At 41.8% G+C, this 42,904-nt stretch carries 31 protein-coding genes; 18 read left to right on the top strand and 13 right to left on the bottom strand.

Translation table 11 applies throughout. The features are described from left to right. Together AC6RV6_RS09955 and AC6RV6_RS09950 are read left to right on the top strand one after the other, a co-directional pair. Positions 1–3,050 (top strand): SNF2-related protein (locus tag AC6RV6_RS09955; protein ID WP_500240687.1); only part of this gene is annotated, 3,050 nt, incomplete at its 5' end. A gap of 685 nt (positions 3,051–3,735) precedes the next feature. Further along, positions 3,736–4,488, top strand: a complete 753-nt coding sequence (locus AC6RV6_RS09950; protein ID WP_500240686.1) for a DUF4114 domain-containing protein — start codon at positions 3,736–3,738, stop codon at positions 4,486–4,488. Between the two features lie 380 nt (positions 4,489–4,868). Here the strand turns inward: AC6RV6_RS09950 and psaK are convergent, their stop codons facing one another. Continuing rightward, complete coding sequence (gene psaK, locus AC6RV6_RS09945) at positions 4,869–5,120, bottom strand: photosystem I reaction center subunit PsaK (RefSeq protein ID WP_500240690.1); 252 nt, start codon at positions 5,118–5,120, stop codon at positions 4,869–4,871. A 182-nt stretch (positions 5,121–5,302) separates the two neighbouring features. Here psaK and AC6RV6_RS09940 point away from each other — a divergent pair, with 182 nt between their 5' ends. After that, complete coding sequence (locus AC6RV6_RS09940) at positions 5,303–6,631, top strand: NAD(P)/FAD-dependent oxidoreductase (protein ID WP_500240685.1); 1,329 nt, start codon at positions 5,303–5,305, stop codon at positions 6,629–6,631. Between the two features lie 121 nt (positions 6,632–6,752). Here the strand turns inward: AC6RV6_RS09940 and AC6RV6_RS09935 are convergent, their stop codons facing one another. After that, on the bottom strand, positions 6,753–7,187 hold the full coding sequence (locus AC6RV6_RS09935) for a peroxiredoxin (RefSeq protein ID WP_500240684.1): 435 nt from the start codon (positions 7,185–7,187) through the stop codon (positions 6,753–6,755). Between the two features lie 143 nt (positions 7,188–7,330). On the opposite strand from AC6RV6_RS09935, the gene AC6RV6_RS09930 reads away from it, so the two are divergent. The 3 genes from AC6RV6_RS09930 (at position 7,331) to cobQ (ending at position 10,071) form a co-directional block, all read left to right on the top strand. Next, entirely contained in the window at positions 7,331–7,732 is a 402-nt protein-coding gene (locus AC6RV6_RS09930; protein ID WP_500240683.1) for an Npun_F0494 family protein, read from the top strand. Between the two features lie 35 nt (positions 7,733–7,767). Beyond that, complete coding sequence (locus tag AC6RV6_RS09925) at positions 7,768–8,514, top strand: FkbM family methyltransferase (protein ID WP_500240682.1); 747 nt, start codon at positions 7,768–7,770, stop codon at positions 8,512–8,514. Positions 8,515–8,580: 66 nt separating this feature from the next. Continuing rightward, on the top strand, positions 8,581–10,071 hold the full coding sequence (cobQ, locus tag AC6RV6_RS09920) for a cobyric acid synthase CobQ (RefSeq protein WP_500240681.1): 1,491 nt from the start codon (positions 8,581–8,583) through the stop codon (positions 10,069–10,071). Here the strand turns inward: cobQ and mnmH are convergent. The 3 genes from mnmH to AC6RV6_RS09905 all read right to left on the bottom strand — a co-directional run bounded on the left by mnmH (position 10,068) and on the right by AC6RV6_RS09905 (position 14,670). After that, positions 10,068–11,117, bottom strand: coding sequence for a tRNA 2-selenouridine(34) synthase MnmH (gene mnmH / locus AC6RV6_RS09915; RefSeq protein WP_500240680.1), 1,050 nt, complete (start codon positions 11,115–11,117; stop codon positions 10,068–10,070). The genes cobQ and mnmH overlap by 4 nt on opposite strands. Before the next feature lie 46 nt (positions 11,118–11,163). Continuing rightward, positions 11,164–12,120: a DMT family transporter gene (locus tag AC6RV6_RS09910; protein ID WP_500240679.1), complete on the bottom strand. Its 957-nt coding sequence runs from the start codon at positions 12,118–12,120 to the stop codon at positions 11,164–11,166. A gap of 96 nt (positions 12,121–12,216) precedes the next feature. Then, complete coding sequence (locus AC6RV6_RS09905) at positions 12,217–14,670, bottom strand: FAD-dependent oxidoreductase (RefSeq protein WP_500240678.1); 2,454 nt, start codon at positions 14,668–14,670, stop codon at positions 12,217–12,219. A gap of 306 nt (positions 14,671–14,976) precedes the next feature. Between AC6RV6_RS09905 and AC6RV6_RS09900 the strand changes: the two genes are divergently transcribed. Beyond that, positions 14,977–16,278, top strand: coding sequence for an S-layer homology domain-containing protein (locus AC6RV6_RS09900; RefSeq protein WP_500240677.1), 1,302 nt, complete (start codon positions 14,977–14,979; stop codon positions 16,276–16,278). Positions 16,279–16,314: 36 nt separating this feature from the next. Here AC6RV6_RS09900 and AC6RV6_RS09895 read toward each other — a convergent pair whose 3' ends face one another. The 4 genes from AC6RV6_RS09895 to dnaB all read right to left on the bottom strand — a co-directional run bounded on the left by AC6RV6_RS09895 (position 16,315) and on the right by dnaB (position 23,274). Next, positions 16,315–16,497, bottom strand: coding sequence for a hypothetical protein (locus tag AC6RV6_RS09895; RefSeq protein ID WP_500240676.1), 183 nt, complete (start codon positions 16,495–16,497; stop codon positions 16,315–16,317). A 91-nt stretch (positions 16,498–16,588) separates the two neighbouring features. Next, the gene (locus AC6RV6_RS09890) at positions 16,589–18,160 is read right to left on the bottom strand and encodes a phospholipase D-like domain-containing protein (RefSeq protein WP_500240675.1); all 1,572 of its coding nucleotides are present in this window, start codon (positions 18,158–18,160) and stop codon (positions 16,589–16,591) included. Further along, a complete protein-coding gene (locus AC6RV6_RS09885; protein WP_500240674.1) occupies positions 18,160–21,639 on the bottom strand; it encodes an AAA domain-containing protein in 3,480 nt (1,159 codons plus the stop codon). Before AC6RV6_RS09885 ends, AC6RV6_RS09890 begins: the two co-directional genes overlap by 1 nt. A gap of 303 nt (positions 21,640–21,942) precedes the next feature. After that, positions 21,943–23,274, bottom strand: coding sequence for a replicative DNA helicase (dnaB, locus tag AC6RV6_RS09880; RefSeq protein WP_500240673.1), 1,332 nt, complete (start codon positions 23,272–23,274; stop codon positions 21,943–21,945). Positions 23,275–23,371: 97 nt separating this feature from the next. Between dnaB and AC6RV6_RS09875 the strand changes: the two genes are divergently transcribed. Next, on the top strand, positions 23,372–23,761 hold the full coding sequence (locus AC6RV6_RS09875; RefSeq protein WP_500240672.1) for an MAPEG family protein: 390 nt from the start codon (positions 23,372–23,374) through the stop codon (positions 23,759–23,761). On the opposite strand, the gene AC6RV6_RS09870 is transcribed toward AC6RV6_RS09875, so the two are convergent. Next, the gene (locus tag AC6RV6_RS09870) at positions 23,758–24,363 is read right to left on the bottom strand and encodes a Uma2 family endonuclease (RefSeq protein WP_500240671.1); all 606 of its coding nucleotides are present in this window, start codon (positions 24,361–24,363) and stop codon (positions 23,758–23,760) included. The genes AC6RV6_RS09875 and AC6RV6_RS09870 overlap by 4 nt on opposite strands. A 49-nt stretch (positions 24,364–24,412) precedes the next feature. Next, on the bottom strand, positions 24,413–25,996 hold the full coding sequence (locus tag AC6RV6_RS09865; RefSeq protein ID WP_500240670.1) for a photosystem II high light acclimation radical SAM protein: 1,584 nt from the start codon (positions 25,994–25,996) through the stop codon (positions 24,413–24,415). Between the two features lie 498 nt (positions 25,997–26,494). On the opposite strand from AC6RV6_RS09865, the gene AC6RV6_RS09860 reads away from it, so the two are divergent. Then, the gene (locus tag AC6RV6_RS09860; protein WP_500240669.1) at positions 26,495–26,881 is read left to right on the top strand and encodes a DUF1830 domain-containing protein; all 387 of its coding nucleotides are present in this window, start codon (positions 26,495–26,497) and stop codon (positions 26,879–26,881) included. Positions 26,882–26,952: 71 nt separating this feature from the next. Here the strand turns inward: AC6RV6_RS09860 and AC6RV6_RS09855 are convergent, their stop codons facing one another. Next, positions 26,953–28,299: a 2Fe-2S iron-sulfur cluster-binding protein gene (locus tag AC6RV6_RS09855; RefSeq protein WP_500240668.1), complete on the bottom strand. Its 1,347-nt coding sequence runs from the start codon at positions 28,297–28,299 to the stop codon at positions 26,953–26,955. 806 nt (positions 28,300–29,105) lie between these two features. Between AC6RV6_RS09855 and AC6RV6_RS09850 the strand changes: the two genes are divergently transcribed. The 7 genes from AC6RV6_RS09850 (at position 29,106) to AC6RV6_RS09820 (ending at position 38,351) form a co-directional block, all read left to right on the top strand. Further along, complete coding sequence (locus tag AC6RV6_RS09850) at positions 29,106–30,563, top strand: class I adenylate-forming enzyme family protein (RefSeq protein ID WP_500240667.1); 1,458 nt, start codon at positions 29,106–29,108, stop codon at positions 30,561–30,563. A gap of 161 nt (positions 30,564–30,724) precedes the next feature. Beyond that, positions 30,725–31,009 carry an acyl carrier protein gene (locus tag AC6RV6_RS09845; RefSeq protein WP_500240666.1) on the top strand — a complete coding sequence of 95 codons (285 nt, stop codon included), beginning with the start codon at positions 30,725–30,727 and terminating at the stop codon, positions 31,007–31,009. A 67-nt stretch (positions 31,010–31,076) separates the two neighbouring features. Then, entirely contained in the window at positions 31,077–32,369 is a 1,293-nt protein-coding gene (locus tag AC6RV6_RS09840) for a coproporphyrinogen-III oxidase family protein (RefSeq protein ID WP_500240665.1), read from the top strand. Positions 32,370–32,435: 66 nt separating this feature from the next. Next, entirely contained in the window at positions 32,436–33,782 is a 1,347-nt protein-coding gene (locus AC6RV6_RS09835) for an alkyl sulfatase dimerization domain-containing protein (RefSeq protein ID WP_500240664.1), read from the top strand. 52 nt (positions 33,783–33,834) lie between these two features. Beyond that, positions 33,835–35,193, top strand: a complete 1,359-nt coding sequence (locus tag AC6RV6_RS09830; RefSeq protein ID WP_500240663.1) for a flippase — start codon at positions 33,835–33,837, stop codon at positions 35,191–35,193. Between the two features lie 202 nt (positions 35,194–35,395). Beyond that, positions 35,396–36,469, top strand: a complete 1,074-nt coding sequence (locus AC6RV6_RS09825) for a formylglycine-generating enzyme family protein (protein WP_500240662.1) — start codon at positions 35,396–35,398, stop codon at positions 36,467–36,469. Positions 36,470–36,671: 202 nt separating this feature from the next. Beyond that, positions 36,672–38,351 carry an arylsulfatase gene (locus AC6RV6_RS09820; protein ID WP_500240661.1) on the top strand — a complete coding sequence of 560 codons (1,680 nt, stop codon included), beginning with the start codon at positions 36,672–36,674 and terminating at the stop codon, positions 38,349–38,351. A 66-nt stretch (positions 38,352–38,417) separates the two neighbouring features. Here the strand turns inward: AC6RV6_RS09820 and AC6RV6_RS09815 are convergent, their stop codons facing one another. Further along, positions 38,418–40,418 (bottom strand): TolC family protein, encoded by a 2,001-nt coding sequence (locus tag AC6RV6_RS09815; RefSeq protein ID WP_500240660.1) that lies wholly within the window; start codon positions 40,416–40,418, stop codon positions 38,418–38,420. Positions 40,419–40,604: 186 nt separating this feature from the next. Here AC6RV6_RS09815 and AC6RV6_RS09810 point away from each other — a divergent pair, with 186 nt between their 5' ends. Both AC6RV6_RS09810 and AC6RV6_RS09805 read left to right on the top strand, forming a co-directional pair. Continuing rightward, positions 40,605–42,314: an EAL domain-containing response regulator gene (locus AC6RV6_RS09810; RefSeq protein ID WP_500240659.1), complete on the top strand. Its 1,710-nt coding sequence runs from the start codon at positions 40,605–40,607 to the stop codon at positions 42,312–42,314. A 133-nt stretch (positions 42,315–42,447) separates the two neighbouring features. Then, a complete protein-coding gene (locus AC6RV6_RS09805; RefSeq protein WP_500240658.1) occupies positions 42,448–42,717 on the top strand; it encodes a hypothetical protein in 270 nt (89 codons plus the stop codon). The last annotated feature ends 187 nt before the right edge of the window (positions 42,718–42,904 follow it).

Genomic DNA, 42,904 nt, shown 5'->3' with positions numbered 1-42,904 from the left:
ACCAGTCACCAGTTACCAGTTACCAGTCACCAGTCACCAGTCACCAGTCACCAGTTTTGCCCCCTCAATGGCAAGATGACTGGCCAGAACCTCAAGCACTGCTCTTGAATTTTTTAAGTGAGGTTGTTGGCAGTCAATTGCGGCAATGGTTGAATATTCCCCCACCGCCGCAAGGGGATGCGATCGCTAAACCGTGGCTGCATTCTCTGGGGCAATCTTCTCCAGCTATTAAAGCTCCGGCGGAGGGATTAAAACGTTTGCACGGAGCGATACGAAATTGGGAATCTCCCGTAGCCGATTATCTCGTGACTCCCGAGATAAAACGCTTAGAAAACGAACAATTTCGCGTTTATTTTCATCTGCTTCCCCCCACAGAGGGAGAAATTGCTTGGGGACAATTAGAGTGGAAATTGGCCTATGGATTGCGATCGGCGATCGATCCCGATTGTGTCGTGAGTGCGGAAACCATTTGGCAAAATCCCGTTGATGTTTTGCTGCATCAAGAGCAAGCGATCGAAAATCCTCAAGAAACGTTACTCAAAGGATTGGGCTTGGCCGCACGAGTATACGATCCGATTAAAGAGAGTTTAAATGAGGGCAAGCCGACTCAATGTTTGTTAAATCCGATTGCCGTTTATGAATTCGTTCGCGCCAGTGCGTGGCAATTACAAGATAGCGGGTTTAGCACGATCTTTCCCCCCGGATTGGATTCTCGCTCCCAAGAAAAACGCTTGGGGATTAAAATTCAGGCGAAAGTCCAGCAAAAACGAGGACAGCGTTTGGGGCTAAAAAGTCTCCTCAATTATCAATTAGATTTGGCTGTCGGGGAACAAAGTTTATCCGCCGAAGATTTTGAGCAACTCCTCGCTCAACGTTCTCCTTTAGTTGAGATTGATGAAGAATGGCTGGCGCTGCAACCTGCTGACGTGCGAGCGGCTCAAGCTGTTTTAGCGCCTGCCAAAAAAGATGAATTAGCGCTAACGGTTGAAGATGCCTTGCGCTTGAGTACGGGGGATATGAAAATCTTGGCCAAATTACCCGTGATTCGCTTTGAAGCCTCGGGAATTCTCAAAGATTTAATTGCCAATTTAACTGAAAATCGAGCGCTTAAACCCTTGAAAACCCCTAAAGATTTTCACGGAGAATTGCGACCCTATCAGGCACGCGGTGCGAGTTGGCTGGCATTATTAGAGCAATGGAGTCTTGGGGCTTGTCTGGCGGACGATATGGGGCTAGGAAAATGTGTTGCGGCCAATACCTCAATCGAAGTCAATGGAATAGAAAAAATAGCGGCGGAAATTTGGGAAATTTATGCAGGGATTACTGAATTTGATGGGGAAGGATTATGGACTAAACCGATGCAAGCGCTGGAAATTATGGCACTAGATGAAGCAACAGGAGAGTTCGTTAAAGCCCCGATCGCCAGACTTTATCGCCAGAAAGTTCGCGAAAATCTCCGTCAAGTTATTCTCGACAATGGCGAGAGTATTACGATTACTTATCGTCACAAATTATTGACCCGTTACGGTTGGAAAAATAATTTTATCAAGGGAGAAGCGATCGCCGTTCCTTCGCCAGATCGAAAAACAAAAGAATATCGAGAAATCAAAGCGATCGAACCTGTTTTTTACGATGGTTGGGTGTATGATTTCGAGATTGAAAAATATCATAATTTTGTCGCTAATGGGATTGTTTGTCACAATACAATTCAAGCGATCGCATTTTTCTTGAATTTGAAAGATCAAGGCGGTTTAAATGCACCAATATTATTAGTTTGTCCGACTTCTGTATTAAATAATTGGCAGCGAGAGTTACAAAAATTTTCACCGACCCTTTCTCAATTTATCCATCATGGCGATAAGCGAAAAAAAGGGAAAGCCTTTGCCAAATTTGTGCAGAATAGACACTTAGTTTTAACCAGTTATTCTCTCGTTTACCGAGATATCAAAACTTTAGAAGCCGTTGCATGGGAAGGGGTTATTTTGGATGAAGCACAAAACATTAAAAATCCTCAATCCAAGCAATCTCAAGCCGTGCGAAGCCTCGATACAGGATTTCGCTTGGCTTTAACTGGAACTCCAGTAGAGAATCGCCTCACCGAATTATGGTCGATTTTAGACTTTCTCAACCCCGGATTTTTAGGAAATAAGCAATTCTTTCAGCGCCGCTTTGCCATTCCGATTGAAAAATATGGCGATCGCGACTCCCTGAGCAAATTGCGATCGCTGGTTCAACCTTTTATTTTGCGCCGTTTAAAAACAGATAAAGATATCATTCAGGATTTACCCGAAAAACAAGAAATGAATGTTTTTTGTGGCTTATCTACCGAACAAGCACAACTTTATCAAACCTTGGTCGATGAGTCTTTGAAAAAAATTGAAGAAGCAGAAGGAATTCAACGTCATGGCTTAATTTTAACTCTGTTAATGAAGCTCAAACAAGTCTGCAATCATCCCGCCCAATATTTGAAAGAAAAAAATTTAAAACGCGGCGATCGCTCGGGTAAATTGCTGCGCTTACAAGAAATGCTCGAGGAAGTGGTTTCCGAAGGCGATCGCGCTCTAATTTTCACACAATTTGCCGAATGGGGCAAACTCCTCCAACCGTATTTAGCCACAAAATTAGAAACGGAAGTGTTGTTCCTTTATGGAGCCACTCGACGAGAACAGCGCCAAGAACTTATCGATCGCTTCCAAAACGATCCCAATGGTCCACAAATTTTTCTTCTCTCTTTAAAAGCAGGAGGGACGGGATTGAATTTAACTCGTGCTAATCATGTTTTTCATGTCGATCGCTGGTGGAATCCTGCCGTCGAAAATCAAGCTACCGATCGCGCCTTTCGTATCGGTCAAAAACGCAATGTTCAAGTCCATAAATTCGTCTGTACGGGAACTTTGGAAGAACGCATTGATGAGATTATTAATAGTAAAAAACAACTGGCAGAACAAACCGTTGACGCAGGAGAACAATGGTTGACTCGCTTAGATACAGAACAATTACGCAATTTGCTGCACTTGGATGAAGGCGTTGCGATCGATGAAAGCGTCTAAATGTTTGCGAGGCTTATCATTACAGTTTCGCGTTCTCTTGGTATAGCTAAGAGAATATAGCGCTGCGATGGCTATTTCTCTTGTCTCTCTTTATGTTTCTCTGTGACTCTGTGGTTCATTTTCTTCATATCCTAACGTATTTGCGTAATACCATAAGTAACGTAGAAATACTTAAGTAAAATAATCCTTCGTATTTACACCGCTCGCCTACGCTTTTTGACTGAGACTGTTTACCAATCTTGTCAGTAATTAACTCGATGGATCGAGAAGAATTTCCCCCTAATTACACCTAAAATTTGTCTTACACTAAAGTTGTGAAAATTTCGTGAAGGTTCTCAATTAAATTGTGAAAAACTCGTGAAAGCCTTATAAAACAGTATATATATGTCTAAAAAAGAATTCGCTACAAGTCAAAATATCGCTCGTATTTATTTTTTTGGTCTAGTTTATTGCAACTTTAAAATTGATAGGTTTAATGTAAAGATTCGCACAAGATTGCGATTGGCCCCTAGACCCGCCAAATTGCTTAGCACTAAGATAACGATATACACCTCGATATTGCTTCGGAGCTATTGCGAGAGTTAAAAATCCTCGCAATTGCCCCCTTTATTTTCATCACTTTCCCCGCGCTTAGCACTTCAATCCCAATCACATTTTTTTCATCAACAACACAGGAGAACAAATCATGAAATTGAATGTATTTACCGGACTCATTGCCGCTACAACAGCTTTCGCGACCTTATTCTCAGCCTCAGATGCACTTGCAAATTCCTTGAGTCGCGATCTGTATGATGCACAATATCAAAACGCAAGCAGTGACTTGCTGCGCTTAGAATACGATGCTTGGAAAAGTTTTAACGATCTGACCAACAAAGAGAGAACGTTAATGAATGCCGTTGATTTACCAACAGTCGATCTCAATAAATTGCGCTGGGAAGGTGGAGTCAACGATGTGGAAGTCTATTTTATTAATGAAGGTGCTGGCTATCGCAACCAATTGTTCTATTCAACCGATAGTGGTGCCACCAAAGAAATCATTTTCGATGATATTTCTTCTCCTAACAGCGTTTTAAGTAATAGCAACGGCCCTTTATCTTTGGGTCAAGGGGTGAACTTGGGGAACTTTGAAGGTAACACATTTATCGAATTCTTCCTCAAGTCTAATGGAGCCAATGGCGGACAAAATTTCTTTGGTTTCGACCCGACGGAAAATCCCGATGCTTTTCCTCATGTTTTAGCCTATGAGATTGATGATTTTATCTTGATCGGTTTTGAAGACCTCTGGAATGGTGGGGATAAAGACTACAACGATACCGTGTTTGTGGTTCGCGGTGTAACCTCTGACGATGTTGTGGATGTTCCTGAACCTGCGACGGTTTTAGCTTTGTTGGGTATTATGGCATTCGGTAAGACTCGCATCCGTCGCGATCGCGATTAAAATCGACGGCAACGATCGAGGCGATCGCAAATCTCTGCGATCGCGAAATAAAGTAGATTTTGCTCTTGCTGTTGCGCCAATATGCGGATATGACTTCATAGATATTGCGATACGCCGACAAAAATTTACGAGTACCATCAAGGAATCATTCAACAAACAGAAATTGTTGACTTTACCCGGCAAATTTTAACTGATGCGTTGAATCATACAGAAGAAATATCAGGGATTATCCGTCTTGATGCTCAAGGAAATTTTTGCCTTTGAACCTATTTCTAGAAAGTAATTGAGGATTGGTGGTCAAAATCGATACAAGAAAAAATAGCCGTCTCGAGTTATGAGACAGCTATTTAAAAATGGGATTTTGTTAAAAAAGTTGAAATTTAAAGAACGCCAAGACTAGATAGCCCTAAAATAGCGCCAAAACCGAGAACGTGGCCGAAACTGGTTGTTGCCAACAACGCCGGGAAGCCCATACCGCCAAACATTGCAGGCATGGGAAGGGCGGGACCTTCGGCGGGTTTTTGGATGGTGGCTTTCCCAAATGCGATCGCCAAAATATTGCAGACGATCATGACAAGACCCACTTTAGGACTCCAAGCTGCGGTAGCAGGGACAGCAGCAGCCAATAACATCAGATTAGTCAATTTACGTTCTCCTCAACAAATTCGTTGTAATTTTTATCTCAAACTTTCAAGCCGCGATTATCATTTTGTTACAACAATTTACATTTTCTTTATTTTTACCAGACCGAGGGAGATGGATTCAATCGCAAAGAATCGTTACAATAAAAGCGATCGCTCCTACGGTAATCACGATGACAACTGACGCTCATTTACAACCCGTACCCCATCATGTTGTTGTTATCGGGGGAGGGTTTGGGGGACTCTACACCGCCAAAGCATTAGGAAAGGCTTCTGTCAAGGTGACGCTCATTGACAAGCGCAATTTTCATCTCTTTCAACCCCTACTTTACCAAGTTGCCACGGCAAGTTTATCGCCTGCGGATATTGCTTCTCCTTTGCGTTTGGTATTACGAGAGAATAAAAACACGCAAGTGTTACTCGATGAAGTGACGGATATCGATCCCGACAGCAAAAGTATTACTTTAAAAGAGAGAAAACTGAACTACGATACCTTAGTGGTGGCAACTGGAGTCAGTCATCATTATTTCGGGAACGATCGCTGGCAAGATCGGGCTCCCGGCTTAAAAAGCATAGAAGATGCTCTCGAAATTCGCCGTCGTATTTTGTCAGCTTTTGAAACTGCTGAAAAGGAAAGCGATCGTGCTAAGCGTCAAGCCTTGTTAACCTTTGCCATTGTCGGCGGCGGACCCACGGGAGTAGAATTAGCAGGGGCGATCGCCGAAATTGCCCATAGCGCCCTAAAAAATGACTTTCGCAGCATTGACACGACAGAAACCAAAATTCTCCTAATTGAGGGGATGGAGCGCATTTTACCCCCCTATCCTCCAGAATTATCAGCCAAAGCAGCAGTTTCTCTCCAGCGTTTGGGGGTAACTATCCGCACAAAAACCTTTGTCACCAATATTGAGGAAGATGTTGTTACCTTGCGTCAGGGGGACGCAGAAGAGCATATCGCGGCAGAAACAGTGCTGTGGGCGGCGGGAGTCAAAGCCTCGAAAATGGGACTCGTATTACGCGATCGCGCAGGTGCAGAGTTGGATCGGGTGGGTCGGGTAATCGTTGAGTCGGATTTAAGTCTGAAGCAGTATTCTGATATTTATGTTATTGGCGATCTGGCGCATTATGCTCACCAAGGCGATCGGCCTTTACCCGGAATTGCTCCTGTTGCCATGCAGCAAGGCAGTTATATTGCGAAAAGCATTCAACAAAAATCAAAAGGAAATATCGTTCCAGCATTTCGTTATTTTGATGTGGGAAAATTAGCCGTAATCGGTCAAAATGCCGCCGTTGTCGATTTGGGATACGTGCGTTTATCCGGATTTTTAGCATGGTTGATTTGGGTATTTGCCCACATTTATTATTTGATTGAATTTGATAATAAATTGGTGGTTATGGTGCAATGGGGATGGAATTATTTTACGCGCGGGCGCGGGGCGAGGTTGATTACCGGAGAAGATTTATTGCGATCGCTATCCTTAAAAATTGAGAAGAAGAATTAGCAGAAAATGACAATGATTGCGATTAATTAGAGAGATGCGATCGCATTAAAAAGCTAAAAGAAAAAAGCAGAGCAGCATAACGCTTCTCTGCTCAAAAGTAGATGAAAAAATAACCCACAATTTACTGGAGAGCCGCTAAAACATCATTGGCATGAGTTGAAGTATTGACACTTGCATCAACTTGAGAAATCGTGCCTTCCGCATCAATGATATAAGTCACGCGCTTGGAATAGCCACCTCCTTCTACATCATAGGCTTTTGTAATTGCCCCATCCGTATCGGTGAGGAGAGTAAAAGGCAAACCGTATTTTTCTTTAAACATTTTGTGAGAGGCTTCATCATCCATGCTCACCCCCAAAACGACAATATCTTTATTTTGATATTCTGCGTATTGGTCTCGGAAACTCTGAGCTTGTTTGGTACAGCCCGGAGTATCATCTTTGGGGTAAAAATATAAAACGACAATTTTACCCGCGAAATCGGTCAGAGAGACCGCATTGCCTGCATCATCTTTGGTGGTAAAAGTGGGGGCTTTTGTTCCAACTGCTAGTGCCATGACCTTTGAATTCCTCCGAAGGATAAATAATCGTACTTCTCTGAATTTTACCAAGATGTTGTTAGAAAACCCTATCTACCTAATGGGTGGGGAAATGTCAAAATAAAAAGAGTATTCTTAAATTAATAGTTGGCACGATCGCTATGTCCAGTTCAACGTTACCCCCCATTGCCTATTCCTCGCAAACCCTAGAGCGAGGATCGCGTGCTTTGCGGTGTTCTCCTTTTACCTTGACCTTGTTTATTGCCATGCGATCGCGCGGAATTGCCTTAAAAGCGATCGCTGGCTCCTCTGGAGTCAAAAATAAATACACCTGTACCTCTTTATTGGAGTTAAGTGCCGAGAGCGATTTAATTTGGTCGATTCGAGTCGGTCTTTTGCGGCGAGAAGTAGACGGGCAAGGCATTACCGATAGTTTTCGCCTCACTCCTTTAGGTCGCCAACTCGTGAAACAGTGGGAGATACAAGGAGATTCTTTTGCTTCTGTCTCATGGTGCGATCGCCCTAAAAATGCCCTCAATCGCTGGCTGAGACTCCCTATCTAAATTTCTAAAACCCAGTTATCTAGGTTTAACGAGTGATGGAAAAACTAAAGCTCCCCAATGGATTAGAATGTTATTCCTTAAGTCAAAAAGAAACCGAATTTATATTTTCGGAAATCTTTGCCGATTGGCAATATATGCAAAACAATATTGTCGTTCATCAAGGCGATTGTATTTTTGATGTCGGTGCGAATATCGGTCTTTTTTCATTATTTATGAATCAGATTCAGGAGAATTTAAAAATCTTTGCTTTTGAACCTATCGAACCAACATTTTCAGTACTATGCGAAAACATACACCTTCACAACTTAACCAATGTTTCGCCGTTTAATTATGGTTTGGGTTCGGAAAATAATCCAGAGCGAGTTTTTACCTTTTACCCCAATATGCCGGGTAACTCCACCGAAAGACCCAAAGAAAAGTTAGCACAAAAAGATATCATGATTGATATCTTCGGACAAGAACAGACTGAATATTTCTTCCAACATACTCGAGTGGTTGGCGAAATCAGAAAGCTATCTCATGTTATCAAAGACCTATCCATTAACTCAATTGACTTACTTAAAATTGATGTGGAAGGAAGCGAACTTGATGTTCTTCAAGGAATAGAACCGGATGACTGGCCGAAAATAAAGCAAGTTGTTGCTGAAATTCACAATGCAAACAACAGATTGGATCAATTTCTCTCTATTCTCCAAAGTTACGGGTTTAAAGTAACCGTTGAGAAGAGTGATTTACTGCCTTCTACGTTAAATAATTGCAATGTTTATGCCGTGCGCTCTTGATACTCCTATCAAAATTCATCTACGATACAAAGTAGCCTAAATAACTATCGATCGCTCAATAACTCAGTGAAAGCAATAATGGTTGTGGGAACCACCTCCCACGCAGGAAAATCCATGCTCGCGACGGCACTGTGTCGCATTCTTTCCCGTAAAGGCTGGCGGGTGGCTCCGTTTAAAGGGCAAAACATGGCCTTGAATGCCTATGTTACCTCAACCGGAGGAGAAATCGGTTACGCCCAAGCCGTGCAAGCATGGGCTGCCGGCGTGAGTCCTTGGGTAGAAATGAACCCGATTTTGCTTAAACCTCAAGGCGATAAGACTTCTCAAGTCATTCTGCGCGGGACGGCAGTAGGCATCACCAAGGCACAAGATTATTACGAACAGTATTTCGAGCGGGGTTGGCATGCCATCCAAGAATCCCTACAGCATTTAGCGGGTGAATTTGATTTTGTGGTTTGCGAAGGGGCGGGCAGTCCGGCAGAAATTAACCTCAAACACCGGGATTTAACCAATATGCGGGTGGCCAAGTATTTAAGTGCGCCGACTTTATTGGTTGTCGATATCGATCGCGGCGGTTCTTTCGCTCATGTTGTCGGCACTCTCGCATTATTAGAACCCGACGAACGGGCGCTGATTAAAGGGGTCGCAATCAATAAATTTCGTGGAGACCAAGCTCTCTTGCAATCCGGGATCGACTGGCTGGAAAATTATACCGGCATTCCAGTCTTGGGGGTGATTCCTTGGGTTGATAATCTGTTTCCGGCAGAAGACTCCCTCTCTTTGTTAGAGCGGCGATCGCGAAAACCCAACCGAGAACTCACGATCGCTGTATTGCGCTTGCCTCGCATTTCTAATTTTACGGACTTTGACCCCCTAGAAGCAGAACCCACGGTAGATGTGAGATACGTGGCACTCGAGGGAAATTTAGGCTATCCCGATGCGGTCATTATTCCGGGATCGAAAACCACCACCGCCGATCTCAAAGTCTTGTATGAGAGCGGTATGGCTGCCAAAATTCGCGATTATGTGGCGGCGGGAGGCATTGTTTTCGGAATTTGCGGCGGCTTCCAAATGCTCGGCCAAACTGTGAGCGATCCAGAACGGTTAGAAGGAAGCGATCGTCAAACCACCGGCCTAAAACTTCTCCCGATTAAAACAACCCTCGAACGCCGCAAGGTAGTACGCCAACGCATTTGTACGTCAATTTATCCGCAATCTTTGCCGATCGATGGGTTTGAGATTCATCAGGGACGCACGCGCCTGATGAACCCACCCTCAGATCCTTCCTCAGATCCCCCCGAGTGCCATTATTTGTTTAGCGATCCGGGGTTGGGTTTGGTCGATCCGTCTCTGTCAATTTGGGGTTGTTATTTACATGGATTATTCGAGAATGGCGCTTGGCGGCGATCGTGGCTCAATCACCTCAGACAAAGGAGAGGCTTGCTTTCTTTGCCGACGGGAATTCCCAACTATCGAGATCAGCGCGAAATCATGTTGGATGAAATCGCAGATTTAGTGGCAAAAAATTTGGATTTAAAACCGCTTTTACCGAATTAGTGATGGGTTACGCTTTGAAAAGTTTGGATCGCGTCGTCGATTGTTTTAGCGTCTAAATTCGCTAAAACAATCGCTTGTTCTGGAGGTTGAAAGAGACGATTTTGAGAACGATGATAGGCTGGATCGTAATAATATAAGAGCAAATCTCGGACTAACTCATGCCATTGCTGGCGATCGCACCACTCGAACCATTGTTGTAGCTTTTCTTGGCCGCAACGAGATTTGAGGCGCTGTAATTTCGTTTTGAGAATGTCGGGATGTTCGATAAAATGAGAATATTGTTGTAATAATCCCTTCACTCGTTCTTCAAGAGATAAACGGATTTCAACGCAAGGAGACTGTTTCATTTTTTCCCATAATTCTTGAGGGAGATGAACTTTCCCGATCTTATGACTTTCCGACTCTAGCCAAACTGTTTTCTCGCGATTGTATTGTTGTAGCTGTTGAAGAAATAAACTTTCAAAATACTTTTGCGAAGGTTGGCACTCGAGGCGATCGCGCCATTCCTGACCCAATAAAGACCCGCGATGTCTTGCCAATTTTTCTAAATCTAAAACTTGCATTCCCTGTTGTGACATTGTTTTTAAAATTTGCGTTTTTCCCGTCCCCGTCAAACCGCATAAAATTTTATAATTAAACTGTTGCGGTAAAACTTGCAATTGTTCGCGGACATGGGTTCGATAGGTTTGATAACCTCCTTTGAGAACGGTCGTTTGCCAGCCAATTTGATTTAAAACTAAGGCCAAACTCTGAGAACGCTGTCCTCCACGCCAACAGTAAATTAAGGGAAAATAATCTCGTTCTTTGTTAGCAAAATGGGACTGTAAATGACGAGCAATATTTTGCGTGACCAAAACCGCACCTCTTTTTCTGGCTTCAAACGGTGAAACTTGCTTGTAAATCGTGCCAATTTTAGCGCGTTCTTCATTATTGAGAACTGGGAGATTCAACGCTCCCGGAATACAATCCTCTGTATATTCTCCCTCAGAACGAACGTCGATAATTTCGCTATATATTTCATTCCAAGGTTTTTGAGTAAAAAGCATTGACACAGAAACTAAAAAATATGAGTCCGAATATATTGAGCGATGATTAAGAATCACCGATTTCTTTTTTCATCCCGTTACTTTGTTTCGTTAAATATATGCCAACTAGAACTAATAAAAAAGCAATCCAGTTAAGAAATGTTAAAGATTCTGCAAAAATAATCCAAGCAAATACCGCAGTCAGTAAAGGTTCGAGGAGCATGAACAGGGTCACGAAACCAGAGGAAAATTGTTTGAGGTTATGAATCAACAACCCTTGTCCAATGACTTGACAAAGAACTCCCAGACCAATAACGGCTAGCCAAGTTTGCCAAGTGTGCGGAAAAACTCGATCTTCCGCAATCAGTGTTATACAAAGGGTGAAGAAAGCGCAGAATAAACTCGGCCACAAAAGGATTGTCGCTGCTGAGAATTTGGAGCGCAGATCCTCTCGAATCAAGTAATTTGTTGCATAAAAGACAGCAGAGAGGAAAGCTAAAGCATCGCCGTTTAGAGTACGAGTATCGATTTGAAAATCTCCCCATGCGATCGCGGTTGAGCCAATTAATGCCAAACTCATGCCCAATAAAAACTTAAGATCGAAACTTTGAGACAGAAATAACCATCCTCCTAATGTCGCAAAAATAGGGGTCAGGTTATGAAGTAAATTAGAATTGGCTACACTGGTTTGCGTTAAAGATAATGCCCAGAAAACCATAGCTAGAGTTCCCACCAGAGAGGAAAGGAGAAAACGCCCCCAATCTTTTAACTCAATATTGTCTTGAGGTTTGGCTAAGTCTGCAATGCCTCGACTTTGAAGATTATCCCACAGAAATAGCGTGATAAAAGCGATCGCAAAACGATTAAAACAGGTTGCAGCCGGACCAAGTTCATTCTCACTCAATCGGGTGAAAATTGCGGCGAAGGATAAGATTAAGACTCCAATAAGCAATGAAAGTAAAGCCAATTGAGAGCCTTGAGATTGAGTCTTATTTTGCTGAATCTCATTTTCTGTCGTCAGCATTATATTTATCGGGGTCGTTTCTATAAAGTCTAAAAGTAGCCCTCTCACTGATAAAAAAGAGCGAGAAGGCTTTTTGTGAAAGTATTTTAGTGCAGGCTAAGCGATCGCTGTAGCAATAGCTGTCGATCGTGTCGATCCGGTGGAATCCGTTTGAATTTTGTAGAAACTTTGGCCATTTGCAGCTTCATAATCTGCTTGCAGGGCTGAAAAATCATCATTCCACAAGAGAATTGCGATCGCCGCATCTCTCATACTCGTTGCGGCTTGCAATTCCTGTCCCAAATAAAGATACCAAGAAACATCCATTTCACTGTTAAAGAGCGGTTTCTCAATCTCCGTTACGACTCCCGAACGTTTTGGATACAAGGAATAGGCGCTATATTGCCACGCTTGTCGCTTCTTCAAGTTGAGTTTCGGTGCATCTCCCATCTGTAACATCAAGTGAGCTTCTTGCAGGCGAACGCCTTGATATTTATAGAACATTTGCGAGACCAGTCCTCCAGGAGGACGAGCCGCAATTTCCATCAATACCGGTTCATCTGTTCCTTGCTCGAGAAAGAAATCGAGATTGAGAACTGCTGATGAGGGATAGCCAGACTCCAAACTTGCCAAAGTATCGAAGGAAAATTGCTGCAGTTTTGCAAACTCCGGATCCTCTTCTCGAACGACGATATTACCGATAGGACTGCCATACAAAAACTCATCATTCGGTCGATAGTGTTTGCAGGCAGCAAAATAACAAGGTTTGCCATCTTTGATAACAACACTCGTATTATAGAGTCGACCAGTGATGAACTCGTTTAACTCAAATTCTTCACTCGCATTGACATGAGTATCGCACCAAGTTTTGAGTTGATTGTAGTTGTAAATTCGTTGTGTTTTTTCGCTGCCGGCTCCAATAACAGGTTTGATGAAAATTGTTGCTCCTAACTTCTCAATGGTATCCTGTAAGTAAGTTTCAGGTGCTTTGAGATATTGCTGAGGAGCGAAAATTAAATATTTAGGCAGTCGAATTTGTGAATTTTGCAAAGCCAACTTGAGTAAATTTTTGTTGGTAAATGGATGAATCTGCTCGGGGCGATCGCCTTCTATATTAAGACGTTCTCGCATTTGGGCTGCTAAAAGAACCGAATATTCGTCGTTAGTAATAATCCGGCAATTTTCAGTCTGAAGTTTAAAGGTCGTTGTGATTTCTTGATAGACTTGGAGGAGATTTTCTAAGTTATAGGGTTCGACAATTTTAACAAGGTCGAGGTATTCGTACTGAGCGGGAACAATTTTGCTCAGTCCTTGCCGACTGCCAAGGAAGACAATATTGCGGTTAGCTGTTTCGATATGGGAGAGATCGGTTTTGATCGGTAAAGTATCGTGGAGAATAAAAACCGTTTGTTTTTGAGCATCTAGAGTGTGATGTTCTAAAGCAATTGGGCGGTTTTCTTTCTCAAACATTTCTTGAATGTGCTGAAGAATTTCTGTTGAACAACCCCAAGATAAAGTAACACCAGCTCCACCATGACCGTAGTTATAGAAAATTCGCGTATCGGGAACCCTTTCCACACAGACATTTTTCTCTGTAAAGGGACGCAAACCCGTTCTCACTGGCTCATTTTCGTCGAGGGGCAGATCTCTCAGTTCTTGTAAAAATTGCAGACAGCCATCATACATCTGCCGAATGATGGGAACATCAAGAGATAAGTTGGTATCCCATTGGTCTTGTTGGGCGAGACCCCCTAAGACAACGATATCATCTTTGCCTCGCGGAACGATAAAGATGATGTCCTGTTCGTCTGTGGAAGAGTCATCATGAGAAATACAATGAGCATCATTAATAATTCCACCTTGATTTTTGACCCTCACGAGGGCACCTCGCAAAGGATACATGGATGAATCTCCAGTCGTGACAATCGAACCCAATCCCGCACAATTGACAATTGCCTCAACATTAAAGCGATCGAGCAACTCTTGTTCGTTTTGCACGATATTGACGGTAATTTTCTCCTGAATGATTTCACAGCCAATATCTTTGACGTATTGAAGAAGCCATTTCATATAAGTATCTGTGTTTGCCATTGGAGCCATGTGCTTGTAAGCGTCTTTAATCCCTCCTTGAAATCCTAAATCGATGGTATCGCGAATGATGTGTAAACCTCGTTCAAAGCCATCCACTTCTGCCTTTAACTCATTCATTTTCTGAAGGTCGGCAGGACGATTTTCAATGATATCTTTAAAGTAAAAATAGACATCTCTGAGGTAGACACCTGTTTTTTCAGAGCCGTACTTAGATTGAATTTGCTTTAGTTTTTCATAGGCAATCATGCACCAAATTTTAGAACGTTCCAAGGAACGAGGGGTACCGTGCTTGCCACAAACAGCAGGAGGCCATTCCCATAATGCTCCTGCTACAATTGAAGTTAAATTAGGTGCAAAACGGTCAGCAACAATCGTGACTTGAAAACCTGCTTCTCTCAAACAAATTGCAGTTGTCAGACCGCTGACTCCTGCTCCTATCACTAAAATTCTGTTTTTGTCTGGGTTTTGATTATTGCTCACTATGATTTAATTTCCTATTTTTGAATTTGGTTGCTATGGTTGAAAACTTCAGTTTTGGGTCAAGTGAGTGGGAATTCAACGCGATCGCTCTGGCCAATCTAGTCAAAGGATATCTCACTAAAATCCATTCTTAACAAGACTTAAACAGTTAGGCTTTTACCTCCTGAGCTTTTCCAAGGTAATCCATAAACACCCACATATGAGTAGTATTCTTGTTAAGAAAAAATAAAGGTTTTTTTGTACCTACTAATTGTTAGAAATATATGAGATAACCTGCAATTTTTTTTGATTTTCTCTATCATAAAAATGTTGCACTCGCGATTTTTTATCAATTTTTTAACCTTGAATTATAAATATTTCCTAACCGCTTTGAGTTTGATTTTAAGTGTAGGAGGCGGTTTAGCGTCTTGTAGCGGCGATCGCACTTCGCAAAGCTGGTTTTCCCCAGATCCCCAACTCCAAGAGAATTCTACGGCATCAGAAACCTCTCTCAGTCCTTCTCCCAGTCCTTCTCCCCAAGAAACTCTTCAACCAACCCCCACAGAGGTCAAAGGGAATAAACTTCCCGCCAATTTTCCCAAAGCAATTCCCATTTATACCCGAGCAAAATTACTAGAATCTCAATATCGAGTGGGAGAAATTCAAGGAGAAACGCGTTGGAAAACAGAAGCCGATCGCGATACCATTGCAACATTTTATCGGCAGGAATTAGAGAAAAATAACTGGGCGATCGATGCTTCTGAGTCGAACAATTCTTTAGTGATTGCTTCTCGAGATCAATTGAACCTCAAACTCTCAATTACCCCTGCATCAGATTCCGATCCGGAAACTATTTTTTTGCTTGAGTATGCAACTAATTTACCCGAAACGAATTTGACAGAGGTAGAAATACAGCCAACAAAATCAAACGCCGAAGATAGCCAAGAGAAACCCAAAATAGAAACTTCTTTCGATTTAACGCAAGTTTCTCCTCAAGTTCGTGGTTACATTGAAGACTTCGCCGCGTTGGAACTATTACCAGAAAATTTTGACCCCAATAAAACGATTACGCGGCGAGAATATGCTCGCTGGCTGTTTACGACACACAATCAATTGTATCGCGATCGCCCCACCAAACAAATTCGCCCGGTTGCCAGTGCATCTCAGCCTGCTTTTGGGGATGTGAAGGAAAGCGATCGCGATTTTGCCATCATTCAAGGGTTAGCAGAAGCAGGAATTATTCCTTCTCGTTTGAGTCAAAATACCGAAGCCTTATTATTTCAACCGGATGCCCCTTTGACGCGAGAAACGTTGATGTTATGGAAAGTTCCTCTCGATCTTCGCAAAGCCTTACCTTCTGCTTCTATTGAGGCAGTTCAGAAAACATGGGGCTTTCAAGATACGGAAAAAATCGATCCTAAAGTGTTAAAAGCCTTATTTGCAGATTTTGAAAATGGGGAAAATGCTAACATTTTGCGGGCGTTTGGTTATACGACTTTATTGCAACCTAAAAAAGCTGTAATAGGTTCAGAAGTGGCGGCGGCTTTGTGGTATTTTGGCTATCAAGGAGAGGGGATTTCAGCACGGGAAATTTTGGTTTTAGAAAATAGCCAGCCAGACAAACAGTAAATAAAAAAAAGTGGGGCGAATGTCCCACTTTAGTTATTATTGACTAACGACAATGATTTTCATTCTAGTTAAGCCAAATTCAACCTCTAGTTTTCCTTTAAAAGGGCTGTAAATGGTCATTCCAACAATACCCAAGATAGTTCCTCCAAATACAATCGTTGTGATTAAAGCGATCGCACCGTAATGGGAGCGTTTGAGTCTTGCAGAATCTTTTGGCATAGAATGTGAAGTTATATTACAAACAAAGCGGTTTTCGACAATGAAATCACCTAACTTATCTTACTACATCATTTTTTAAAATGTGTATGTACTATTTCAGTCGTTTTATCTCATCCTCAAATAACTCATCAATTTTCTGAGCATCAGATACTAATATACTTCTTTCATCTCGAAAAGGACGGTTAGGATCGCCTTTGAAAGAAAGCCAATTAAAACTCCCAACAATTCCAAATTGGCGATCGGAAACAAGAATTTTACAATGAGTATCACCCAATCGTTTAAAAACAAAATTACTCTTGTAACGTTCCGCTAATTTCTTTATTTCTTCTTCTGCTCGAATATCATAGTATTTTTTTTCTTCTTTTTTTTCTTCTCCAAACCCATAACCAATAAATACTTTAACACCTTTAGCAAGCAATGTTTTTAATTTCTGAATTAACCATTGATTTGAAGCGTTTGCTCGAATCCAAGGAGCAATAATTAAAAGACGTTCTTGGCTATTTTCCAACGCTTTTTCAAGCAAAGGTCTATGTTCATAGGTTTTCAAATAGCGGATTGGTATTGATGAAATGACTTTTTCAAGTTGTTTTTTCAATTCCTTTATTTTTTGTTTAGCTTCATTAAGCTGGTGTTCTAAACTTTGCTTTTCTACATCGTCCTGATTTTTCTCATAAAGTTTTTGTGTTAGTGTGATTTGCTCTTCTATCTTTTGTGTTTCTACACTAATTTGAGACTTAACCGAATTAATTCGCTCTTCATATTCGTCCGCTTGTTTGACAAAATCTTTCCCTAATTTTTCTTCAGCTAAATTTTTGACTTCTTTTAATTGGCTAGACATACTATCTGTTAACTGTTTGATGATTCGCGTTTTCTTACCACCTTTTCCACGAGAAAAAGCAGATTCATGTTCTTCAGAGAGTCGTCCATCAATAACAAAAGAAATTTGAACTTCATTACCATCGTTACCATCGTTTTGTTTATAAATGAGAGCTAAAGCAGGTTGAAAAAAATGGTTTCTTCTCTCGATTGTTTTTAGTCCGATAAACTCTCGATTATCTTCCTTTCTGTAATTGTTTTCTCGGGCAATCTGACGAATAACTTGTTCTATTTCTTTGATTTTAAGATCGGCTAATTCTGGAGGATTATGTGGATAAGCAGGAATTTCCGGGATATTGTTTTGTTTTAGTTCTCTCGGTCGCAATAAACTGCTTTCCTGTTCCCATTTTCCATACCAGCGAGGTTTTTTGAGCATTCTATCAAAATTGATCTTGTATGTTCGCTCTTCTGGAACAATAATGGTTGCTTGTGCAAGAGTCGTTTTTCCTTTTTTTGTTAACTTCCATGATTGAATTTTTGAATTTTCTGATGCAATAAGGTCTATATTTTCTAATTGTCTTAAATTAATCATTGCATCCTTAGTCACAGACTCTTCTAAACCTAAAAATTTACCAATCTCTTCTAAGGAAGATAAACCTACATCAATTGCTTTTAAAATAAATTCTTCTATTGGAGGAATAGATTTATGTCGCAATGTTAACACAGTTAATATTATACGAGTTACAGGAAGTCCAACAGATACAAGATTGACCAGCTCAAAACCCGGACGATTCTCAAAACGTTGAGCTACTTGTAAAATGTCTTCTTCATTATTGTTTAGACTCATTATGTGGCCTCCTGTAAGCAACATGATTCAGGATGAGATTCAATATATTCTAAAATAGTGCGAAGAGGATTATATTTTAAACCTCGACAAAAATTATGATCTCCTACGATCGTTAACCCAACTTTGCCTCTAGATAGTGCAACATTCATCCGTTCTATATCTCGCAAAAAACCGGGATTCCTTTGTTTGTTAGAACGAGTTACAGAATATATTGCTATATCGGCTTCTTGTCCTTGAAATGCGTCAACAGTGTTACATTGTATATTCAATGTTTCCCAATTGCTTGCCTCTCGATCTATTTGTCGTTTTATTAGCTTTAGTTGTGCTGAATATCCCGTTAAAACTGCAACACTGTAAATTTTATTCTGACTTTGTGCCATGTGGTTAAATTGAGAAATTAGACGAATAATAATTTGAGATTCAGCTATATTCTGAAAACTTTGTTTAACTTTTTTTTCGCGACAACGATCGAGTTTGCTTGTTGATAGCCAAGTTACAGGTTTAGGAATAACTTGATTGAGATTTATATCTATATCGGTTCTTGCGCTTTGAATTTGACCCTCATAAAAACATTCGCTAATGAGATCGCCAATTGGTGCAACCATGCGATGTTGTATGCTGAGAATATTTTTATTAGTTTCGGGTAAACTTCTAAGTAAATAAGCAAATAGTGTTTCTTTAACTTCTTCTGGTGTTAAATTGTATTTTTCTAAAAAAATTCCGTCGCGACTTGCTTTATCTTGAAAAGGAGGAAGTTGTTTAGTATCTCCTACTAAAATCCAACGTCTCGAGCGTGCAATAGGAACTAATACCTCAGTTGCAGTTGCTTTTGATGCTTCATCTACAATACATAAATCAAATTCTACATCTGGAATACTTCGAGCTAGTCCAATACAAGTTCCTGCAACAATTTGGGATCGTTTCAGTAAAGCAGCATTAAAGCGATCGCGATCGCTTTGTCCAAAGATATCAAACCACTCCTGCTGTATTTTCATTAACCTTTTCATCATTTTCGCTTTGTCATTTTTGGGATCGCTTAAGAAATTCTCATAAACTTCTAAATCTCCCAAAGGCATCTTTAATATTTCTTCTTTGTCTAGATTGGGACATAAGTTATTTAATTCTGTAGCGGCTGTTTTTTGCTCCTCCTGACGAATTAATTTTGCTTTCTGTTCGCATTCTTTGATGCGATCATCCAAATAACTAAGCTGATTTTTTAACTCATCAGGTAAATTTTCAGGTATTTTAGCTGATGGAGAATTAAACTCATAGTTATCCAAATTAATCTTATTTTGCGAAAGCAGTTCAAATTTTTCTTGTTTTCGTGATTCACTTTCCTTTTTGAATTCCTCTAATTTAGCAACGGAATTTTTTAACGTCTGGAACAGCATAGACATTGCTATATCTTTTGGATCGAGTTGATGTCTTTCTGCCCAGTCAATAATAAAGTTTTTACTTTTTTCTCTGACATTATCTTTCCAGTATTTCATTTGTTCTTCTAGTAAAAGAGTGTGAACACTCTTGGCAACTCTTTCATGATTTCCTATTCGTACAATTTGTAAATCTTTATTCTGATTTTGAATTCTTTCTAAAGCATTATCTAAAGCAACATGAGTTTGTGAAGTTAATAAAATTCGTGCCTCTGAGTTGTTTTGTAATGTTTGTAGGATAAGTTCAGTAATGAAAGTTGTTTTACCCGTTCCCGGTGGACCTTCAATAACTAAAAAATCTTGAGTTCCTAACGCTGATATTACTATATTTTGTTGAGATTCATTAAGAGATTGAATAAATTGGATATCCTCCTCAACATTGGATGGAGAAACTTCCTTGGGATCGATCAAAAGAGTTCGTAAATCTGAACGCACTGCGCGATTATATTTAATGGTATCTAGTGCATATTTTTGCTGATTTAGTGCGGATTGAGATGCACGAGTATCAAAGAATAATGCTCCTGTTTTAGGAAGATTATCTACCTGACGGTAATTAATATAAAGAGTCAACTGGTCATCTTGAATATCTTCAATATCTCCAGCTAATAATGATTTGCCTCGTTTAGATCGAACATAACGAGGTTCTCCAAGAATATCTTCATCAGGAATTGAATCTAGTGTAAAAATTGCCCGATTGTCATGTATAACAACTTGAGTATATCTTAGAGATGGTTTGCGCTCTTTTTCCCAATCTGTTTTAGCTCTTAGGATATTATCCCAAGTTCTGAATAATCTTTGTTTTTCATCTTGTGCTTGCTTCTGCCTTAAATCCGCTTCGTGTTCTTCAACGCTTAATTTCAACTCTTTAATGATTTCTTTTGCTTTAATTTTATTGGTGCGATCTGAAAATACAAATTTGTAGGAAGGCTGCCAACCTTGCAGCCTATTCTCTTCTAGAGTATCGCTGGAAAGATGACGTGCATTAAAGACTACTAGTTTATCTTGACCGTTTTTATCAATACCAACATGATAACTATAATCAACTCCGAAAATCTGATATTGTCCATCTTGATACTCCTCAGAATCTCGTTTTTTGTATCGAAAAATACCGCAATTAGTATTTAAGTCTTGCATAATAATATTTCGTATTTCTGGCTCTGAATCAGCTTTTAATTCATCACCTATTTTTTCAACAGATGAAGAAATTAACTGCAAATAACATTTTTGTCTGATTCCTGAATATTTTGCTTTTCGTTTTTCTTGAGATGCTTTTATTTCAGATAATAAAACTTGGGCATCATGCTGACGTTCTTCCGGATCGAGGGAAACAGAGCATTCAATAATTTTAACAATTTCTTTTGGTGCATCTAATCGATTCAGTGCTTGTTCAATATCTTCAGAATTAGTAATTGCTTCATTAGTTAAGCATTTGAGAGTAACAACACCAAAACTAAACACATCGCGAGTGTAGGTAAAAGAACCATCATCTTTCTCGGGAGGAGTATAGGGACGCGAACCAAATTCTCTGAGGGTAAAAGTTGGGTTATCCCATGTTGGTTTATGATATCTTTTGAGTTTTGATATGCCAAAATCTGCTAATTTAATTATTCTTTCAGCATTAATTAGAATATTTTCAGGTTTAATATCCCGATGAATGTATTCTCGATGATGACAAAAAGCTAGGGCTTCTAATAAGGATTCGCCAATATCTTCCCAAAATGAATCCCACCCTTCTATGGGAGATTCTTTTAGGACTTGGAGCAAGTCTTGTTCCATCCATTCCAATACTAAAAAATTATGACCCGTTTCTCCATTCACTCCAGAATCAATCATTTCAACAATTTGAGGGTGCTTTAATTCTTGTAGAGCTTGAACTTCCCGTCTGTAAGATTCTGCCGAAATTTCTTCTTCAATCTTGCCATTACTGAAAACTTTTATCGCAACAAGGCGATCGCTTTCTAAATCTCGTGCTTTGTAAACTTCACCCATACCACTCTTTTTAGGTTCGGGGAATAATTTGTATTTATCGTTCAGTAATCGAATTCTCATAGTAATTCTCGATGTTGTAGCTTTTAAAGATTTGTTACAATAGCCTTGTTGTTATGTTTTTTTGCTATAATAGTGAGTTACGCTCACCTCTTGAAATGGAAAGAAGGTATTTATTTCATTAAATATAGTAGCATCAAAGAGAGCAATTTTATGTTAGGAAAATAGCAGATGGAGATCTCTCTCCAAAGCAGTTTAGAAAAAACATACCTATACCTAATTTTCACTCGCATTGCCAGAAACTCAACCTATTGTGAGCCTTGACTTTTCACCAACTGCGATCGCGAACTTCTAATTCTTCTGTGCTTAAGATTCCGCCGCTAGATTTTCAAACTTAGTTAATTCTGGCAAGAAAAGAAGTTTAATTGTTCCCGTAGGACCATTCCGATGTTTAGCAATAATCACTTCAGCAATATTGCGTTCGGGAGAGTCGGGATTATAGTAAGAATCTCGATATAACATAATTACCAAATCGGCATCTTGCTCGATTGAACCACTTTCGCGTAAGTCCGAAAGCATGGGGCGCTTATTTGTACGAGACTCAACGCCTCGACTTAACTGAGATAAAGCAATAACCGGTGCATTCACTTCTCTAGCTAAACCTTTCAGCGATCGCGTAATTTTTGCCAATTCTTGCACCCGATTATCGCCTCCACCTTCCATCAATTGCAAATAATCAATTAAAACTAAACCAATTCTACCCCCTTGTTCTGCTTGCAAGCGGCGCACCTCCGATCGCATTTGCATGACGCTTAAAGTCGCATTATCATCGATAAAAATAGGTAACTCAGCTAAATTCCCAATCGCTAAAGCAACAGATTCCATTTCAGTTTGAGTAATGCGCCCCGATCGCAAACGGTTACTTTCAATTTTTGCTTCTGAAGCTAACAATCGTTGCACTAATTGTTCTTTCGACATTTCTAGGCTAAATATTGCCACAGGAAATTGATGAGTGTGGGCAATATTAGAAGCTATATTTAAGCCTAATGCAGTTTTTCCCATTGAAGGCCGTCCAGCTAAGACAATTAAATCCGATCGCTGAAAACCACTGGTCATCGCATCTAAGTCATAAAAATCACAAGCAAGTCCGGGTAGTGCAGATTCTTGTTGTAATTTTTCGAGTTCGTCAAAAGCATAAATTAAAGTCTCTGCAATGGGAGTCAATCCTTGTTGAGGACGTTTTTGCGTTAAACCGAAAACTTTTTGTTCCGATCGATCTAAAACAATCTCTAATTCTAAACTGGTATCGTATCCTAATTCAGCAATTTCATGACTCGCCCCGATTAATTGACGGCGAGTATATTTTTCCATGACTAAGGCTGCATAGCGATCGATATTAACCGCCGAAACTGTTCTTTCTACCAACTGCGCGAGTTTTCCCGTACCGCCAATATCATCTAATTTTCCTTGGTCTTGTAACCAACTCGTTACGGTCATTAAATCTGTAGGTTTTCCACCGCGATGCAATGCAGAGGCCGCTTGATAAATTTCCTTATGGATGCTGATATAAAATGCCTCGGGATCGATGACATCAGCAACTCGTCCCATTGCTTCGGGATCGAGCAAAATTCCTCCTAAAATGGATTCTTCTGCTTCTACATTTTGAGGGGGTAAAGAATTTCCGACAGGATCGAGCATCGATTATCAATGAACAATGAATAATGAACAATTATTGAAAACTACACTTCCTAGGGTACAATAGTTCTGATTCTTAGATTATCAAAAAAAACGAGCAATGACACCCGATCTGATCTGTTTATTAATTTTGGCATTGTGGTCAATTCCCCTCAATCATCTTCCCGCACTGGGTCGTATTAAGGCTGCGGGGGTAGAATGGGGTATGGGAAATCGCGAAACGCTTCCCGATGCACCGCCTTGGGTGGGACGAGCCGATCGCGCCAAACAAAACCATCACGATAATTTAGCCGCGATCGCAGTCATTATTCTCATGGCGCAAGTGACGGGACACCATGACGAGATTACCGCGATCGCTTCGATTGCGATCGTTATCTTCCGAATTCTTCACAGTTTGAGCTACACTTTGGGCATCCCTGTCATTCGAACCCTCGCCTATGCTGGCGCTTTAGTTGGAATGGGAACAATTGTTATACGACTTTTTGTTTAACGAGGAAGCACGTCATTTAAACAAAATTTCAGGTTTGGCAAACAAGGAGAGACGATCTCTTCTCTCAAGCGAAACTGCTGTTGAGAATAATCTTCTCCAATTAGTTGACACACGGTAAAAGTTGGCTGTTTGGGACGACCGATAAAAGCAATTCCTCCTAATCCTCGATAATCGACGATCCAATATTCGGAAATTCCTAAAAGTGCATATTCTTCAACTTTTCTCGCATAGTCATTTTCCCAATTGGTACTGACGACCTCAACGACTAATTTAATTGAACGTCCAAGGGTAATAATAGGTTCTTTTTCCCAGAGCGGTTCATCGGAAAGAGCAGTTTCATCTAAGACAATAACATCGGGACGACGGGCAATGATTGCCTCAGCTAAAGGACGAATTAAACAAGTTCGAGGGATTGACCAAGATAGTTTTTCATTGACAATTGCTGCACTAATTTGAGTGGCAATTTTGCCGCTAACAATTTCATGGGGTCCCGTGGGTTCCATATCGATGAGTTCTCCATCTGCCAATTCATAACGCGGATCGTCTCCATATCGAGTGAGGAAATCTTCAAAAGTTAAGATTTTTGCAGATGTATAAGTCATTTTAATAAACCCTTCAACTCTGCTCGGGACAAACAATAAACAGTCCCTTTTATGTTAACGCAACTAGCTCCTTGCGAAGATTATCTTTCTTCTCTCCCATTGGTGCGCTCAGTGCTTCTTCTAGAGGGGCGCATCCAAGACGTTCTTCTAAAATCTTCAGCGTTTCTCGTCCAAAATCATTGGGATTTTGTTGCCATGCTTGCAAGCAAACTTCTCCAAAATACGATCCCAAAGGTTCGGGATTCCAGAGTAATTTTCGTGCTGTCCAAGGCATAACACTCATGGGATTATAACCGGGTTTGAGAATTTCTTTCTTTAAGGCATATCCTTCTAAATGAGTGTGGGGTTGTAAGCCAATAAAAAAGATCGCCGGTTCGACTTTATCTACGCCAAAAATACTCTCTAATGCTCGATGATAGGCAATCGTTTGGCGAATGGTCTCAAAAGTTTCATCGATAACATTAAAAGAATAATTCACGGAAACAACATCATTGAATCCCGATGCTTTCAAATCCCGACAATTTTGTAAAACCGTTCGTAAATTATACCCCATTCGCATTTTTCGCACTAATTCTTGAGAGCCGCTTGTAATCCCAATTTCAAAATAATTCATCCCAGTTTTAACCATCAGATCGCACAATTGAGGGGTTAAGTTATCAGCACGAATATAAGCAGCCCAGTGTATATCTTGCATTCCTGAATTGTGAATTTTTTCTAGCAGTTCGATGGTGTCGTTAATATATTTTTTGGCAGGGATAAATTGAGCGTCTGTAAACCAAAAATTGCGAACGCCGCGATTGTATAATTGGCGAATTTCTGCGACGACTTCATCAGAGGGATTAATTCTGACTTGCTTGCCTTCAACAACAGTATAAATGCAATAACAACAATTATGAGGGCAACCGCGTTTCGTTTGTACGCCGATATAAAAGTCATTTTCTTGCAAATAATAGCTAAATTCCGGCCAAATCTTGGCGATATAGTCGTAATTACAAGCTGTTTTCTCGATCGCCGTCGGGGTTTCGTGAATCATGCGATCGCGAGGCTTGGTTTCTCCGACGATATAACATCGCTCTCCACTAATATCCTCCCCTTTCAACAAGCGCTCGAGTAAAACTTCTCCTTCTCCAACGGAAACGATTGTTCCTTGGGGAAGAGATTTCTCAATTTGTTCGTAAAAAACACTCACCGCACCTCCCCCGACAACGACGCGAACCTCTGGGTGATAGCGTTTGGCGCGTTGTAGTCCTTGCTTAATCAAACCAAAATTGCGCCATAATTCTCCATAGTACGCACTGGCAACTTTTAGCCCTCCGAAGGCTCCTCGCAAGCGAATCAGGGGGTTTTTGGCATAGTACACTTCAAACGCCATTTGCAGGGGATTGCCACCGCGTCCTCCCACGGGAGCGTAAATCTGGATATCTCGCCATGAAAAAACCAGTAACGTTGGCTGAAATTCGTCGATCGCGCGATCGAGGGCTTTCGTGAATTCTACGGGGGGTATTGTTCCTAAATCAAAAATACGCTGTTGAATCTCTGGGAAAATTTTCCCGAGGCGATCGGCGAGGTAAACGACACCAATGGGAAAAATAGGGTTGCAAGGAAGGCGAACGTAAAGAATTTTTGGAGTCATTGTTAAGAAATTGTTAAGAAATTGAGATAAAAGAAAATTTTGTGGCAGTCATCCTCGATAATTAACTGACTGGATGGGAATAAAGATTGCTGTTGCCAAAGGTGTTTGCTTGGAGCGGCGATCGCGAGACGAATTGTAAAATTTATTTACATAAGTTAACTCTAGCGTCTTTACTTACTCCTATCAACTTTAAAGGTTGCAGAGGATCCTGAAATCGTTTGGGATTGCCGATCGTCGGATTTCTGAGAAATGGGAATCTTGCAAGATCGAGGCGCGATCGCTACGGGGATCGCGGAAAAATGCCGAAATAAGGTGAAATTGACTAATATAACCTCAATTCCCCGAAGAACTAGTTATAATATCCCTATTTTTTTAGATTTTCTCTTCCACCTCGGGAGGGAAAAATCAGATTGGTATTCATGTTTACAGCAGTTGGGGATCGCAAAATGTTACGTTAGGAATGTCATAGTAAACACCTTATATCACGCCTCAGTTATCATGTCTCAGATCCTCGATCCCATTCCCAACACCATTGGAACACCCGTTCTATGTTGCTACGTGAACGCGACCAACCAAATTCAAGTGGCTCGCATTACGAATATTTCGAATTGGTACTTTGAAAGAGTCGTTTTCCCCGGACAGCGTTTAGTTTTTGAAGCCGTCCCCGAAGCTCTTTTAGAAATTCACTCGGGCATGATGGCGAGTGCAATTCTTTCCGATACTATTCCCTGCCAACGCCTTTGTGTTAACGAACAAAGTACAGTAACTCAAGAGGCAACTATTTCACAACCGGACAGTCAGGAGAGTGAAAATGTCGCTCGAGAATTCTCAGAAACCATGCTAAAAAAAGCAGCGAGTCAGAAACCAGTTGTAGCTGCAATTTAATAAATGATTATGCTGAGGTGGAAAATCTCCACTCAGTCCCATAAAATCAATCGAGGCTCGGCTAACCCAATCTATAAATTGAGGACAATTTTGGTAGTTTTCGGTTTGCCAACACAAATCAACACAGAACCTTCATCGGGAGTTCCCGTTGGAGGTTCTGCATATTCGATCTCTCCGACTTGTATTTCACACATACAAGTCAAACAGATTCCTTGACGACAACTAAAAGGTGGATTAATTCCTTTCGCTTCAGCAAAGTCTAAGATTGTGCCATCCGCAGGCTGCCAAGTCAATGTTTTCCCCGATCGCGCAAATACGATCTCTGCGGTTTTTCCTTCGGTTTCAGTGGACAGTGGAATATTTGGGAGCGCTTTTTTACTTTTAGTAAATTCCTCATAAAAAACGCGATCGCTTTCCACACCCCATGCGGCTAAACCTTCTCGCAGGGACTTTAAAAAAAAGGGAGAGCCACAGAGAAAATACTCTGCTTGTGCCAAACTTTTCTCAGTCAATTCCGGGACGACGCTCTCTTTAATTAAATTTATATCTGCATAGCCCCGAGAGTTATATTTTCCTTCATCTTCCGGTTGGGGGCGACTGTAGCAAAAATGTACGTGCAAATTGGGATTTTCCGCCGCGATCGCGAGAATTTCTTCCCGACAAGCGTGATAAGCACCATTTCGAGCACCGTGAATATACCAAACTGGGCGATCTCGATTGAGCCGAGAACAAGATTTAGCCATACTTAACATAGGAGTTAAGCCAACCCCATTACTGACTAAAATTGCTGGGGTAGATTTTTGTACGTCGAGGAAAAATTTGCCATTAGGAGGTTTGGCGGCAATGATCGAACCTTTTTGAATGCGATCGTGCATAAAATTAGAAGATATTCCGGGAGGAACTTCTAATCCTTTGGGTGCGGCTTCTCGTTTGATCGATAAACGATAATAAGTCTGCTTCTCGGGATAGTCAGAGAGAGAATAAGTGCGAATAATAGGACGTGATTGTTCGGGAATATTGAGTTGAATCGTTAAAAATTGACCGGGTTTAAAATCAGGGAGATCGCCACCATCTTCGGGTTTGAGATAAAAGGAGGTAATTTCTTGGCTTTCTTTAACCTTGCGATCGACAACAAAATTACGCCAATCCTTCCACACCTTCTCTTTTGTTGCTGTTGTGGCAGAAGGTTGAGGCGATCGCTTCTCTTTTTTTTGCACGAGTGAACCGAATAACGCTCCACCTACTCCGCCGATGAGAGTCGCATAAGCTATAACTTTGTGAGTCCGATCGTTTTTAGCTTTGGGATCGGCAAAACCCGCGATCGCTCCAGATATCATGACAATCGAGGAAGCAGTAATACAAGCTGCCGTTACACCTCGCACGAGAGGATTTTTGATTTTGGCTAAACTTTCTAACATGGTAGAGAAAATGAGGCTGAATTTTGGGCTGTGGCTTGAAGATTTGCTCTTAATATTAAGCAAAACTCTCAATTCACATCTTTCTTTTACAGAAATTAAAATTATCTCAGTAGAGAAAATTTTAATTGTCAGCATTTGTTGAAGTTGAGAATTTTTCTCTAGGCGATTGGGTGTAGCTTGAGTTACAGTTGTGGACAATACTGAAAGAACTGCGTATCATTGCCCAATACGGGGGTATAACTGGGTAATGTCTGCCAGACTCTGAAAAAAACAGAATATTACATTGCGATCGCATTGAGATAGGGGTTCTCATTCCTTGCAATTTGTGAGAAAAAATATCGCTAAAAGAGATGATTCCTTGTTTGAGTACGACTTTAAACAAAAGAGATAAACACATAAAGTTTTTTCTCTCCAGTATCATTGCTCTTTTTGAGCATTTACAATTCTTTATGAAAATAATGGGTACAAAATCATGTTGAGTATGTTTAGCTAGGGATATAACGACATTTGGTGTTAAAGCAATCAGACATTTCTCTTAAATGTCACCTCTATTATTTGCTGTTTTAGCACTGAATGCTCTTGTCTTAATTTGTGGATTCATTGAAACATAGTATTCAAAGGATAAACTAAGAACGACTTCCTTAGAATAATCATATTAAAACAAGCAAGAGTCTTTATTTTGTGAGACAAAAAGAGTTGTTTAACAGCAAATAAATGTTATTCATTGCCTCATTTTGTCCGGTCAGAAAAACTGACGTTGCTTTTGATAACGTTACTTTTTTACAGCATTGCTTTTTAATAGCGTAATGAAATTTGTCAACAATTCTTTGCCACCTAGAGTGCTGACAGATGGGCAATTGACTCATTCCTACTCGGAACTCCCGGAAACCTTTAAGAAACTCGATCGCTTCTTTAGCAAATATAAAATCGATCGCGGCTATCGGCTGGCCTTGGAGTGCGTCAATTCAGTTCCCAGTGCTTTAGTCTTACTCTATCTATTCGAGCGAGATTATAGTTTTCTCTTGTTCCCCAAGGCGGCCAATGCTTCTGAGGAAAATAAGCCAGAAATTCCAGCATTCTGTCGTTACGGACTGCGGATTCATGAGGTAGCGGAGGCAGAAAATGCAATACTGTCTCAGCCCGATCGCTTCTTGCAAATTTGGGAAAGCGATCGTTGGGAAGCGGAAAGCTCTTCTACAACCGAGACGACTCCTACCCTCTACGTGCGAACTTCAGGAAGTACGGGGAATCCTAAACTGGTGGCTCATTCTCATACCAAATTGCGACACAATGTTCTGAACTGTGTCAAGCGATTGCAGCTTGAGGGTAGCGATCGCATTGCCATTCCCGTGCCTATTTTTCACATGTACGGGTTAGGTGCCGCATTTTTACCTGGAGTCATGGCCGGTGCCGCCATCGACTTGCAAAAAGGGGCTAATTTATTGCGATATCTGCAACGGGAACGAGAATTCAATCCCAATGTTGCCTTTATGACCCCCATTTTTTGCGAAACCCTCTTGCGGGGTCGCCGCTCGCCAAGACCTTATAAATTAACCGTTGCAGCCGGCGATCGCGTGCGAGAAGATACCTTTAGACAATATAACGAGCGTTTCGGTTGCTTGGTGAAATTATACGGCAGCACGGAAATGGGCGCGATCGCGGCGGGCAGCCCCGAAGATTCTGGGGAAGTTCGCTCTCGTACCGTCGGGCAGCCCATGCCGGGGGTACAAATGCACCTAGAGGCAAAATCCCTTGCAGAAGTGACAGACATGGAAGGAGCAGGAGAACTATGGTGTCAGCATGACTGCGGTTTTGAGGGTTATGTTGATGAGAAAGGACATCCTCTCGCTTTAGAAAAAAACGATTGGTTTTGCACCAAAGATTTCGGTCGGATCTGGCAAGATGGACTAGAAGTTATCGGTCGCTGCGACCATAGCGTCAACCGTAACGGTCTTCTCGTTTTCTTTACCGATGTCGAGAAAGCGATCGAAAGCCTTGAAACAATTGACAAAGTTGTGGTTGTTTCGAAAGGGGAAAGTCAGCGCGGAAAAAAACTATTTGCTTATTGTATCCCCGCGAAAGATGCAACCATCAAAAATTCTTCCCCAGTTTCTGACTCGGAGATTCGTTCTCATTGTTTCGCTCTATTACCAAGACATGCAATTCCCGATGAGATTATCCTAGAAAAAACTTTACCCTTGTTGCCTAATGGTAAAGTAGATCGCCAAAAATTAACCCAAAGATTGCCTGAAGAGACGCTTTAACAAGGCAATATTAAAAATCTGTTACAATCCTATCGCCATGAACAAAAACTTGTTATAAAGAAGCCGAGTTAATTTTTTTTCGGCAAATCGAATCGCAGTTTAAACCCTCGCGATCGCAGTAAAAGCAACCCAATTCAAAGCAGGAGCATTAAAGAATCATCATGAGTCAAGCAATCATTGAAAAACTTAAAGTCATCATTGCCGATGACCTCGATGTCAATTTTAAAAAGGAGGAAATTGACGAAAATGTCTCTTTATTTGAAGGAGGATTGGGATTGGATTCTATCGTGATCGTAGAATTAATTTCTCTGATAGAAGAAAAGTTTGAGATTGAATTTTCTGATATGGAACTCAATCCGGAATACTTTAGCAGTTTGCGTATTTTATCTGAGTTTGTTTCTCAAAAATTAGCATCCCGAGAAAAAGCCGTGGAATCCGTCAGGTAAAACCGAGAAAACGCTAACTTGTGTCTAGCTCTATCACTCATTACCCATTACTCATTACTCAACGCTCATGATTGCCATTGCCGACCCCAAAAGCAAGCTCGATGTCCAACGAATTCCCTTAACTCCTAACTATCCACCGTTTAAAAAATGGAAGCGATCGGCGATTGAGGATAAATTACAAGATCGGCCAATTTGTCTTTATTTACATATTCCGTTTTGTACGCAACGGTGTTCTTTTTGCTATTACAAAACCGTCGATCTCAAGGAGCGTCCCGAGGTAACACCTTATGTTGACGCATTATGTCAAGAAATCAAATTGGTTAGCGATCGCTTCGATCTGGGAAATCGTCCTATTCACGCCATTTATTTTGGCGGTGGAACTCCCAGCTTGCTACAAGAACATCATTTTGAAAAATTGGTCGGGACGTTGCGAGAAACATTCAAACAATTCGACAACCGCCAACAATTGGCACTGGAAGCGGAACCTTTAACCATTTCCAAAAGCAAACTGGAAACCCTCGCCCAATTAGGCGTAACTCGCTTGAGTATGGGGATTCAATCTTTTGTGGAAGATATTATTAAATTAAGCGGTCGCGGTCACGATCGCAAACAGGCTTATCGTGCTATTGAAATGGCTCAAAAAGCAGGTCAAGGAAAATGGACGATTAATATCGACTTGTTAAGCGGTTTGGCCGGGGAAACCGATGAAACTTGGCAAAAGAGCGTTGAGTGTGCCATTAAAACGGGAGTTGAGAGCATTACTGTTTATCAGATGGAAGCCTTTGCCAATACAGATGTTTACAAGCAAGGGGTACGGGAAGAAAAGATTAATTTACCCGATACCGAACAGGAAAAAGGTTTCATGGAATATGCAATGGGAGAATTGTCTCGCCAGAATTATATTCCTTGGAGTTTCTTTACCTACACGAAGAATAATAGCGATCGCAGCGAATACATTTACAACATTTGGCAGGGAATGGAGTTTTACGGGTTGGGAGTCTCTGCATTTGGCAGCATGGACGGCTTCCTTCTCCAAAATACCAGCGACCTCGATAAATATGGTGAAATCGTTCAGTCTGGAGAACTCCCTCTCGTGCGCGGCTATCAATTTACCGCTCAAGATCTCATGGTTCGCGATATTTTGTTGGGGATGAAATTATTGCGTTTTGACCTGAATAAGTTTAAAGCTCAATATGGCTTTAAATTAGAATCTCTCTGCGCTGAACCTTTGAACAAACTAGAAAATGAAGGATTTATTGCGATCGGAAATGGTGAAGTAACCCTCACAGACAAAGGCATTTTACATGGAGATTTTGTCGGGCATACCGTATCGGAATATTTGAGAAAGCTGCATAATTAAATCAAAAAATATCAGGGTAGCTTATTCTAGGCTACCCTATTGTTTTCTCTTTTCTCAAAATTGGCTATGAACTTTGCATTCGGTCGCAATGCGATCGCAAATACCTTCAAGATTCTAAGTTTATTGGGGTTATTGTTTTTCCTCATTAATAGCTCTCCTATTTTAGCAGAAAATTTAACCCATTCTCATCAAGAATGTCAGCCAAAAATTATTGAGGTAACATCCGGCGTTTATGTTGCCGTAGGAAATACGAGGGCGCATATTACCCTAATTGAAGGTGATGGGGGCGCAATTATTGTCGATACAGGAGATAATATTGAAGCCGCACAAAGAGTTTTTGCTCAATTCCGAGAAGTTACCCAAAAACCGATTAAAGCTATTATTTATACGCATTCTCATTACGATCATATCGGCGGGACTCGGGCTTTTATCGCTGGCGATCGCCCTGCTATTTACGCAAGAGCTAATTTCCAAGAAGGAGGAGTAAGAGATAGCCAACTCCAGCAAATCGATCGCTATAGAACCGATCTTCAACATGGTGCCTTTATCGATCTTAAGCAAATTATCTCTCTCAACAAAACATGGTGTAAATTTCCCCTCAAGAATGTTGGTAATGGATTTATTCCCCCGACTCATCGATTTACAGCCGAAAGATTGTCCTTAAATATTGCAGGAATTGCTTTAGAATTAGTCGCGGCTCCCGGAGAAACTGACGATCATCTTTATGTTTGGCTGCCCGAGAAGAAAGTATTATTATGTGGAGACAATTTTTATCGCGCTTTTCCCAATCTTTATTCAATCCGAGGCTCTTATCGAGATATCGAACAATGGGTTCGCAGCCTTGATAAAATCATTGCTGAAGTACCAGAATACCTCATTTCCGGTCATTCTTTACCCATAACAGGGACTGAAAACATTCAACACATTCTGAGTGATTATCGACAAGGAATGGCCTCTATTTTCGAGCAAACTCTTGCTGGTATAAATCGCGGTTTAACTCCCGATGAATTGGTTGAAGTTGTAAAATTACCACCAGAATTAGCAACCAAACCTTATCTTCAGGAGATTTATGGCACTGTTCCTTGGACGGTGCGAGGAATTTATGGTCACTATTTAGGCTGGTTTGACGGTAATCCTACTCATTTATTTCCCTTGTCAACCGTAGAAAATGCAACTCGAATTGCTCGACTCGTAGGAGGAAAAGAACAACTTTGGCAAGCAACTCAAAAATCTTTTACTTCGCGAGATTATCAATGGACATTACAACTTGTAGATTATCTCATTGCATTAAAATTTCGTAGCGAAGAAGCCAAACACTTGAAAGTTCAAACCTTAAAAATTCTCGCAGAACAACAAATGAGTATCAATGCCAAACATTACTATTTATCAACTGCTCGACAATTAGAGATGTAGAGCAGTAAATACCTATCTTTCCCAGATATATTATTACAAACACTTAGTTTATATGGCTGAATATACTTTCTCTCCAACTTCAAAAACTGTCCGTTTAGATGTTCTGGCAAAAGAGGCCTCGATCGCTTTAATTATTAAAGCATCGGGATTAATTTTAATTTACCTGTTACAAATCTTTCTCGCTCGCTGGATGGGAAGAACAGAATATGGAATTTATGAATATGTTCTTGCTTGGTCATTACTATTAGCGATTCCCGCGAGTTTGGGGCTTCCTCGCACAGTCATGCGATCGGTTTCAGAATATCGCGTTAAACAGGAATGGGGGTTAGCGAGAGGGATTATTCGCGGGAGTTTGTTCCTAACCTTAGGAGCAAGTGTGCTGTTATGTGGCATTGCGATCGCTGTCATTCTCTTCATTAATTCTTATTATAATTCTCCCTATGCTCTGCCTTTATTAATTGGCATTGGCTTAATTCCTCTCCAAGCACTAGTCCAATTACAACTGGAAACAACACGAGCATTAGAAGATATTATTAGTGCCTACCTTCCCTATTTAGTAATTTGGCCGATTCTGGTTCTTTGTGGAGGATTTTTGCTTTTAGAAATTAACCATGAAGTTAAAAGCATTCCCATGCTTGGTGTCGCTATCTCCGCTTTAGCAATTATTCTCATTTTTCAAAGATTATTGTTATGGGAAAGAATTAAGCAAACCCTGAAACCCGCTCTGACTGTTTACGCTTATCGCCAATGGATTGAGATTTCTCTGGTTTTATTGTTACAACGTGCCTTTCTCTATATCTTAGATGAAACTGATATTATTATGGTGGGTTCTTTGGTCGGTCCGGAAGCCGCAGGAGTTTATAATGTTGCCGTCAAAACAGCCTTGTGGGTCGGCTTTATTTTAGAAATTACCATCATTGTTGCCGCTCCTGCTTTTGCCATGCTTCATACGCAAAAGAATATGGCAGAATTGCAACGAGTCGTTTCTCGCGTAACGGTTTGGATTTTCTGGCCGTCTATGGCGATCGGTTCATTCTTACTCATTTTTACGGCTCCCGTTTTGAGTATTTTTGGTGCAGAGTTCATGCCAGCAATTTCTCCTCTGAAGGTTCTGGTTTTGGGTCGTTTAGTAGACTCCCTTTGTGGTACTGTAGCTTGTTTGATGGTCATGACAGGACATCAAAATAAATCCTTACCCGTGTTTGCTTTTAGTGCGCTACTCAACTTGGGGCTAAATGCGATCGCTATTCCTAAATTTGGTATGGTTGGGGCAGCCATGACCACCAGTTTTACCCTCGTCGTTTGGAATATCTGGTTGAGTATTCTTGCTGTTAAATATATTGGCGTACAGCCTTCAATTTTTTATAGCTTCTTCAATTTAGAAACCTCTGAAGAACCGAAACAAAAATAAAGTAACTGAAGATCGCCGCATGAGAAAAAAATCTGGAAACATCAAGAAATCTTGTTAAATCAAAGCCAAAAAACTGAGCGATCGCCCGAGCGAAAAAATTGAAATTTTATCTAAGTTACGGTAAAATACTTCCACATCTTTGAGAAGAGTTTCTCTAAACAAAAGCTCAAGTAATGATTCTCAATTTATCAGTTCAGAAAAAATGCTGAAAACAAAAACCAAAAAGATTTTACTGGCTTGTGTATTGGGCGGATTAGCTGCAATACTACTTCTGCACCAAGGCTTAACATTATTGAAGAGACCTCAACTTTTTCAAGCACAACGCCTTTGGGGTCAAGAAACTGAGATCGTTGCCAATAGAGAAGGGAACAGTCACTGTTCTCAAGACATGGTATGGATTAAAGGCGGAACCTTCCAAATGGGATCCGAAAAGCATTACAGAGAAGAAAAAGGAATCGCTAAAGTTAAAGTCACAGATTTTTGTATCGACCAATATGAAATAACGAATTCCCAATTTGCCCAATTTGTCAAAGAAACAGGATATCTTACTCTCGCCGAACGTCCTCTGAGTGCCGAAGAATTCCCCAATCTTTCCGAAGAACAGCGATCGCCTGGTTCGATCGTCTTTATTCCTCCAGTCGGCAAACAACAAGTGAGAGAATTAAGCTGGTGGCATTGGGTGCCTGGAGCAGATTGGCAGCACCCCACCGGGCCGAGTAGCAATATCGAACAAAAAGATAATTACCCCGTCGTCCAGATTGCTTATGAGGACGCGATCGCCTATGCTGAGTGGGCGGGTAAATCCTTACCTACAGAAGCTCAGTGGGAATTTGCCGCTCGGGGTGGACTCAAAGAGAAAGAGTTTACTTGGGGCAATACCTATTCTGCCCAAAAAGCCAATACTTGGCAGGGAATATTCCCCTATCAAAATACAGAGGAAGATGGCTATTTAAGTAGCGCTCCCATTGGTTCTTTTGCTCCCAATAATTACGACCTTTATGACATGGCCGGTAATGTTTGGGAATGGACGCAAGACTGGTATCGTATAGGTCATCACCATAAGACCTCTCAAATCGATCCCATTGTCTCTAACCCAGAAGATAGCTTCGATCCGCGAGAACCCGGTGCAGCCAAGCACGTCATCAAAGGCGGATCCTATCTATGCGCCCAAAACTATTGCAGTCGTTATCGTCCGGCAGCTCGAGAAGCCCAAGCTCCCGATACAGGGACTTCACATATTGGCTTTCGCTTAGCGACCGTGCCTGCGAATAGTTAAATCAAATTACGTTAAAGCGAGCGCACTGGTTGCGATGGGTAAAATTTTCTTAAGATCAAATTGACTGATTACCTAATTTAACTGTTAAGAAAACTTTACTAATCTTGATCTAATTAAGATTGAAAGTACAATGCCGTTAAATAGGTCTCAAGTCACCTCAATTCAATTGTAAATTTTTGATTGCGTCAATCAATATTGCATTATGTACCGAAGAATTTCCCGTTTTCTAATTGTAGTTGGAATTGGTGCTTTGGGTTTTGTTGGGTTTTCCTCTCTCCGAGAAACAGCAGAAGCTCAAGTTAGCGGCAGAAAGCGTCCCAATATTCTTTTTATCATTGCCGATGATATGGGATATTCCGATCTGGGCGTATTTGGAGGAGAACTGCCCACCCCCAACTTGGATGCCCTTGCCAAACAGGGCATGATGTTAACCAACTTTCACACCGGTCCGACTTGTTCCCCAAGCCGTTCGATGATTTTGACAGGAGTGGACAATCATCGCGCCGGTTTGGGAACGATGCCCGATCGCATCACCGACGACCAGCGAGGCAGTCCGGCTTATCAAGGGATTCTCAACGATGATGTCGTGACTGTGGCAACCTTACTCAAAGATGCTGGCTACCACACCTATATGACCGGGAAATGGCACCTCGGAGAAGACGAGAAGCGTCTGAGACCGAACGGTCGCGGTTTTGAAGAGAGCTTTGCCATCTTAGAGGGTGGTGCCGATCACTACGGTCGGGTTGGATTCGGTCCGGGAGCCGAGTCTAATTACGCTCGCAATGGAGAAATTGTCGATCCCCCCGATGATTTTTATACCACCAAAACTTATACCGATATGATGATTGAATTCATCGAAAAAAATCGGAATACCAACAAGCCTTTCTTTGGCTATCTCGCTCATACGGCTCCTCACGAACCCCTGCAAGTTCCCCCGCAATACCATCAGAAATACCTTGCCCAATACAGTGCGGGTTGGGATGAACTCCGAAAAGCACGCTTCGAGCGTCAAAAAGAATTGGGAATTATTCCAGACTATTTGGAATTGCCCCCGCGTTGGTCAACCGTTGAAGCGTGGAATAGTCTGAGTTCGGACCAGCGCCGCATCGAAATTAAGAAAATGGCCGTGTATGCCGGTATGGTTGAATACATGGACGCACAGATCGCACGATTGGTGGATTACCTGAAAGAGATTGGTGAGTATGAAAATACTATCATCATCTACTTTACGGATAATGGCGCAAGCTGGCGCGATTTTTCCTCCCTACCAGATTGGAAAGAATGGCTCGGCGAGATCGGTTACAGCAATAGCTACGAAAATATCGGCAATCCCAACTCTTTCACGGGTTTGGGTTACGGTTGGGCGCAGGTGATGACTACACCTCACTGGGGTGCAAAAGGAACAATGGCCGAAGGAGGAACTCGCGGTCATTTCTTCGTTCACTACCCCGGAAAAGTCAGGATCGGCCAAAATAGCGCTTTCACTTCTGTGAAAGATTTAGCTCCGACAGCATTAGACTATGCTGGCGTGGCCGAACCCGGTACGAGCTATAAAGGCCGAACAATCCATCCCATCGAAGGCAAATCCATGCGTCCTTTGTTTGAAGGTTTGGCAGAGCGACTCTATGGGGACAACGAGCCGATCGCGTTTGAACTCTTTGGTACTGTCAATAAAGCTCTGTATCTGGGAGATTGGAAAATCCTCCGATTGGGAGATGGTGTTTGGGGGGATGGCGAGCGAGAACCTTGGAAACTGTTCAATCTCGGCATCGATCCCACCGAACAACACGATTTATCCCAACAATATCCCGATCTGTTGGAAAAAATGGTGGAAATGTACGAACAGGAAGAAAAAGGTTGGGGTTTTATTCCAGTTAGGTAGTTCACGGAATCATAATTAATTTTTGTAGGGGCGTTCAATACTTGAACGCCCCTATCGCGATCTTTATTACGGCAAATCGAAGAGGCGATTGTCGGGAACATTGCTGACAGCACGTTGCAGGGCAGCAAGAGCGCGATTATAACCCACTGTCGCCGTGAGTAAATTGCCTCGCGATCGCGTCAATTCCGTTTGCGCGTCAATGACCTCGGTTTGAGTTCCCACCCCTGCCTGAAAGCGCAAGCGAGCCAATCGCAAACTCTCTTCGGCCAATTGCACCGCCACGATCGCGGTTTTGATATTTTCATCGCTGGCTCTCAGGTTTTCGTAGGCTTCCTCGACTTCAACCCGGATGCTCTTGCGCTGCTGCTCAAAATTGGCTTCGGCAATTTCAATATCGATTTCCTCCTGCCGACTATTGGCTTTGGCGGCTCCGCCATCAAACAGAGTCCATGAGAGGGTTGCCCCGATCGCATAGCCATCGGCGAATCCTTCCCCAAAGCTGAGAATATTGGCCACATTATAGTTAGCAAAGAGGCTCACTTGCGGTCGGAGAACAGAAAGGGCAACTTGGCGTTGTTGTTCGTCAATCTCGCGCTGTACCAACTGCTGTTCTAACTCTGCGCGATTGCGATAGGAGAGAATAATGGTCTCCTCTAAGGATAAATTCCAGTCCCCCACGCGCTCGATCGTATCGGCGATAGTTACTTCAACCTGTTCCCCCAAGGCTAAAACTTGCACCAATTGACGCTTGGCAATTCTGCGATCGGCGCGAGCATTGACTAAATTTTGTTGGCTGTTGGCCAGATCCACTTGCGCTCGCAAAACGTCGAATCGCGTTCCCAAACCGGCTCGTTCTAGCAGTTCTGCATCCCGTAGGGTTTGCTTGGCCGCATCCACGGCAGCTTGTTCGATGCCTACTGTCGCATCAGCTTGTTGCAAAGCATAGTAAGCATTGGCTGTATTGAGGCGCAAGACCTCCGCGACTCGTTCGACCTCTAATTGATTGAAACGCACGGTTTCTTCGGCTTGGCGAATTTGGGCGGGACGAGAGCCACCGTCGTAGAGGGTGTAACTTAATTGCAAGGTTCCATCAACTAAATCTGTAGTCGTGTCGCTGGTGGAGGCGCTCAAGCCTCGATTGGTTAAGCGACGATTGGAGAGTTCGGTGGTGGCAGAATCCGTGCGACTGACGTTAATTTCGGCACTGAGGGTGGGAAAGTTGGCGGCTAGAGCTTGTCGCAGGGCTGCATCGGCTTTTTCTAGGTTGAGCCAAGCAATGCGCCAATCTTGATTATTGCGCCGAGCTAAAGCGATCGCTTGCTCTAAAGTAATGGGCTGAGAAAGATCGATGGTGACTTCATCGGGTTCTGTGGGAAACAGCAAGGGATTGCCACTGGGATTGAGATTTTCGGGGGGAGGGATGATTTGACGACCTCGGGGGGATGATTCTTCGGGAGCAAGCAGAGGGGCAACATCTTCGAAAACTTCCTCAGCTTCTTCAATGACTGAATCCTCATCTTCGGGATCGCCTTCTTCTCGGGGAGAGGAGTCGACATCTTGCGCTTGTGCGGTTTGTGAAGGGAGAAAAGTTTGGGTCAGGTCTTCGGTAAGTTCGAGAGGAAACTCCGGGATGTCAGCTTCCCACGATAAATCGAAGGGAGTAGAAGAATCTATCACAGATTCCAACATTGCGTTTCTGCGAGATTCAGTCTCGGTTAAAGTGATATCGATCGCCTCTAATCTCTCGATATCCTCTACATCTGATTCCGCTTCATTCGCGATCGTCAAGACAGTGCTGGGATTTCCTGTCTTCTCCAAAACAGCGCTCTCGTGACGAAGAGACAAAGGTTCTCCTTCTGTCTTGGAGCTTGAGTCTTTTTTGGGTTTTTCCGTTATTGCTGACGGAGAAAAATCCCTCGAAAAATTTGCCTCTGAAGGAAGGTGATGCTCTGATGGATGAAGAGAGCGCTCCGTCGCCAGCGATTCTTGGGACATCGCTTGGACTCCATAGCCGCAAGCTAAGACTGCTCCGGCACTCACAACCACTAAATGACGAAAAACTAACATTAAATTTACCGATTCTGTTTTTACGCGTATAAGACAAAGGAAGATTTAAGATTCAATTGTAAAGCGATCGCAACACAAGGTTAAGCCTACAGGAAATTCCGCTCTACTCATAACTTACTCGATGCGATCGGTTAACCTAAAATCAGAGCAAGCTCCTCCACCCTTCTCGACTGCTCTCAAATGGGCATGACTAAAATTCTCGTGATTGAAGATGATAAGAACGTCCGAGACAATCTTCTCGACGTTCTCATCCTTGAAGGATACGAACTGACAGCCACTCCTAATGGTCGCCAAGGACTGCAACTGGCACAAGCAGAATCTCCCGATCTCATTCTCTGCGATCTGGTCGTTCCAGAATTGAATGGGTATGAGATTTTGCAATCCATTCGTCAAGATGTGGATTTGGCAACAGTACCGTTTATCTTTTTAACGGGTAAAGTTGAAAAAGAATATTTTCGCCAAGGCATGGAGTTGGGTGCCGATGATTATCTCACTAAGCCTTTTTCCCTCTCAGAATTGCTCGGGGCGATAAAAACCCAACTCGGGAAGCAAGAACGCTTGAGCGATCGCCTCCGACACGCAGAGCATCAAATTGATTATCTCCTTCATCACGATCCCCTCGTCCAATTGCCCAATAAGCTGTCTTTGCAAAAATGGTTAGCTGAGTCTGATACGAAGGAGATAGAGACTGAGGCGATCGCACTGTGTATTCTCTCTCTCGATTGCTTCGATCGCCTCCAGAAAACTTGGCATCATCACGCCATCGAGGCAATCTTGCAATCTGTGGCTCGACGATTGCAATGCGATCGTTCAGACTCCATTCATCTCGCTTATTTTAATCTCAATCAATTTGTTTTTCTACTCCACAATTGCGATGTTCGCAAATTTGCTTGCGGGATTTTAGATAATTTTTATCGGCCTTTTTTCCTTCGCGATCGGGAAATTCTGCTAACGGCCAGTATGGGAATTGCGATCGGCGATCGCACTCCTTGGGATTTAGACGATTTACTCGCTCGCGCCGAAATTGCCAAAAATCATGCTTTGCAACAAGGTGGCAATCAATATCAATATTATACTCCGAAACTCTATCTAAATTCTCTCGAACATTCGTTTTTAGAAACGCATTTAGGCTATGCCTTAAAAAGACAAGAATTGCAAGTTTACTATCAGCCTCAAATCAGCTTAGAAAGTGGAAAAATTATTGGAATGGAAGCCTTGATGCGCTGGTTTCATCCGCAAAAAGGGGTAATCTCTCCCGAACAATTTATTCCGGTTGCTGAGGATTTAGGTTTCATTATTGAGATGGGAGAATGGATTTTACAAACGGCTTGTTTACAAGTCAAAGATTGGCAAGAAAAATATCAAAAAGACTTTGCTCTCGCGGTTAATTTATCTGTGCGTCAATTGCAAGATGTCCATTTCTGCGATCGCCTACACCGAGTCTTACAACAAACTCAATTTTCTCCCACTCTCCTCGAATTGGAATTAACTGAAAGTATTTTGGTGGAGAATATTCACTTAACCCAACAAAAAATTAATGAATTAAAATCCCTTGGCATTGCCATTGCCATTGATGATTTTGGCACGGGATATGGCTCGTTAAGTTATTTGCAACAATTTAGTTTTGATATTGTTAAGATCGATCGCTGTTTTATTCGAGATTTAGATCGCAATACCACCAATGCAGCAATTGTGACAACAATCGTAGAAATGGCCAGAAAACTGAACTGTCGTGCGATCGCTGAAGGAGTCTCGACGGAAGCCGATTTGCATTTTCTCAAGCAGCAACACTGTTATGCCAGTCAGGGGTATTTCTTTAGTCCACCTCTTCCTCCTTCAGAATTTGCAGCTTTACTCGACCGGGGGGGCGTTTTTCCCCTGCCCAAGTTCGTTTAGTTGCTCTCCTCAAATATTACGATATATTGAGATATGTTGCGGAATGAGAGGACTGAATTGCCAGAACCGCAAAGGGGGTGGTAATGTCTGAAAAGTATTGCTAAGGTACTGCATTCTCAAGGGGGAGAGAAAATTGAACTTACCAAAAAGTTTACAAAAAAATCACGAGCCAAAAGAATTATTTTGTGAAGATATTAGCGAGTATGTTGCTGACTTACAACTTCACATGACTTTACAAGCCAAAAATCTCGTCCCCTCTTTTCCTGAAGGGAAAACCTCAGACAGTCTTTCGGGAAATAATGCGACAAATCTCGCTGATAGCCGAGTGCAATTACTCTGCGAAACTCAAGCCAATATGGAAAAATTGGTCTCTCGTCAAGAAATTTTGTCTTGTCGCCTTTAATGAAGCATTAGTAGCGTACAGTAAGTAGCGTGCAGTAAAGCGATCGTCAGCCCATCAGAACAAAATGAGGTCTGGCGATCGCTTTATCTCTTCTCTTTTTTTCTCAAAATTAGCTCAAAGTTGGGTTAAATTTTTTTAATTTTGCGATCGCGAGTCAAATTATCCCTCTTCTGTCAAATCGGGGTGA

Source organism: Spirulina sp. LEGE 11439 (assembly GCF_059821285.1).
This window is presented reverse-complemented; position numbering and strand designations above follow the sequence as displayed.

Bases quoted from the DNA above. Each gene is read 5' to 3' on its own strand.
- AC6RV6_RS09950 (WP_500240686.1), top strand. From the start codon at position 3,736: ATGAAATTGAATGTATTTACCGGACTCATTGCCGCTACAACAGCTTTC.
- psaK (WP_500240690.1), bottom strand. From the start codon at position 5,120: ATGTTATTGGCTGCTGCTGTCCCTGCTACCGCAGCTTGGAGTCCTAAA.
- AC6RV6_RS09940 (WP_500240685.1), top strand. From the start codon at position 5,303: ATGACAACTGACGCTCATTTACAACCCGTACCCCATCATGTTGTTGTT.
- AC6RV6_RS09935 (WP_500240684.1), bottom strand. From the start codon at position 7,187: ATGGCACTAGCAGTTGGAACAAAAGCCCCCACTTTTACCACCAAAGAT.
- AC6RV6_RS09930 (WP_500240683.1), top strand. From the start codon at position 7,331: ATGTCCAGTTCAACGTTACCCCCCATTGCCTATTCCTCGCAAACCCTA.
- AC6RV6_RS09925 (WP_500240682.1), top strand. From the start codon at position 7,768: ATGGAAAAACTAAAGCTCCCCAATGGATTAGAATGTTATTCCTTAAGT.
- mnmH (WP_500240680.1), bottom strand. From the start codon at position 11,117: ATGCTTTTTACTCAAAAACCTTGGAATGAAATATATAGCGAAATTATC.
- AC6RV6_RS09910 (WP_500240679.1), bottom strand. From the start codon at position 12,120: ATGCTGACGACAGAAAATGAGATTCAGCAAAATAAGACTCAATCTCAA.
- AC6RV6_RS09900 (WP_500240677.1), top strand. From the start codon at position 14,977: ATGTTGCACTCGCGATTTTTTATCAATTTTTTAACCTTGAATTATAAA.
- AC6RV6_RS09895 (WP_500240676.1), bottom strand. From the start codon at position 16,497: ATGCCAAAAGATTCTGCAAGACTCAAACGCTCCCATTACGGTGCGATC.
- AC6RV6_RS09890 (WP_500240675.1), bottom strand. From the start codon at position 18,160: ATGAGTCTAAACAATAATGAAGAAGACATTTTACAAGTAGCTCAACGT.
- AC6RV6_RS09885 (WP_500240674.1), bottom strand. From the start codon at position 21,639: ATGAGAATTCGATTACTGAACGATAAATACAAATTATTCCCCGAACCT.
- dnaB (WP_500240673.1), bottom strand. From the start codon at position 23,274: ATGCTCGATCCTGTCGGAAATTCTTTACCCCCTCAAAATGTAGAAGCA.
- AC6RV6_RS09875 (WP_500240672.1), top strand. From the start codon at position 23,372: ATGACACCCGATCTGATCTGTTTATTAATTTTGGCATTGTGGTCAATT.
- AC6RV6_RS09870 (WP_500240671.1), bottom strand. From the start codon at position 24,363: ATGACTTATACATCTGCAAAAATCTTAACTTTTGAAGATTTCCTCACT.
- AC6RV6_RS09865 (WP_500240670.1), bottom strand. From the start codon at position 25,996: ATGACTCCAAAAATTCTTTACGTTCGCCTTCCTTGCAACCCTATTTTT.
- AC6RV6_RS09860 (WP_500240669.1), top strand. From the start codon at position 26,495: ATGTCTCAGATCCTCGATCCCATTCCCAACACCATTGGAACACCCGTT.
- AC6RV6_RS09855 (WP_500240668.1), bottom strand. From the start codon at position 28,299: ATGTTAGAAAGTTTAGCCAAAATCAAAAATCCTCTCGTGCGAGGTGTA.
- AC6RV6_RS09850 (WP_500240667.1), top strand. From the start codon at position 29,106: ATGAAATTTGTCAACAATTCTTTGCCACCTAGAGTGCTGACAGATGGG.
- AC6RV6_RS09845 (WP_500240666.1), top strand. From the start codon at position 30,725: ATGAGTCAAGCAATCATTGAAAAACTTAAAGTCATCATTGCCGATGAC.
- AC6RV6_RS09840 (WP_500240665.1), top strand. From the start codon at position 31,077: ATGATTGCCATTGCCGACCCCAAAAGCAAGCTCGATGTCCAACGAATT.
- AC6RV6_RS09835 (WP_500240664.1), top strand. From the start codon at position 32,436: ATGAACTTTGCATTCGGTCGCAATGCGATCGCAAATACCTTCAAGATT.
- AC6RV6_RS09830 (WP_500240663.1), top strand. From the start codon at position 33,835: ATGGCTGAATATACTTTCTCTCCAACTTCAAAAACTGTCCGTTTAGAT.
- AC6RV6_RS09825 (WP_500240662.1), top strand. From the start codon at position 35,396: ATGCTGAAAACAAAAACCAAAAAGATTTTACTGGCTTGTGTATTGGGC.
- AC6RV6_RS09820 (WP_500240661.1), top strand. From the start codon at position 36,672: ATGTACCGAAGAATTTCCCGTTTTCTAATTGTAGTTGGAATTGGTGCT.
- AC6RV6_RS09815 (WP_500240660.1), bottom strand. From the start codon at position 40,418: ATGTTAGTTTTTCGTCATTTAGTGGTTGTGAGTGCCGGAGCAGTCTTA.
- AC6RV6_RS09810 (WP_500240659.1), top strand. From the start codon at position 40,605: ATGACTAAAATTCTCGTGATTGAAGATGATAAGAACGTCCGAGACAAT.